The 56,986-nt window shown below is 58.9% G+C and carries 55 protein-coding genes (1 of these 55 cut by a window edge); 37 read left to right on the top strand and 18 right to left on the bottom strand.

Annotated features, from left to right (window positions below):
- Nucleotides 1-807: the 5' portion of an L-threonylcarbamoyladenylate synthase gene (locus K9B37_RS06485; protein ID WP_224312508.1), read on the bottom strand. 162 nt of this gene lie to the left of the window's left edge; only the first 807 of its 969 coding nucleotides appear in the window; it begins with the start codon at nt 805-807; its stop codon lies off the left edge, out of view.
- Between the two features lie 107 nt (nt 808-914).
- Here K9B37_RS06485 and K9B37_RS06480 point away from each other — a divergent pair, with 107 nt between their 5' ends.
- The 4 genes from K9B37_RS06480 to K9B37_RS06465 all read left to right on the top strand — a co-directional run bounded on the left by K9B37_RS06480 (nt 915) and on the right by K9B37_RS06465 (nt 5,353).
- A complete protein-coding gene (locus tag K9B37_RS06480) occupies nt 915-2,696 on the top strand; it encodes an acyl-CoA dehydrogenase family protein (protein WP_224312246.1) in 1,782 nt (593 codons plus the stop codon).
- A gap of 4 nt (nt 2,697-2,700) precedes the next feature.
- On the top strand, nt 2,701-3,531 hold the full coding sequence (locus K9B37_RS06475) for an SDR family oxidoreductase (RefSeq protein ID WP_224312245.1): 831 nt from the start codon (nt 2,701-2,703) through the stop codon (nt 3,529-3,531).
- 75 nt (nt 3,532-3,606) lie between these two features.
- Entirely contained in the window at nt 3,607-4,596 is a 990-nt protein-coding gene (locus K9B37_RS06470) for a magnesium transporter CorA family protein (protein ID WP_224312243.1), read from the top strand.
- Nucleotides 4,597-4,606: 10 nt separating this feature from the next.
- Nucleotides 4,607-5,353 (top strand): SOS response-associated peptidase, encoded by a 747-nt coding sequence (locus K9B37_RS06465; protein ID WP_224312241.1) that lies wholly within the window; start codon nt 4,607-4,609, stop codon nt 5,351-5,353.
- A gap of 40 nt (nt 5,354-5,393) precedes the next feature.
- On the opposite strand, the gene K9B37_RS06460 is transcribed toward K9B37_RS06465, so the two are convergent.
- On the bottom strand, nt 5,394-6,314 hold the full coding sequence (locus K9B37_RS06460) for a LysR family transcriptional regulator (protein WP_224312239.1): 921 nt from the start codon (nt 6,312-6,314) through the stop codon (nt 5,394-5,396).
- A gap of 192 nt (nt 6,315-6,506) precedes the next feature.
- Here K9B37_RS06460 and K9B37_RS06455 point away from each other — a divergent pair, with 192 nt between their 5' ends.
- From K9B37_RS06455 to K9B37_RS06430, 6 genes are read left to right on the top strand one after another with little or no spacing between them, the layout of a single operon-like run.
- Complete coding sequence (locus tag K9B37_RS06455) at nt 6,507-7,481, top strand: ABC transporter permease (RefSeq protein ID WP_224312237.1); 975 nt, start codon at nt 6,507-6,509, stop codon at nt 7,479-7,481.
- Nucleotides 7,478-8,380: an ABC transporter permease gene (locus tag K9B37_RS06450; protein ID WP_224312235.1), complete on the top strand. Its 903-nt coding sequence runs from the start codon at nt 7,478-7,480 to the stop codon at nt 8,378-8,380. The genes K9B37_RS06455 and K9B37_RS06450 overlap by 4 nt, the downstream gene beginning before the upstream one ends.
- 11 nt (nt 8,381-8,391) lie before the next feature.
- Nucleotides 8,392-9,366, top strand: coding sequence for an ABC transporter ATP-binding protein (locus K9B37_RS06445; RefSeq protein WP_224312234.1), 975 nt, complete (start codon nt 8,392-8,394; stop codon nt 9,364-9,366).
- Nucleotides 9,363-10,391: an ABC transporter ATP-binding protein gene (locus tag K9B37_RS06440; protein ID WP_224312233.1), complete on the top strand. Its 1,029-nt coding sequence runs from the start codon at nt 9,363-9,365 to the stop codon at nt 10,389-10,391. Before K9B37_RS06445 ends, K9B37_RS06440 begins: the two co-directional genes overlap by 4 nt.
- Nucleotides 10,392-10,409: 18 nt before the next feature.
- Nucleotides 10,410-11,996 (top strand): ABC transporter substrate-binding protein, encoded by a 1,587-nt coding sequence (locus tag K9B37_RS06435; protein WP_224312232.1) that lies wholly within the window; start codon nt 10,410-10,412, stop codon nt 11,994-11,996.
- Entirely contained in the window at nt 11,993-13,942 is a 1,950-nt protein-coding gene (locus K9B37_RS06430) for a CocE/NonD family hydrolase (protein WP_224312231.1), read from the top strand. The genes K9B37_RS06435 and K9B37_RS06430 overlap by 4 nt, the downstream gene beginning before the upstream one ends.
- Before the next feature lie 127 nt (nt 13,943-14,069).
- On the opposite strand, the gene ppk2 is transcribed toward K9B37_RS06430, so the two are convergent.
- Nucleotides 14,070-14,840 carry a polyphosphate kinase 2 gene (gene ppk2 / locus K9B37_RS06425; protein ID WP_224312230.1) on the bottom strand — a complete coding sequence of 257 codons (771 nt, stop codon included), beginning with the start codon at nt 14,838-14,840 and terminating at the stop codon, nt 14,070-14,072.
- Nucleotides 14,841-15,008: 168 nt separating this feature from the next.
- Nucleotides 15,009-15,830, bottom strand: a complete 822-nt coding sequence (locus tag K9B37_RS06420) for a bile acid:sodium symporter family protein (RefSeq protein ID WP_224312229.1) — start codon at nt 15,828-15,830, stop codon at nt 15,009-15,011.
- 244 nt (nt 15,831-16,074) lie between these two features.
- Here K9B37_RS06420 and K9B37_RS06415 point away from each other — a divergent pair, with 244 nt between their 5' ends.
- The 11 genes from K9B37_RS06415 to K9B37_RS06365 all read left to right on the top strand — a co-directional run bounded on the left by K9B37_RS06415 (nt 16,075) and on the right by K9B37_RS06365 (nt 26,589).
- Nucleotides 16,075-17,193, top strand: coding sequence for an AraC family transcriptional regulator (locus K9B37_RS06415; RefSeq protein ID WP_369414234.1), 1,119 nt, complete (start codon nt 16,075-16,077; stop codon nt 17,191-17,193).
- 180 nt (nt 17,194-17,373) lie between these two features.
- Entirely contained in the window at nt 17,374-17,793 is a 420-nt protein-coding gene (locus K9B37_RS06410) for a helix-turn-helix transcriptional regulator (protein ID WP_224312227.1), read from the top strand.
- A gap of 241 nt (nt 17,794-18,034) precedes the next feature.
- Nucleotides 18,035-19,006 (top strand): phosphate acetyltransferase, encoded by a 972-nt coding sequence (locus K9B37_RS06405; protein WP_224312225.1) that lies wholly within the window; start codon nt 18,035-18,037, stop codon nt 19,004-19,006.
- Between the two features lie 3 nt (nt 19,007-19,009).
- Entirely contained in the window at nt 19,010-20,218 is a 1,209-nt protein-coding gene (locus tag K9B37_RS06400; RefSeq protein ID WP_224312223.1) for an acetate/propionate family kinase, read from the top strand.
- A gap of 17 nt (nt 20,219-20,235) precedes the next feature.
- Nucleotides 20,236-20,745: a hypothetical protein gene (locus tag K9B37_RS06395; protein WP_224312221.1), complete on the top strand. Its 510-nt coding sequence runs from the start codon at nt 20,236-20,238 to the stop codon at nt 20,743-20,745.
- A 46-nt stretch (nt 20,746-20,791) separates the two neighbouring features.
- A complete protein-coding gene (locus tag K9B37_RS06390; RefSeq protein WP_224312219.1) occupies nt 20,792-23,149 on the top strand; it encodes a DUF3141 domain-containing protein in 2,358 nt (785 codons plus the stop codon).
- Complete coding sequence (fabI, locus tag K9B37_RS06385) at nt 23,146-23,952, top strand: enoyl-ACP reductase FabI (RefSeq protein ID WP_224312218.1); 807 nt, start codon at nt 23,146-23,148, stop codon at nt 23,950-23,952. The genes K9B37_RS06390 and fabI overlap by 4 nt, the downstream gene beginning before the upstream one ends.
- A 147-nt stretch (nt 23,953-24,099) precedes the next feature.
- Nucleotides 24,100-24,591 carry a hypothetical protein gene (locus K9B37_RS06380; protein WP_224312217.1) on the top strand — a complete coding sequence of 164 codons (492 nt, stop codon included), beginning with the start codon at nt 24,100-24,102 and terminating at the stop codon, nt 24,589-24,591.
- Nucleotides 24,584-25,816 (top strand): HlyD family secretion protein, encoded by a 1,233-nt coding sequence (locus K9B37_RS06375; protein ID WP_224312216.1) that lies wholly within the window; start codon nt 24,584-24,586, stop codon nt 25,814-25,816. Before K9B37_RS06380 ends, K9B37_RS06375 begins: the two co-directional genes overlap by 8 nt.
- Nucleotides 25,817-25,837: 21 nt before the next feature.
- Complete coding sequence (gene atpC / locus K9B37_RS06370) at nt 25,838-26,239, top strand: ATP synthase F1 subunit epsilon (RefSeq protein WP_224312215.1); 402 nt, start codon at nt 25,838-25,840, stop codon at nt 26,237-26,239.
- A gap of 23 nt (nt 26,240-26,262) precedes the next feature.
- Nucleotides 26,263-26,589 carry a phasin family protein gene (locus tag K9B37_RS06365; protein ID WP_224312214.1) on the top strand — a complete coding sequence of 109 codons (327 nt, stop codon included), beginning with the start codon at nt 26,263-26,265 and terminating at the stop codon, nt 26,587-26,589.
- A gap of 32 nt (nt 26,590-26,621) precedes the next feature.
- Here K9B37_RS06365 and K9B37_RS06360 read toward each other — a convergent pair whose 3' ends face one another.
- The 5 genes from K9B37_RS06360 to K9B37_RS06340 form a co-directional block, all read right to left on the bottom strand.
- Nucleotides 26,622-26,948 (bottom strand): DUF1476 domain-containing protein, encoded by a 327-nt coding sequence (locus K9B37_RS06360; protein ID WP_224312213.1) that lies wholly within the window; start codon nt 26,946-26,948, stop codon nt 26,622-26,624.
- A 136-nt stretch (nt 26,949-27,084) separates the two neighbouring features.
- The gene (locus K9B37_RS06355) at nt 27,085-27,912 is read right to left on the bottom strand and encodes a DUF4344 domain-containing metallopeptidase (RefSeq protein ID WP_224312212.1); all 828 of its coding nucleotides are present in this window, start codon (nt 27,910-27,912) and stop codon (nt 27,085-27,087) included.
- Between the two features lie 325 nt (nt 27,913-28,237).
- The gene (locus K9B37_RS06350) at nt 28,238-28,489 is read right to left on the bottom strand and encodes a hypothetical protein (protein ID WP_224312210.1); all 252 of its coding nucleotides are present in this window, start codon (nt 28,487-28,489) and stop codon (nt 28,238-28,240) included.
- Nucleotides 28,490-28,940: 451 nt separating this feature from the next.
- Entirely contained in the window at nt 28,941-29,369 is a 429-nt protein-coding gene (locus K9B37_RS06345) for a hypothetical protein (RefSeq protein WP_224312208.1), read from the bottom strand.
- 375 nt (nt 29,370-29,744) lie between these two features.
- The gene (locus tag K9B37_RS06340; RefSeq protein WP_224312206.1) at nt 29,745-30,797 is read right to left on the bottom strand and encodes an LLM class flavin-dependent oxidoreductase; all 1,053 of its coding nucleotides are present in this window, start codon (nt 30,795-30,797) and stop codon (nt 29,745-29,747) included.
- A 238-nt stretch (nt 30,798-31,035) separates the two neighbouring features.
- Here K9B37_RS06340 and K9B37_RS06335 point away from each other — a divergent pair, with 238 nt between their 5' ends.
- A complete protein-coding gene (locus K9B37_RS06335; RefSeq protein WP_224312204.1) occupies nt 31,036-31,431 on the top strand; it encodes a VOC family protein in 396 nt (131 codons plus the stop codon).
- A 96-nt stretch (nt 31,432-31,527) separates the two neighbouring features.
- Here K9B37_RS06335 and K9B37_RS06330 read toward each other — a convergent pair whose 3' ends face one another.
- Nucleotides 31,528-32,862 (bottom strand): aminotransferase-like domain-containing protein, encoded by a 1,335-nt coding sequence (locus tag K9B37_RS06330; RefSeq protein ID WP_224312203.1) that lies wholly within the window; start codon nt 32,860-32,862, stop codon nt 31,528-31,530.
- 126 nt (nt 32,863-32,988) lie between these two features.
- Here K9B37_RS06330 and K9B37_RS06325 point away from each other — a divergent pair, with 126 nt between their 5' ends.
- From K9B37_RS06325 to K9B37_RS06305, 5 genes are read left to right on the top strand one after another with little or no spacing between them, the layout of a single operon-like run.
- On the top strand, nt 32,989-33,963 hold the full coding sequence (locus tag K9B37_RS06325) for a substrate-binding domain-containing protein (protein WP_224312200.1): 975 nt from the start codon (nt 32,989-32,991) through the stop codon (nt 33,961-33,963).
- The gene (locus tag K9B37_RS06320; RefSeq protein ID WP_224312198.1) at nt 33,960-34,778 is read left to right on the top strand and encodes a deaminated glutathione amidase; all 819 of its coding nucleotides are present in this window, start codon (nt 33,960-33,962) and stop codon (nt 34,776-34,778) included. The genes K9B37_RS06325 and K9B37_RS06320 overlap by 4 nt, the downstream gene beginning before the upstream one ends.
- A 34-nt stretch (nt 34,779-34,812) precedes the next feature.
- On the top strand, nt 34,813-35,703 hold the full coding sequence (locus K9B37_RS06315; protein WP_439651695.1) for an ABC transporter substrate-binding protein: 891 nt from the start codon (nt 34,813-34,815) through the stop codon (nt 35,701-35,703).
- Nucleotides 35,704-35,709: 6 nt separating this feature from the next.
- Nucleotides 35,710-36,615 (top strand): amino acid ABC transporter permease, encoded by a 906-nt coding sequence (locus tag K9B37_RS06310; protein WP_224312196.1) that lies wholly within the window; start codon nt 35,710-35,712, stop codon nt 36,613-36,615.
- Nucleotides 36,612-37,418 carry an amino acid ABC transporter ATP-binding protein gene (locus tag K9B37_RS06305; protein ID WP_224312194.1) on the top strand — a complete coding sequence of 269 codons (807 nt, stop codon included), beginning with the start codon at nt 36,612-36,614 and terminating at the stop codon, nt 37,416-37,418. Before K9B37_RS06310 ends, K9B37_RS06305 begins: the two co-directional genes overlap by 4 nt.
- Before the next feature lie 220 nt (nt 37,419-37,638).
- Here the strand turns inward: K9B37_RS06305 and K9B37_RS06300 are convergent, their stop codons facing one another.
- Nucleotides 37,639-38,112 carry a DUF1801 domain-containing protein gene (locus K9B37_RS06300; protein ID WP_224312505.1) on the bottom strand — a complete coding sequence of 158 codons (474 nt, stop codon included), beginning with the start codon at nt 38,110-38,112 and terminating at the stop codon, nt 37,639-37,641.
- A gap of 451 nt (nt 38,113-38,563) precedes the next feature.
- Here K9B37_RS06300 and K9B37_RS06295 point away from each other — a divergent pair, with 451 nt between their 5' ends.
- Both K9B37_RS06295 and K9B37_RS06290 read left to right on the top strand, forming a co-directional pair.
- Nucleotides 38,564-40,276 carry a SulP family inorganic anion transporter gene (locus K9B37_RS06295; RefSeq protein ID WP_224312192.1) on the top strand — a complete coding sequence of 571 codons (1,713 nt, stop codon included), beginning with the start codon at nt 38,564-38,566 and terminating at the stop codon, nt 40,274-40,276.
- Between the two features lie 163 nt (nt 40,277-40,439).
- Nucleotides 40,440-40,985 (top strand): inorganic diphosphatase, encoded by a 546-nt coding sequence (locus K9B37_RS06290; RefSeq protein WP_224312190.1) that lies wholly within the window; start codon nt 40,440-40,442, stop codon nt 40,983-40,985.
- A 179-nt stretch (nt 40,986-41,164) separates the two neighbouring features.
- Here K9B37_RS06290 and K9B37_RS06285 read toward each other — a convergent pair whose 3' ends face one another.
- The 4 genes from K9B37_RS06285 to K9B37_RS06270 form a co-directional block, all read right to left on the bottom strand.
- Complete coding sequence (locus tag K9B37_RS06285; protein ID WP_224312189.1) at nt 41,165-42,475, bottom strand: NRAMP family divalent metal transporter; 1,311 nt, start codon at nt 42,473-42,475, stop codon at nt 41,165-41,167.
- 43 nt (nt 42,476-42,518) lie between these two features.
- Nucleotides 42,519-42,779, bottom strand: a complete 261-nt coding sequence (locus K9B37_RS06280; protein ID WP_224312188.1) for a hypothetical protein — start codon at nt 42,777-42,779, stop codon at nt 42,519-42,521.
- Nucleotides 42,780-43,040: 261 nt separating this feature from the next.
- Nucleotides 43,041-43,208, bottom strand: coding sequence for a con-10 family general stress protein (locus K9B37_RS06275; protein WP_255616466.1), 168 nt, complete (start codon nt 43,206-43,208; stop codon nt 43,041-43,043).
- 791 nt (nt 43,209-43,999) lie between these two features.
- Complete coding sequence (locus tag K9B37_RS06270; RefSeq protein WP_224312184.1) at nt 44,000-44,743, bottom strand: GntR family transcriptional regulator; 744 nt, start codon at nt 44,741-44,743, stop codon at nt 44,000-44,002.
- Nucleotides 44,744-45,122: 379 nt separating this feature from the next.
- On the opposite strand from K9B37_RS06270, the gene K9B37_RS06265 reads away from it, so the two are divergent.
- The 4 genes from K9B37_RS06265 (at nt 45,123) to K9B37_RS06250 (ending at nt 50,364) form a co-directional block, all read left to right on the top strand.
- The gene (locus tag K9B37_RS06265) at nt 45,123-46,214 is read left to right on the top strand and encodes an ABC transporter substrate-binding protein (RefSeq protein WP_224312182.1); all 1,092 of its coding nucleotides are present in this window, start codon (nt 45,123-45,125) and stop codon (nt 46,212-46,214) included.
- Between the two features lie 25 nt (nt 46,215-46,239).
- Nucleotides 46,240-47,925: an ABC transporter permease gene (locus K9B37_RS06260; RefSeq protein WP_224312179.1), complete on the top strand. Its 1,686-nt coding sequence runs from the start codon at nt 46,240-46,242 to the stop codon at nt 47,923-47,925.
- Nucleotides 47,918-48,991: an ABC transporter ATP-binding protein gene (locus K9B37_RS06255; protein WP_224312177.1), complete on the top strand. Its 1,074-nt coding sequence runs from the start codon at nt 47,918-47,920 to the stop codon at nt 48,989-48,991. The genes K9B37_RS06260 and K9B37_RS06255 overlap by 8 nt, the downstream gene beginning before the upstream one ends.
- 224 nt (nt 48,992-49,215) lie before the next feature.
- Nucleotides 49,216-50,364, top strand: a complete 1,149-nt coding sequence (locus K9B37_RS06250) for a mandelate racemase/muconate lactonizing enzyme family protein (protein ID WP_224312175.1) — start codon at nt 49,216-49,218, stop codon at nt 50,362-50,364.
- 161 nt (nt 50,365-50,525) lie between these two features.
- On the opposite strand, the gene K9B37_RS06245 is transcribed toward K9B37_RS06250, so the two are convergent.
- Nucleotides 50,526-51,410 (bottom strand): LysR family transcriptional regulator, encoded by an 885-nt coding sequence (locus K9B37_RS06245; RefSeq protein ID WP_224312173.1) that lies wholly within the window; start codon nt 51,408-51,410, stop codon nt 50,526-50,528.
- Nucleotides 51,411-51,505: 95 nt separating this feature from the next.
- Here K9B37_RS06245 and K9B37_RS06240 point away from each other — a divergent pair, with 95 nt between their 5' ends.
- The 3 genes from K9B37_RS06240 to K9B37_RS06230 are packed head-to-tail and all read left to right on the top strand — an operon-like array spanning nt 51,506 to nt 53,936.
- The gene (locus tag K9B37_RS06240; RefSeq protein ID WP_224312171.1) at nt 51,506-52,291 is read left to right on the top strand and encodes an SDR family oxidoreductase; all 786 of its coding nucleotides are present in this window, start codon (nt 51,506-51,508) and stop codon (nt 52,289-52,291) included.
- Between the two features lie 11 nt (nt 52,292-52,302).
- Nucleotides 52,303-53,013, top strand: a complete 711-nt coding sequence (locus K9B37_RS06235; protein ID WP_224312169.1) for a ribonuclease activity regulator RraA — start codon at nt 52,303-52,305, stop codon at nt 53,011-53,013.
- A complete protein-coding gene (locus K9B37_RS06230; RefSeq protein ID WP_224312167.1) occupies nt 53,010-53,936 on the top strand; it encodes a dihydrodipicolinate synthase family protein in 927 nt (308 codons plus the stop codon). Before K9B37_RS06235 ends, K9B37_RS06230 begins: the two co-directional genes overlap by 4 nt.
- Before the next feature lie 128 nt (nt 53,937-54,064).
- On the opposite strand, the gene K9B37_RS06225 is transcribed toward K9B37_RS06230, so the two are convergent.
- Together K9B37_RS06225 and K9B37_RS06220 are read right to left on the bottom strand one after the other, a co-directional pair.
- On the bottom strand, nt 54,065-55,318 hold the full coding sequence (locus K9B37_RS06225) for a class I SAM-dependent RNA methyltransferase (protein ID WP_224312165.1): 1,254 nt from the start codon (nt 55,316-55,318) through the stop codon (nt 54,065-54,067).
- Nucleotides 55,311-56,039, bottom strand: coding sequence for a TlyA family RNA methyltransferase (locus K9B37_RS06220; protein ID WP_224312163.1), 729 nt, complete (start codon nt 56,037-56,039; stop codon nt 55,311-55,313). The genes K9B37_RS06225 and K9B37_RS06220 overlap by 8 nt, the downstream gene beginning before the upstream one ends.
- 100 nt (nt 56,040-56,139) lie before the next feature.
- Between K9B37_RS06220 and K9B37_RS06215 the strand changes: the two genes are divergently transcribed.
- Nucleotides 56,140-56,853, top strand: coding sequence for a superoxide dismutase (locus K9B37_RS06215; RefSeq protein ID WP_224312161.1), 714 nt, complete (start codon nt 56,140-56,142; stop codon nt 56,851-56,853).
- Nucleotides 56,854-56,986: the final 133 nt, after the last annotated feature.

The following is a 56,986-nucleotide window of genomic DNA, read 5'->3' as shown; positions in this document are numbered from 1 at the left end:
CAAGTTAAGAATTGCCGCAGCATCCTTGCTGCCTGCCGGCAGGTTGGGGCCGAACAGGAGGGCCGCTTCGCCGGGATGGATCGTGGTGGCGCCGAGGCGCACGCGAGCACGCGGCGCGTAATGAGATGCAAGCATCCCCGGAGCCACAGGATTGTCGCCCGGTTCGGAGGCAGTCTCGAGCTTTCGCCCGATCACGGCCTCGATGGATTCCCGCGTCACGCCGCCGGGACGCAGCAGGCGCGGAACGCCGTCGAGGCAAGAGACGATCGTCGACTCGACGCCGACCGGTGTCTCGCCACCATCGAGAACCGCGCTGATCCGCCCATCGAGATCGCCGAGAACGTGGTCTGCGGCCGTCGGGCTGACACGCCCCGAGCGATTGGCAGACGGGGCGGCGACCGGGCGGCCGACGGCCGCGAGAAGCGCGTGGGCAAGAGGATGGGCCGGAACCCGGAGTCCCACACTGTCGAGGCCGGCGCGGGCAAGGTCTGACACTGTGCAGGTCGATGCACAAGGAACCACGAGGGTCAGTGGTCCCGGCCAGAAGGCTTCGGCCAGCAGGCGGGCCGCATCATCGAAAATGCCTTGATCAAGGGCCGTGGAATAGCTGTCCACGTGGGCGATCAATGGATTGAAGCTTGGGCGCTCTTTAGCGGCGTAGATTCTGGCGACCGCTTCTGCATTCGTCGCGTCGGCACCAAGGCCATAGACAGTTTCCGTCGGGAACGCGACGAGCTCGCCCTTCTTGAGGATTGCCGCTGCTCGGGAGAGGCCTAAAGCGTCCGGCTGGAGACGTTCCGTCACCATTGACCCTTGATCGTTCACGTCTAAACTATCCCTCTCTGTCGCTGGGCGGGTTTAGCTGCGCAGCAACTTGCGTCAATATCAAAAGCCCTCCGCCGAAAGGGAACACGATGGCCTATCACGCCCCGGTCTCCGATATTGCCTTTACCATGCGCCATGTGGCGGGTTTCGACCGTGCTGTCGAGGACGGGCTTTACGGCGACCTTTCCGTGGACTTGGCGGAAACGATCCTGGAAGAGGCCGGTCGCTTCGCTGCCGATGTCATTGCCCCTCTCAATCGCGAGGGTGACAAATACGGAGTGACTCTGGTGGACGGCATCATCACGACAGCTCCGGGGTGGAAGGAAGCCTATACCGCCTGGACGGAGGCGGGTTGGAACGCTCTTCCGGGACCAGTCGATTTCGGCGGTCAGGGCCTGCCGACCCTTCTGAACTCTGCTTGCGTCGAGATGTGGAATTCCGCTTCCATGGCCTTCGGCATCGGGCCGATCCTGACCATGGGGGCCATCGAGGCGCTGGTGGCGCACGGCACGGACGACCTTCGTGCACGTTATCTCGAAAAGCTCGTCTCCGGCACCTGGACCGCGACTATGAATCTCACGGAGCCGCAGGCTGGTTCCGATCTCGCGGCGATCCGCTCCCGTGCCGAACCTGTAGGCGACGGCACTTACCGGATCCGGGGCCAGAAGATCTTCATCACCTATGGCGAGCATGATCTGACGGACAATATCGTCCATCTGGTTCTGGCGCGCCTGCCCGACGCTCCGGCCGGAACGCGGGGAATCTCGCTTTTTCTGGTTCCGAAATTTCTGCCGGATGGCGCACGCAACGATCTGCGCTGCGCCGGGATCGAGCACAAGCTCGGCATCCACGGCTCGCCGACCTGCACCATGGTATTCGGAGACCATGAAGGAGCCATAGGTTGGCTCCTCGGCGAGGAAAACCGTGGCCTCAACTGCATGTTCACGATGATGAACAATGCCCGTCTGGCGGTCGGGCTGCAGGGCGTCGCGATTGCCGAACGCGCCTATCAGCAGGCGCTTGCCTATGCCAAGGAACGGCGGCAGGGCCGAGCGCCGGGCGCTGCTGGCGATGGAACGAGCCCCATCGTCGATTATCCTGATGTGCAACGCAACCTTCTGACCATGAAGGCGCTCACAGCCGCCTCGCGGGCAATCTGCTACATGACCGCAGCCGCCATCGACCGCGCCCATCGGGAGCCGGGGGAAGCCTCTCGCCGCAGAGCGCAGGAACGCGCGTCCCTTCTCACGCCGGTCGCCAAGGCCTTCTCGACGGATGTCGGGGTCGAGGTAGCATCCATCGGTGTCCAGGTTCATGGAGGAATGGGCTACGTGGAAGAGACGGGCGCGGCGCAACATCTGCGCGATGCACGCATCGCCCCGATTTATGAAGGCACCAACGGCATTCAGGCCATCGATCTCGTCATGCGCAAGTTGCCGCTCTCCGGCGGCGACACGGTCCGGGCGCAGATCGCCGCCATGCGCACCACGGTGACGCGCCTGATGAAGGAGGGAACACCGCTGTTCGGCAATACGGCGCCGCGCCTGCGAGACGCCGTCGAGAGCCTCGACCGGGCGACCGGCCATCTCCTGAAACTGGTCCTTGCAAATGTGCCAACGGAGGCGCTCGCGGGTGCAACGCCCTATCTGCGTCTCTTTGCCCTTGCGCAGGGCGGAGCCGCCCTGGCCGATGCGGCCCTCGCCGCCAATCGTATGATGGGAGAGGGCGATAGCGATCCGGCCCAGGGAAGCCGTATCGCCCTTTGTCGGTTCTTCGCCGAGAACATCGCAGTTGGCGCGAGGGGACTTGAGGACCAAATCCTGAGCGGCGCAGGCTTCGTTCAGGACGCTGCCGTTGCCCTCGCGAGGTGATGTCATGAGCCTGAAAGACAAGACCCTCTTCATCACCGGCGCGTCCCGCGGCATCGGTCTCGCGATCGGCTTGAGAGCCGCACAGGACGGCGCCAATATAGTGATCGCCGCGAAGACGGCGGAGCCGCATCCCAAGCTGCCGGGTACGATCTATACCGCCGCAGCGGAGATCGAGAAGGCGGGTGGTAGGGCATTGCCCCTCATGGTCGATGTCCGTGACGAAGATGCGGTCAAGGGTGCTATCGCTACGACGGTGGAGGCCTTCGGCGGGCTCGATATCGTGGTGAACAACGCGAGCGCCATCAATCTCAGCCGCACGCTGCAAATCGACATGAAGCGCTTCGATCTGATGCATCAGATCAACACGCGCGGCACCTTCATGGTGTCGAAATATGCGATCCCCCACCTGGAGAAGGCTGAGAATCCCCATATCTTGATGCTGTCGCCGCCCCTCGACATGAAAGAGAAGTGGTTCGCGCCGCATCTGGCCTATTCGCTCGCGAAATACGGCATGAGCCTGTGCGTCCTCGGACTTGCAGGGGAGTTGCGGGAAAAGGGGATCGCGGTCAATGCCCTGTGGCCGCGGACGACGATTGCGACGAGCGCGGTGAAGAATCTGCTCGGCGGTGACGAGATCGTGCAGGCGAGCCGGATCCCCGAGATCCTGGCAGACGCCGCTCATGCCATCTTCGAGAAGCCAGCGAGGAGCTTTACTGGCCGGTTCCTGATCGACGACACTTTCCTGAAAGAGGAGGGAGTGACGAATTTCGAGAAATACCGGGTCGACCCGACGAAGCCGCTGATGCCGGATTTCTTTGTGCCTGACGATGCCTGAGCGGATGAGACTCCGGCGCACTCGCACCTGTCACAAAAAAACGCTAATGCTCCTTTGTCACAAACGGAGACAGGCATGATCATCGTCCACAAGCCGACAGAGGATGGAAAGTTCGAATCGCTGGAGCGCCAGATCGTGCAGCCGGGCGAATCCATCCCGGACGACGCCTTGTGGATCGATCTGATCGAGCCGGCCCGCGAGGAGGATCGCCTTGTGGAACGTCACCTCGCCATCGAGATCCCGACCCGGGAAGAGATGGCCGATATCGAGCCGTCCGAAATTCTCTATCGAGAGAACAACGCCCGTTACATGACGGCACGCGTGCTGTGCAGTTCCGATACGGAGACGCCGAAGCTCATTGACGTCTCGTTCATCCTGACCGACCGTGCGCTCGTGACCGTACGCTACGGAGAGCCGCGCTCGTTCGCCATGTTCACGGCGCGAGCCATGAAGCCTGGCGGCTGTCGCCCCCAGCCCGAGGCCGTGCTCGACGGATTGATTGAAACCATTATCGACCGCGCTGCGGAAATCCTCGCTCAGATCGGGGCACGGATCGATCGGCTATCGCAGTCGATTTTCGACAACGATCGGCTCGGGACGCGTCGGGCTGCAAGTTTCCGCGCCGCTCTCAAGTCCATCGGCCGCAAGGGTGATGTCATCTCGAATGTCCGCGAGAGCATGGTATCCGTCGAGCGCCTGCTCCTGTTCCTGTCGGCCAGCATGCCGCGCCCACAGAAGGCGAAAGGGTTCCAGGCTGAATGGCGCACGACCATCCGCGACGTTCAGTCCATCGAGGAGCACGCGACCTTTCTCTCGAACAAGCTCCAGTTTCTTCTCGACGCGACACTTGGTCTCGTCACCATCGAGCAGAACGACATCATCAAGCTCTTCTCGGTGGTGTCGGTGATCTTCTTGCCGCCGACCCTCGTGGCATCCATCTACGGAATGAATTTCCAGATCATGCCCGAGTTGCATTGGAAACTCGGCTACCCCTTCGCCATCGTGGTGATCGTCGTCGCTGCGATCCTGCCTTACGTCTTCTTCCGTTGGAAACGTTGGCTCTAAGGACGTCCTCATGTGCGGCCGCTATGCAGTGACTTTGCCTCCGGAGGTCTATCGCGAGATTTTCGGCTATCCGGAACAGCCCAACTTTCCGCCGCGCTACAATGTCGCTCCGACGCAGCCCGTTCCGATCGTCCTGGAGGAGAGGGGGGAGCGCCATTTCAGGCTGGTACGCTGGGGATTCCTGCCTTCCTGGGCAAAGGACCCCAAGGACTTTCCGCTTGTCATCAATGCGCGGGGCGAAACCCTTGAAACCAAGCCGACCTTCAAGGCTGCCCTGAAGCGGCGGCGCTGCATCTTTCTTGCGGACGGATTCTATGAGTGGCAGCGACATGGGCGCGAGAAGGCGCCATTTCTGATCCGCCAGCGCAACCGCCGCCCAATGCCGCTGGCGGGGCTTTGGGAAACCTATACCGATCCGGCCGGCGGCGAGATCGATACGGCGGCCATCGTGACGACGGACGCCAACGGCGTGCTCTCCGCCGTGCATGACCGGATGCCGGTGATTCTTTCAGGCAAGGATATCGGTGCGTGGCTGGACGTGCGCGACGAGAATGCGAGCCATGCCCTGAAGCTCGTGCGCCCTTGCCCGGAGGAGTGGCTCGACATGGTTCCGGTCAGCCGCAGGGTGAACAAGGTCGAAAATGACGATCCGGATCTGCAAGAGCCACTGCCCGCACCGGAAGCCGCTCCTGTTGCGGAGAAGCGTCGGTCGAAGCCGCGCTCCAGCGACGAAGACGAGCAGGGCAGCCTGTTCTGAATGATCCGTCGGGACGCTTGAAAAGCAGCACGAGGCTGAGTTAGGTCGCCTCGATGCGACTTGTTCCGTCGGCTTCGGTCATGACTTTCTGGACGAAGATCTCCACGAAATCCTCTGCAGCCCGTGAGGGCGGCAGACCCGGAAGGCTGACGATCCCGTAGTCCAGAAATCGGGTTGGGCGAAAAGGCCGCATCTGCAGCTCCGTCGAGCGGAAGAAACTTGCGATCAAAGCCGGAACCACGGCCACGCCGAGACCTGCGGCTGCACAGGCGCAGGCGGCCTCCACCGAATGCACCTCCACGCGGCAGTGATGAGGCGCTCCAGCCTCGCGGAGCTCGTATTCGAGTTCGTGGCGTGCGGACCTCTGACGACCGAGCAGGATAAGATCATTTCGCGCGAGATCTTTCAGTTTGATCTGCGCTTTTGCAGCGAGCGGATGGTCTTTCGACATCACGCAGGTCGTCTCTCCGCGTAAAATGGGCCTCACGGAGAAACCTGCATCCTCTGTCGGCAGACGGATGAAGCCGATATCCGCGCTGCGCGCCTGGATCATCTGCTCGATTGCCCCATAGGGTCCGGAAAGGGTTTCGACGACGGCTCTCGGATAGGACTTGAAGTATTCCGCCAAGACTCTGGGCAGGACCGTTGTCGTGATGCTGTGGGGAAAGGCAACGCGCAGAAGTGTATCGCCTCCGGAGCCCGATTTGATATCCACGGCCTTCCGTTTGACGCGGGCCAGGACCTTGGTAAGTTCGTCCACTTCCGGCAGCAGCGCTTTCGCTTCGGGCCTCGGAATGAGCCGCCCTTTGTCACGAATGAACAGCTCGAAGCCGATTTCGGATTCAAGCCCCGTGAGATGCCTGCTGATGGCCGATTGGGAAATCCGCAAGATTGTAGACGCGCCCACCGTAGAACCGGTGGCAATAACAGCCCTCAGGACTTCGAGTTGCTTGAGATTCATAACCTAGGCGACCCTGTATGCTTTTTCAAAATTTCATTACCCTATCTCATTTCCTCATACTATTGCGCCCTTCGTCCGGCGATGCGTAAGTGCATCGTGTCATTTTTATGAAGGCGTGTTGATGCAACATCATCCGCGAGATTTTGCGGGCATTCGCCGGAGCCATGTAATCCATGGGCGGGAGCGTCGTTCATGATCGTCTTCATTATCCGGCGCTTGTCGCAGAGTATTCTTGTTCTCTTCCTTACCTCGATCATCGTCTTCGCCGGCATCTATGCCATCGGGAATCCAATCGACATTCTGATTGCCGGCGACGCGACGGCCGCAGAGCGTGAGCAGGCCATCCGCGCGCTCGGGCTCGACCGTAGCCTTCTGGAACAATACGGCACCTTCATCTGGCACGCGCTTCAGGGCGACCTCGGTCGCTCGTTTGTGTTCAATCAGCCCTCAATCAACCTGATCCTCAGCCGTATGCCGGCGACCCTCGAGCTCGCATTCGTCGCGCTCGCACTATCGCTCTGCTTGGGCATCCCCTTGGGTCTGTGGGCAGGCCTCAGGCCCAATACGGCCCTCGACGAAACCGTGATGACCGGGTCCATTCTCGGCTTCAGCCTGCCGAATTTCTGGCAGGGGATGATGCTGATCATGATCTTCTCGGTCTGGCTCGGATGGCTTCCTTCGACCGGACGTGGCGACGTCGGCAGCTTTCTGGGAATTCACACAAGCCTGGTGACTTGGTCAGGCGTGACTCACCTCATTCTGCCGGCGCTCAATCTGGCCCTGTTCAAGATATCGCTTGTGATCCGCCTGACGCGAAGCGGCGTGCGCGAAACAATGCTCCTCGATTTCGTGAAGTTCGCGCGAGCCAAGGGACTGACGGAACGCCGTATCGTTCTCGTGCACGTGCTCAAGAATATCCTCATTCCCATCGTCACCGTCGTCGGCGTCGAATTTGGCAGTCTCATTGCTTTCGCGATCGTGACCGAGACGATCTTCGCCTGGCCCGGCATGGGTAAGCTGCTGATCGACTCGATCATGCGCCTCGATCGCCCCGTCGTCGTAGCTTATCTGCTGGTCGTCGTGACGATGTTCATCCTCATCAATTTCATCGTCGACATTCTCTATTCCCTGCTCGATCCCCGCATCCGCCTCGGAGATGCTTCATGACCGCGGTAACCCTTCCGAGGCTAGGCGCGGAGACGCTGTTCGGCCGTGCTCTGCAGGGACTTCTCAAGAGTCCCAAAGCCACCGTTGCCGCCGTCGTGTTCCTGTTCCTGCTGGCTGCCGCGATCATCGGTCCCTGGATCGCGCCGCAGGACCCCTACGACCTGATGCAGATCAGCATCATGGATGCGAAGCTGCCGCCGGGATCGGAGAGTCTTTCGGGAGGCATCTACTGGCTTGGCACGGACGGGCAGGGACGCGACATGCTTTCCGCCATGATCTACGGGCTGCGCACGAGCTTGGCCGTGGGCGTCGTCAGCGGCGTTGTGGCCCTCGGGGTCGGCACCACGCTCGGCCTCATCGCCGCTTATTTCGGTGGGCGCGTAGATACCCTCATCATGCGCCTTGTCGACTTGATGCTCGGGTTCCCCACCATTCTCGTGGCGCTGATGCTGCTCGCCACGATCGGGCAGGGCGTCGGAAAGGTGATGTTCGCGCTGGTTCTCGTGCAATGGGCCCTCTTCGCCCGTGCCGTCCGTGGCGCCGCGCTCGTCGAGAAGGACAAGGAATACATGGAAGCCGCTGCCTGCCTCGATCTCGGCAAGGCGCGAATTCTCTTTGGGCACTTGCTGCCCAATTGCCTGCCACCGCTCATCGTGATCGGGACGCTGCAGGTCGCGAATGCCATTTCCGCCGAGGCGACTCTGAGCTTCCTCGGAATCGGCCTGCCGATCACCGAGCCATCCCTCGGTCTTCTCATCGCGAACGGCTACGAGGTTCTCATGTCGGGTCAGTACTGGATCAGCGTCTATCCCGGTCTGCTGCTCGTCCTTCTCGTGTTCAGCATCAACATCGTCGGTGATCGTCTGCGCGAAGTTCTCAACCCGCGCTCCGCGAAGTAAGGAAGAATGCGATGACCAGTCCGGTGCTGACCGTCGACAATCTCCAGACGCACTTCTTCTCCGAGAAAGGCATCGTCAAGGCCGTTGACGGCGTGAGCTTCGATGTCAATCGCGGTGAGGTGCTGGGCCTTGTCGGCGAGTCCGGCTCCGGCAAGTCGATCACGGGTTTCTCGATCCTTGGGCTCATTGATCCCCCTGGCCGAGTCATTGGCGGCAGGATCCTCTTTCAGGGGCAGGATCTCGTAGGGCTCTCCGCTGATGAGATGAGGAAGCTGCGCGGTCGGCGGATCGCCATGATCTTCCAGGATCCGATGATGACGCTGAACCCGGTCCTCAGCATCGGAACGCAGATGGTCGAGACAGTCCTCGCCCATGAAAATGTCAGCGCGGCGGAAGCACGTGCGCGGGCGCGCGACACTCTCGGCATGGTCGGCATTCCATCGCCGGAGGAACGGCTGGCGGCCTATCCGCACCAGTTCTCGGGAGGCATGCGTCAGCGCGTCGCCATCGCCATTGCCTTGCTGCACCGTCCCGATCTGATCATCGCCGATGAGCCGACGACGGCCCTCGACGTCACGATCCAGTCGCAAATCCTCAACCAGATCCAGAGCTTGTCAAAGGACCTCGGCATGGCTCTGGTGTGGATTACGCATGATCTCGGTGTCGTCGCTGGCCTCGCACAGCGCATCGCGGTCATGTATGCGGGCCGCATCGTTGAGATCGGCGAAACGAATGAGGTTCTCGACAGATCGGCTCACCCCTATACGCTCGGGCTTCTGCAATCGGTTGCGGCAAATGTTCCGCGTGGCGCACCTCTCAAGGCGATCCCTGGAATGGCACCGCCGCCGCTCAATCGACCTTCGGGATGCGCGTTCAGGACACGCTGCGCGTTTGCAACGAAGATCTGTGAAACGGAACCGGTCCTCGAAAGCGCCGGCACCCAGGCCTGGCGCTGTTTCCATCCTCAGGCGCGGAGAGCCGCATGAGTCCGCTCGTCGAAGCCGCCGGGCTTTCTAAACGCTTCGTTCGTGATCTCGATTACGCGGAGCGCCTCGCGCGCCTGCTCGGCGCCGATCTTAAGCCCCAGGTGGTCCACGCGGTCGATCGCGTCGATCTGAAAATCATGCCGGGCGAGGTGGTAGGCCTCGTTGGCGAGTCAGGTTGCGGAAAATCGACCTTGGGTCGCATGCTGGCAGGCATCATGCCGCAGACAGAGGGAGAGATTCTCTGGAAAGGCCGCGATCGACGAAAGCTCGACCGTCGGGATGCTCGCACGGCGCGTCTCACTGCGCAGATGATCTTCCAGGATCCGATGTCATCGCTCAATCCGCGCAAGCGTGTGATCGACATTATCGGCGAGGCTCCTGTGGCCCATGGCATCATTCCGCGGCGGGAGCGCGATGCTTATGTCGCTGGTCTTATGGAGCGCGTGGGACTCGATCCAGCCTATAAAGAGCGCTTTCCGCACCAGTTTTCCGGAGGGCAACGCCAACGGATCGGCATTGCTCGCGCTCTTGCGGTCAAACCACAATTCATCGTCTGTGACGAATCCGTCGCCGCGCTCGACGTGTCGATCCAAGCACAGATCCTCAACCTTTTCATGGAACTGCGGCGTGAGCTCGGGCTAACCTATCTTTTCATCAGCCACGACATCGGCGTCGTAAAGCATATCAGCGATCGGGTTGCGATCATGTATCTCGGTCGCATCGTGGAAAGTGCTTCGGCGGAGGCGTTCTTCTCGCAACCGAACCATCCTTATACGGTGGCCCTCCTTCAAGAGATTCCGACGATCGCCAACAGGCGACGCATTTTCTCACCGATCAAGGGCGAGATTCCGTCGCCGCTTCATCCTCCCAGTGGATGCCATTTCCATCCCCGCTGCCCGCACGCGTTCGACCGATGCCGGCGCGAGGCACCGACGCTGCGGGAAATCGCACCGGGTCATATCAGTGCATGCCATCTCAATGACGAGAAGGCGCACCCTCCACAAAAGACAACCGCCTTATCCTGATCCAGAAGGGAAGACATCATGAAACTGCTTTCGAATCTAAGGTCCCTCAGCGTCACTGTGTCGGTGATCGGCATGCTGAGCTTCTCGCCGGTGCTTGCGGCCGACCTCATTATTGGGAGTTCGACGGAGCCGTCCGCCCTCGACCCGCAGTTCTCGCGGACCGGCAATAACCAGAACATTGCGGCGCAGATCTTTGACCGTTTGATCAATCCGGATCCTAACCTGCAGGTCACCCCAAACCTTGCTGAATCCTGGCAGAATGTCGATCCAACGACTTGGCGGATCAAGCTCCGCAGCGGCGTGACATTCCAGGATGGCGCCCCCCTGACGCCTGAGGACGTGATCTACTCGCTTGAACGGGTGAAGAGCATTCCGAACAGCCCGGCGCCGTTTACCGGCAATGTCGGCGCTATCGCCAGCATGACGGTTGTCGATCCGCAGACCATCGAGTTCAAGACCAAAGGCCCAACTCCCGATTTCATCGAGCAGGTTGGTCTCGTCTACATCGTTCAGAAGAAGCTTGCCGACGGCAAGTCCATCGAAGCGTTCAACGATCGCTCCGCCGCTATCGGCACGGGCCCGTACAAGGTCAAGGAATGGGTGCCGGGCGACCACATCACGCTCGTGCGCAACGAATCCTACTGGGGCAAGAAGCCAGCATTCGACAACGTGACGGTGAAGTTCATCGCCAACGATGCGGCGCGCGTTGCCGCGTTGCGGTCGGGCTCCGTGGACCTCATCGATGCAGTGCCGCCCGGTGACGTGCGTTCGCTGTCGAATGTCAACGGCCTTAAACTGTGGTCCATCGCGTCCGCTCGTGTCGTCTATCTCGCTCTGGACGCAAGCCGTGACGAGAGCCCGTTCGTGGTAGGCGCTGATGGAAAGCCTCTTAACCCGAATCCGCTGAAGGACGTGCGAGTTCGCCAGGCGTTGTCGAAACTCATCAACCGTCGGCTCATCGTCGACCGGATTCTCGACGGCGCTGGCGACGCGGCGGGACAGGTCGTTCCGGACGGCATCGGTGGAGCAGATCCCTCACTGAGGGCACCCGCTTTCGATCTGGCTGGGGCCAAGAAGCTCCTGGCCGATGCGGGATTTGCTCAAGGCCTCGGCCTGACGATCCATACCTCCAATGATCGTTTCTCTGGTGACGCGGAAACGGCGCAGGCGCTCGGACAGATGTTCGCACAGGGCGGCATCAAGGTGAACGGCGTCGTTGCACAGCCATACAACGTCTATGCATCCGCAGCCGGAAAGCAGCAATTCAGCGCTTTCATCTTCTCTCTTGGGACGACCACGCCGACATCGGCAACCAGCCTCCGGAATCTCCTGATGACGCCGGATAAGGAAGCTGGCACGGGCTCGTTCAATCGAACGCGCTACTCGAATCCGAAATTTGACCAGAAAATGAAGGAAGCAACCTCCGAATTCGATCCGCAGAAGCGCATCGCTCAACTGCAGGAGGCGACCCGGATTGCAATGGATGATGTCGGTGTCATCCCGCTGTTCTGGCCAAAGGTCTACTGGGCGTCGAAGGCAAATGTCACCTACATCCCGAACCGCGGTGAAGATCTGATGGCGACGCTTGCGGGAACGGCGCAATGACCTCACAGGCCGTCCAGATGCAGGCTGACTCCACCGCTCACGCGGTGGAGGTTCTCGCTGACGACGTCGTCGTCCACCGCGACGTGATGGTTCGCATGCGGGATGGAATCCATCTCGCGACCGACGTCTATCGGCCGGCCATCAACGGAAAGCCCGTCGCGGGGCCGTTGTCCGTCGTCATGGAAAGGACGCCCTACGGAAAGACGCAGCGCTCGCGCTCTGAAATTGAGCCCGGCATGGATAAACCCATGACGCGGGCAGAGGTCGCCATGCACTTCGTCCGCGCGGGCTTCGTCGTGATCTATCAAGACTGTCGCGGACGCTATAATTCCGAGGGCGTATTCACGAAGTACCTGTCCGAGGGCCCGGACGGTTATGACACCTGTGCGTGGATCGTCGAGCAGCCCTGGTGTGACGGCAAGATCGGGACCATGGGTCTGTCCTATGCCGCGCATACGCAGGCAGCCCTCGCGTGCCTCAATCCCCCAGGACTGGCGTGTATGGTGCTCGACTCCGGTGGCTTTTCGAGCGCATACCGTACGGGGATCCGGCAAGGGGGCGCATTTGAACTTAAGCAGCTGACCTGGGCCTACAACAATGCCAAGGAAAGTCCGGAAGCACAGAGCAACCCGTTGATCCTGAAGGCGCTGGAAGCGGAGGACCTTAAGTCCTGGTTCACGGTTCTTCCCTGGTCGGAAGGGCGCTCGCCGGTCCGGTGGGTGCCTGAATACGAGAGCTATGTTCTCGATCAATGGCGGCAGGGTAGCTTCGGAGAGTTTTGGAAGAAGGTCGGCATCTATGCCGAAGGCTCGTACGACACCTTTCCGCAAGTCCCCGTTGCACTTCTTTCGAGCTGGTATGACGCTTATGTGCACACCACGTTCGACAACTACGAAGGTTTCTCGCGCGGTGGCAAACGGCCGATATCACTGATCATGGGGCCTGGGCTCCACGGGAACCGCAACACGACATTTGCAGGGGATGCGTATTTCGGAGAGAACGCCACACTTTCTCGCAATGTCACGCCGTCCTGGCTGGAATTCCGCCGCCGATGGTTCGAGCGCTGGCTTAAGGAGACGGAGAACGGCGTCGAGTCCGAACCACAGGTGCGGCTCTTCCTGATGGGCGGGGGAACTGGGAAAAGGACGGAAGCCGGAAAGCTCGATCACGGCGGGCGCTGGATCGAGGCTGAACGCTGGCCATTGCCGCAGACGGAGTTCCGTGCATTTCACATCCACAATGATGGTGGGCTTCGCGAGGCGCTGCCGCAGAAGGAAGATGCGCCGCTGAGCTACGATTTCGATCCCTCTGATCCGGTGCCGACCATCGGCGGTGCGCTCACCAGTGGCCAGCCGGTCTTCGAAGGTGGGGCGTTCGACCAGCGTGAGGATAAAGAGTTCTTCGGCTGCCGTCATTCGGGACTTCCATTATCCGCACGCCGCGACGTACTCTCTTTCGAAAGTGCGTCGCTCGAGGACGATCTTGCAGTCGTCGGACCGATTACGGTCGATCTCTGGGTTTCCTCGGATGCGTTGGATACGGATTTCACGGCGAAGCTCGTCGACGTCTATCCGCCGTCCGCAGACTATCCCACAGGCTATGCGATGATTCTGACGGATGGCATCTTCCGATGCCGCTATCGGAAATCCTGGGAGAATCCTGAGCTCATCACGCCCGGAGAAGTCTTCCGGATCACCATCGAGCCGTTTGCGACGGCGAACCTGTTCGCAAAGGGACACCGACTACGCCTTGATATTTCGTCGTCGAATTTCCCGAAGTTCGACGTCAATCCCAATACGGGGGATCCGGAAGGAAGGGGACGCACACGCAAGGTGGCACGCAACACCGTCTATTGCGATGCCGTCCGCGCATCGCGGGTCATTCTCCCCTGTGTTCCACGCGAGCATCTTCGCAGCCTCAAGACCGTCGACCGTTCCGATCGCTAGGCACGAGGGTCCCGTCGCTTCATGGCTCATGCCGGAGCGGCGGGATAACGTCCGGCATGGCGATGTTCTCGTACAGGCCTCGCCGTTCCCAAAGTATCCATCGCGCGGCCTTTCGAAGTACCGTCATTCAATATTGCGCTGGCACGATGTTCATCGCCGGAAGGCCATCTTTCGCTCCTTTGGGCTTGGGAGCTGCCTTGGGCACCTTCGGCAAATCGATCTTGACCTTTTTGTAAGGGATCTTGTCGAGCATGTGAGCGATCAGATTGAGACGCGCTCTGCGCTTGTCATCTGACGGGACAACGTACCAGGGGCAAAACGGCGTGTCGGTTTCACGCAGCATGTCCTGGTAGGCCAACGTGTAGTCCCACCAGAGACGGACTGACTCGGTGTCCATCGGGCTGAGCTTCCAGTGCTTCATGGGATCGTCGATCCGGTCGGCAAATCGGCGGCGCTGCTCGTCTTGACTGACATCGAGAAAGTATTTGAGGAGAATGATGCCGTTCTCCACGATTTCCTTTTCGAATGAAGGCACGAGACGCATGAAGCGCTCGTATTCGTCGGCGCTGCAGAAGCCCATGACTCGCTCGACGCCGGCTCTGTTGTACCAAGAGCGATCGAAGAGTGCGATTTCACCTGCGGCCGGAAACTGGGCAATATACCGCTGGATGTAGAGCTGGCTTTTTTCGCGTTCTGTCGGGGCCGGCAGCGCGATGTGCCGGAATACTCGCGGGCTCACCCTTTGGGTAATGCGACTGATGACACCGCCCTTGCCGGCCGTGTCGCGGCCTTCGAAGACAACGATGATCCGGGTGCCCGTTGCCTTGACCCAAGTTTGAAGCCGGACAAGTTCGACCTGGAGCTTCTGCAGCTCCTCCTCGAATTCCTTGCGTTTCATGCGAGGCCTAGAATCCTCTACATGAGGACGTACGGTCTCATTCGCTTTCAAGGCATCCCGTCGACCCATATTCGCGCTCCTTCCAATCCGATGTTTAACGACGAACAGATCAACCTGTCCGTTATCGCACCTGAGCCAGCGTCGGTGAGCGGCGCCACCAGAGTGCTACTAGAAATGCCCCAACGAGCTGAACGAGCCCGTAGACCAGGACAGGACGGCTGCGATAGCAGTGGTTTCAGGAAAGGTATTCGCGGCAATCGCGACGCCGACGCCAACGTTGCGAGTTGAGGTCGTGAGGGCCACGGCCCTGCGGTCTTCCTCGCCATCCCGGCCGGCAAGCCATCCTACTCCCAGGCTTACGATCAGAAGGACCAGCATGCCCAAGATCCCAATCGGCCTTACATCGATGAACAACCGGAACTGAGCACCCAGAATTATGGCAAATGTTATAGCATTTAAGATCTTGCTGATGGCGACTGATGGACCGAGCAAATGTGCTGCCAGCCGAGGCTTCGAGTGCGCGAGGGCCAAACCACACCCTAAGGGAATGAGTTGCGTGGCGAGGATGATCCAAAGCACCCCTAGCGGATTGACATGCAGGTTCGCGGCGCCGGTTGTCAGAGGTAAGAGCAGGTACAGGAGGAGCGGCGCAACGACCACCGAAGAGACGGCGAGAGATACCATCAGTCCCACCGATATCGCGTTCGTGCCTCGTGCAACGGCGGTTAGCGGCGGACCGTAGGGGGCGCCTGAACAGACGGCGAGGATTAGGAACCCGGCGGCCGCCATAGGCTCCGGGCTTGCCAGAAACACGAGTAAAACCGCAACTACAGGGACAGCCACGTCATTCGCAAGGCTGGCACGCAAGAGGAGCCGCCTATCGCTCGTCACAGGGACGATCTCGTCTAAGCGTACGTTGAGCCCTATGGCGAACATCATCTCGATCAGCGTGACCGTAATCAGCAGACTGATGATCTGTCCCGTGCTCATTCCGGCTCTGCTTCGACCAGCTTGACGCCTAACCAATCATCACGCGATCCGACCCATCAAACTTGACGATTTGGGACACGAACTTAACCCGATAAGACAACGGAACGTGCAAATGTGGGTAGTTCCATTGAAACGGTCGTGGTTGTGAGATAACTTAGGTTAGGTTGGTCGAGATCAAGGATATTGTTCTTGAATTGACCGATTGTGCAGTTTCGCGATCCTTCAAGAGTTCTGCGAGGCAGCCATGACGACAGTCAGTAGCGTCGTTACGCCCTTCGGAAAGTTCGGTCGCAGATCCAACGTATCGATATCGCCCGGCATCTTTGCCGGACCTGATCGTATGTTGCCTTCCGGATCCATACATCTTGGTGTGGCGAAGGAGGTCGCGCCAACTCTTGAAGAGTTTGGTATCGATCCAGGTGCACTCATCAAGGAGGCCGGAATTGACCCGGGCCTCTTCGATGATGGTGACAATCTGATCCCTCATGCAGCCCTAGGGCGCCTCCTCTCCTTGAGTGTCGCGCGATCGAATTGCCCGCATTTCGGACTGCTGGTCGGCCGTCGCGCAACAATCCTTTCACTGGGTATGATGGGGCGGCTGATGCAGCACTCCGAGACGGTGGGGGAGGCTTTGCACAGCCTCGTTTCCAGCTTGAGCATTCAGAATCGCGGTGCGGTTTCGTCCTTGACAGTTTGTGACGACATCGCACTGTTCAGCTATTCGGTTTATCAACGCGACGTCGAAAGTGTTGAGCAAATCTCTGATGGCGCCCTTGCCGTTGTCATCAATGCTCTCCGCACCCTGATCGGATCCGAATGGAATCCGTCTGAAGTCCTCCTTCCCCGAGCAGCTCCTGCGGATCTTCAGCCGTATCGACGCCATTTCCGGACCCCTGTCAGGTTCAATCAGGAGGTTGCCGCTATTGTTTTTCCTGCATGCGACCTGAAGCGACGCATCGCCGGTGCTGATCCTCTTCTGCGAACCATGCTGGAGGAGCGGATCAAGCGAATGAGAAGCGAACCGGGATCCGAATTTCCAGACGATATCCGGCGGCTATTGCGAATGCGCCTGACGAACAATCGTTGTTCGGCGAACGACATTGCCGACCTTTTGGCGATGCATCGTCGTACGTTGAGTCGACGCCTGAAAGGCAGCGGGCTCGGATACAGAACCATCGCAAATGAAGTCCGCTTCGAGATCGCCCGCCAGTTGCTGGAAGATACGGAAGTGTCGCTCAGTCAGATCGCGGCAGCCCTGGGATACTCGGAGGCTAGTGCATTCACCCGTGCATTTCGGCGTTGGTCAGGTCAAACTCCGACTGCTTGGCGAACCGAGAGGGGCGCATCAGATAGCATGTCGTAGCTCCCCCTTCCGCCTGTCGGATGGGATGAAAGATGATGCTGGCCCGCAAATGCAGGTCGGCTTTGGCTCTCAACTGTCAAGAGAAAGTCTCAAGTGGTCAAGCGGCATGGTGGGCGGGAGCTACTATAGCGTCGGTCCAGCAAGTGTCTGGGCTGCACAGAAGGGGAGGGAGCAGTGGAGATGCCGTCCACCCGCCAGGCTGACGAGCCACCGCCGAGTCATGAGCCGGGCCCGCTTACGGAAGATTTGCGTCGGGTACTTCGAACGGAGCTGCTCAGGGACACTTGTTCCGCTACCGGTATCGCCCGCCTTTTCTCGATGAATCGGCGGACGTTGCACCGACACCTGCATATTGAGGGAGGCGCCTTTCGCAAGATCGCGGACGAGATACGCTTCGAGATCGCACGCGATCTGCTTGCCAATACGGATATGGCATTGGGCCAAGTCGCCGCGGCCTTGAACTATTCTGAGCCGAGTGCATTCTGCCGCGCCTTCCGGCGCTGGTCCGGACAGACGCCGTCGGCATGGCGCGTCAGGCGCCGCGGTCCTCGGAAACAGCGACGCGTTCGAAGACCGAGCGATCTCCACCAGGGGTCATGACTTCTTGGCTATTTTCCCGCGCAAACTGGATGCTCGGCTGTCCGCCGCCGTCGGTCCCAAATTGTCAAGCGGATGGCTCAACCGGTCAAGCAGCGTGTCTGTGACGGGAGGTACCTTTTTGAAACAAGTTGGGAAATCGTGAGCGTGGGTCTCGGCCCGCATTTCGTTTCATGCGGTGAAGCTGGTGGCTCATCAGGAGTCCATCGCGGAAACTCGCCGACAGCGAAACCTGGAGACGATCATGACAGTTGCAATGGCGACGTCTCAGCCCGGCTCGCGACCACACGATAAATATGACCGGCTTGTTGCAGCGGCCCAGGCTCTTCAGAAACTGAAGGTTTCCGTTGCGCACCCCTGTGACACGGCATCTCTGGGGGCTGTGTTCGAAGCGGTTGATCTGGGCTTGATCGAACCGATTTTGGTTGGCCCGCAGGCCCGGATCAAGTCGGTCGCTGAGACACTTGGCAGAGATCTCTCAGACATACGGATCGTCGATGCTGCCCACAGCCATGCATCCGCAGCGGCCGCTGTCGACCTCGTGAGGTCAGGCCAGGCCGAGGCCTTGATGAAGGGAAGCCTGCATACCGACGAGCTCATGGGCGCGGTTGTTCGCCGCGACGCCGGTTTACGAACAGCACGACGGATCAGCCACTGCTTCATCATGGACGTCCCCGGCCATGACAGGCCGCTCGTCATCACCGATGCGGCGATCAACATCGCACCGACGTTGGAAGACAAAGTTCATATCGTGCAAAATGCGATCGACCTCGCCCGAGCGTTGCAGGTCGATCCTGTGCGCGTCGCGATTCTGTCTGCGATGGAGACGGTAAATCCGAAAGTTCCGTCAACGATCGAGGCCGCAGCACTGTGTAAAATGGCCGACCGGGGGCAGATCACGGGCGGGATCCTCGACGGGCCTCTTGCACTCGACAATGCAATCGATCTCGGAGCTGCCAAGATCAAGAATATCCAGTCTCCGGTCGCCGGGCAGGCAACGGTCCTCGTCGTCCCTGACCTCGAAGCGGGCAACATGCTTGCCAAGAGCCTGACCTTTCTCGCAGATGCGGATGCCGCAGGCATCGTGCTTGGCGCCCGCGTGCCGATCATCCTTACGAGCCGCGCGGACTCGACGATTACGCGATTGGCGTCATGTGCTGTCGCATCCCTTTTTGCCAACACGCAGCGCGGCAAGCTCGCTATGCCAGAGGTCTGAGACGTGATTCCCACCTTCATAGTTGTCAACGCCGGGTCATCGAGCCTCAAGTTTCAGGTGTTTGAACAACCTGACGGTGCGGAGGCCCGGTTGGTCTGGAAAGGGCTCTACGAGGGGTTGGGAGGCGCATCTCACTTTCTCGTGCGGGATCCTTCAGGAGCGAAACTGGACGAGACAACGTGGAGCGCCGAGGACGGTGTGGGACACGAGGAAGCATTGATGCATCTCGTGTCGTGGTTGAGCCAGTATCGCGAGGAACGGAAACTCATCGCGATTGGACACCGGGTCGTTCACGGCGGGGAGACCTTTTCAGGCCCGGTTCTTGTCGACGAAACAATCCTTCAGACACTCGAAACGCTGATCCCCCTGGCACCGCTGCATCAGCCCCATAACCTGGAGCCGATCAAGATCGTTCGTCGACGCCTTCCCGGAATGCCACAAGTCGCGTGCTTCGATACCGGCTTCCATCAGGACCAATCTTCGCTCGTGACGATGTTTGCACTTCCTCGCGAAATGCGTGAGCGCGGCGTGCGACGCTATGGCTTTCATGGCCTCTCATATGACTATATTGCGTCGGTACTGAAAGACTATGATCACGGCCTTGCCGAAGGGCGGGTGATCGCGGCTCATCTCGGCAATGGTGCGAGTCTATGCGCCCTCAAAGGCGGGGTGAGCGTCGCAACCACCATGGGATTTTCTGCTCTCGATGGACTTCCTATGGGAACACGCTGCGGCGCTCTCGATGCTGGGGTGGTCTTTTATATGCTGCGCGAGATGAAGCTCAGCCTGGAGAATGCCGAGCGCCTGCTCTACACAAAATCCGGTCTCCTCGGTGTCTCCGGTCTGTCGAACGACATGCGAACCTTAAGAGCGAACGCCGCAGCGAATGCCGATGCAAGGAATGCCATCGATCTATTTGTCTATCGCATCACACGAGAGATCGGCTCCCTCGTCGCCGCGTTGGGCGGAATTGACGGTCTCGTCTTTACGGCAGGTATTGGCGAGAATGACGCTGCGACGAGAGCGGAGGTGATCGCAGCGCTCGGGTGGGCAGGCCTCGCTCTCGACGAAGCTGCCAATGCCTCGGGCGGTCCACGCATTTCGAGTGGATCGGGACCAACTGCGTGGGTCATTCCGACGAATGAGGAACTGGTTATCGCGCGGCAGACGTGGAGCGTGCTTGGCGCTGCGCAGGACAAGCTAGCGTCTTGAATAGGGAGAAGGATGTCATGCAGACGTTGAACACGACGCCGGACGGGCAAACGGGGCAGGAACTCGGTGACGAAACATTCATGTCGGCAGCGGACCTTCGATCCTACATGACGGAAATGCAGATGGCGAAAGCCGTCAAGTCTGTTGAGGGCATGGATCGCGCCGAAAAGGCTCAGAAGGATCTGATCAAGCGGCTGGCTGAACCACTCGATCTGACTCCGGAGCGTTTACGGGACGTGTTGCAGCCGTTGCGGGCGAAACTACGGGCTGCCGCAGATCGCGGCGAAACGGAACTGATGGTTATGAGGTTCCCTAATGCCCTATGCACGGACAAGGGGCGCGCAATCAATAACTCTGATCCTGGCTGGCCGGAAACGCTCACCGGACGTCCACGTCAGGCCTACGAATTGTGGCGCGATCAACTTATGCCTGCGGGCTTCAAGTTGAGCGCGATGATCATCGAATGGCCTGGTGGCTTACCAGGTGATGTGGGCTTCTTTCTCAAATGGGGAGAAGCCAGGCACTAGTTCGGCGCTATCGGCACGAATGATTGGCGTGGAAGGGATAGAGCGTATGACTGACGACAGTCGAAGCGACCCAAAAAGCCGGTTAGCTGAGATCGCCGCCATACAGGCGAAGGTCGCACAGGTCTATCAGGAACGGTGTTCGAACGCCGTTCAACGCTACATTGCCAGCGTTAAATCCGCGAACGAGCCTTGGTGGCGAACATCTGGAGCCGCGACAGCTCCTGTCGATCTCTGGCGGGATGTTGCCGATTACTGGCTCGATTATGCGCAGCGGTCGATTCTTTTCTGGGATACATTGCGTCAGCGCGGAAACAATTGGATCGAACACGAGAAGGCCGGAAAGCCACCTCTGCTCGACTTCGACTGGGAGATGGTGGCGGACGCGCGAACCTTCGCACGGCCCGTAAACTATGCCCTGGTCAGTATCACGCCGCCGGACGGAACAAGGACGGATCCCGAGCAGCGTCCCTTCGTCATCATCGATCCGAGGGCCGGCCATGGCCCCGGGATCGGCGGGTTCAAGCAGGACTCGCAGGTGGGAGTGGCGCTGAAGGCCGGGCATCCGGTGTATTTCGTGATCTTTTTTCCGGAGCCGGTTGCAGGGCAGACCCTCGCCGATGTCTCGCGCACCGAAGCGGAGTTTCTTCGCATCGTTACGAAGCGACATCCAAAGACGAACAAGCCCGTCATTATCGGCAATTGTCAGGGTGGATGGGCCGCCATGCTTCTCGGTGCCTTCGATCCGGACCTGCCAGGCCCCATCGTGATCAATGGCGCTCCGATGTCCTATTGGGCCGGTAACGATGGCGAAAACCCGATGCGCTATGCGGGGGGGATTCTCGGCGGCGTATGGCCAGCGCTCCTGGCCAGCGACCTAGGGGCTGGCGAATTCGACGGAGCCTACTTGGTCGAGAATTTCGAGTATCTGAACCCGGCCAACACGTATTTCGATAAATACTACAATCTCTTTGCGAAGATCGACACTGAGCCGGAGCGCTTTCTCGATTTCGAGCGCTGGTGGGGCGGCTTCTTCCTGATGGACCGCCAGGAGATCGAATGGATCGTGAAAAATCTGTTCGTTGGCAACAAGCTGGCCGCTGGCGAGGCCGAATGGTCCGAAGGGCGAGCTTTTGATCTGCGTGCCATCAAGTCGCCGATCATCTTGTTCGCGTCTCTCGGAGATAACATTACGCCGCCTCAACAGGCATTCAACTGGGTTTCGGATCTCTATCAAACTACCGAGGCACTTAAGGCGAATGGCCAAGTCATCGTTGGTCTGATGCACAAGAGTGTCGGTCATCTCGGCATCTTCGTGTCCGGTCAGGTCGCGAAGCGTGAGCACACTCAGATCGTCGATCTCATCGAATATATCGAGCATTTGCCGCCGGGCCTTTATGGCATGCAAATCGAGGAACAACGGGCGAATGGCAGCGTCCGTTATGACGTTGTGCTGACCGAAAGGCGGGTCGAAGATCTGCAGATCCTGCAGAAGTATGGGCGTAAGGACGAAGTGCCGTTTGAGCAAGTCGAAACGACTTCGGATGCACTTGCAGCTGCCTACGAGGCCTTTGTCCATCCGATACTGGCGCCCATGGTCACGCCCGCCGCTGCGAAGATCGCCCGCACTCTCCATCCTCAGCGCATGCAACGTTGGATGCTATCGGATCTCAACCCGTTCATGTGGCCTCTCAAGACAGTCTCAGACATGACAAGGGCAGGTCGCGCACCACGCGACAATAATGGCCTGATGACGACATTGGAGCGATCGGCGGCCGCCATCATCTCTGCATCGTGGGATCTCTACCGAGATCTGAGGGATGCGTCGGTCGAGAACATATTCTTCAGAACCTACACCGTTCCCGGCGTTGGCGTTTCTGAGGAGCGGGCGGCAAGCTCTTCCATCGGCCCTATCGATACGAGAGACCTTGCTCCCATAAAAGAAGCGCTGTCGCGTATCGAGGAGGGAACTCGCACCGCCGCAATTGTTCGCGCAGCGCTTCTCTTAACGAAATCCGGTACGGGACGACGTCGACTCTCGGCCATGAAACGGGCGCGCGAGTTGGTTGGAAGGGACGTTGGCCTCCTCGATATGCCAGCGGATGCAGCCCGCAAGATCATTCGCGAGCAATCCTACATTGTCGATTTCGAGCCTGAAAGGGCGCTGGCTGCACTCCCGAAGTTGCTGCCATCACCCGAAGATCGGCACGCGGCGCTCGAACTCCTGAAGCGTCTAGAGGGCAGGATGGAGGCCAATGACAAGCAGCTGGCAATGTTGGGCGAAATCCGGCGCCTTCTCGCTGAAAGCAAGCCGGTCGCAGTAGGCCGCGCGGGCGACTACAGGCGAGCAGAGCATAGCGTCGCCCGACGAAGACGGGGTAATCAGCACACGAGAGCGAGTTCATGAACGATCAACTGATGACGCTAAGCGACGTCGCCGTCCAGTCGCAGATCTTGCATGGAAAGCGTGCTCTCGTCATTGGTATCGCCAATGAGCATTCAATCGCGTATGGATGTGCCCGTGTTTTCCGACAACTCGGCGCCGATCTCGCTGTCACCTATCTCAATGAGAAGGCGCGGCCCTATGTTGAGCCTCTAGCTAAGGAGCTAGGTGCCACCATCTTCGCCCCCTGCGATGTCGGATGTGGTGGAGAGCTCGAGGCTGTATTTGAACAGATCCGCGAGGCCTGGGGTAGTCTGGACATAGCACTGCATTCCATCGCCTTTGCTCCTAAGGAGGATCTGCAAGGGCGTCTCATCGACAGCTCCGACGAAGGTTTCAAGGTGGCAATGGATATCTCTTGCCATTCATTTATCCGAATGGCGCGCCTCGCAGAACCCCTGATGCGTGATGGCGGAACACTCCTGGCGATGAGCTATCACGGAGCCAATAAGGTGGTTCCGAACTACAATCTCATGGGGCCTGTCAAGGCTGCGCTCGAGAGCGCGGTCCGCTATCTCGCATATGAATTAGGAGACAAGCACGTCCGGGTCCATGCTGTCTCACCCGGCCCTCTCAAGACACGCGCAGCCTCCGGTCTGAAGGACTTCGATGTCCTTCTGTCGGAGGCCATTGAGCGCGCGCCGATTGGTGAGCTGGTCGATATCGATGATGTCGGTCTGACAGCCGCTTATCTGACGACGCCATTCGCCCGGCGGCTCACCGGAACAGTCACTTATGTGGATGGTGGGCTCAGCATCATGGCGTGATGGGTGCATGCCGCTACAGTGGTGGGAGATCACAGTGCAAATGAGTTTCGTCCAAAATGCGATCGCCCATACGATGGGCTCTTCTCAACTTTCAGATAGTTTATGTGTGCGTCAGGGGCTCTTTGCCCTTCCTGTAGGAGAGGTGGTATGACGACCCCAGCGGTTAACCCAGACGCTCCGCATCATTTACCCATCTTCATTACGGCTCCTGGCGAGACGGATGTGCTTCTGGTCATAATGGGCCTGTTTTTGGTCCTGGCTGTCCTGGCCGTCGGCATTCTCTTTCTGAGATTGCATACGTTGCCGGAGCGCATGGCGCACAAATCGCAAAAAATCCAATTCGAGATCGTCGCTGTCCTTGGATTGCTTGCTCTGTTTACGCATATGCACATCTTCTGGGTGGCAGGCCTCTTGCTTGCGCTGATTGACATCCCGGACTTCGGATGGCCGCTTCGCCGCATGGCGGGATCTCTTGAGAAGATAGCCGGTATTCCGCCTGGCCAGGGTGCCGATGACGCGCCGGACAGAGCGCCGGATAGAACATCAGATGGTGCCGGGGACACGCACTCAGGCGAGGCATCGGAAGAATCGAAGGCCGTCGCTCCCACCCGAATTCCGAAGGAGCGGATCCATGCTTGAGCTTCTTCTCTGTTCCCTGCTGACGATCCTTCCGGACTATCTGTACCGACGCTATGCTCAGGGGAAGCGGATCGGCAAGGAAATCACGCTTTTCTCGGTCTGGTTCGAGCTGCGATGGGGTATCGTGGCCTGCCTGATGCTGACCGTTGGGTTGATCACCGTAATTTTCTACAATCACCCCGCCACCAGCAATGTCACGCTGCTCTTCAGGACAGTTCCTATTGTTCCGGAAACCAACGGACGCGTTGCCGAGATCTTTGTAGGTCTCAGCGACTCGATCAAGGAGGGAGATCCGATCTTCAGACTGGACAGTTCCAAACAGGAGGCGGCGGTGGAGACCGCCCGGCGCAAAATCGCCGAAGTCGATGCAGAGTTCGTTGTCGCAAAAACCGATGTCGTAGAGGCCGAAGGAAGGATCCAGGAAGCCAAGGGCGCCCACCAACAGGCAGTTGACGAGCTTGCGGCGAAGCAGGAGCTGTACCGACGCAATCCAGGAAATGTCGCTTTCCGTGACATTGAGAAGCTGCAGGTCGCCGTGCAAGGGCGCCAGGGAGCGATCGATGCGGCCAATGCTGCGAAGGAGCAGGCCGCGGCACGTATCTCTACTCTGCTGCCGGCCGAGAAGGCCAGCGCTGAGGCATCGTTGGCCCAAGCTGAAGTAGACTTGGAAAAGACCGTCGTGAGGGCTGGAGTCACCGGACGCGTGGAACAGTTCGCACTTCGGCCCGGCGACATCGTAAATCCTCTATTGCGTCCCGCTGGGATTCTCATCCCAGAAGGCAGCTGGCAACAAACGTTGCAAGCGGGGTTCAATCAGCTTGAAGCCCAGGTTCTGAAACCCGGCATGGTGGCTGAGGTTGCGTGCGTATCAAAGCCATGGACGATCATTCCAATGGTTGTCACGGGCGTGCAGAACTTTATCGCAGCCGGCCAGTTTCGTGGCGGCGAGCAGCTAATCGATCCTCAGCAGGTGACGCGAACGGGAACTATTCTCGTCTTTCTGGAGCCTCTCTATGAAGGAGGGTTGGACGGTGTTACCCCCGGCAGCAGTTGTATCGCCAATGCCTATACGAGTAACCATGACCTGCTCGATTCTGGAAACCTTGGTGTTATGCGGCGCTTCGCACTCCACGCTGTCGATACGGTTGGACTCGTCCATGCCATGTTGCTTCGCATCCAGGCGCTCGTCATGCCGATTCAGAGTCTCGTATTCAGTGGCCATTGAGGGCATTCGAGGGAAATCGCCATGGCCAATGTCCTGTTTGAACTGATCTCACCGGAGCGCGTTCTATTTTCTGGCGAGGTGAAAGCAGTGATGCTGCCGGCGACCGAAGGCGATATGACTGTGATGGCAGGTCATGAGCCTACGATGGCAACGCTTAATCCAGGCATTGTCGTTGCAACTGACGTTCAGGGCCACGGCCACCGCGCTTTTGTTCGTGGCGGCTTCGCCGAAATAGGGCCGGATAGCGTTACGTTGCTCGTCGAGCGCGCGCTCCCGCCGGAGGAGCTGACGCGAGACAAAATTGACGAGGAAATCGTGCGGCTGGAAACCACACGTGATGCCACGCAGGACAGCAGGGTCCGTCGGGAGGCGGACTTTGCACTTAGCCGCCTTGCGCAGGTGCGAGCCGCCTTATCTTTCTGAAACGCATCGCGGGAGAGCAGGCCATGATCAATGCGTCCAAGAAATCAACCGTGTCGGAGACGCGGCGCAGCAATCCTATATTCTCATCTGCTGAGAACAGTCGCGCTCTGGCGAGCACTGCTGAGATGTGGTTCTCCGTAATGACGGAATGTCAACGGGAAATGATTGGTTTCGTATCAATGCGTTTGGCGAAAGATGGCGATACTTTCCGACAAATAGTAAGTTGCAAAAGTGCCGCCGAAGCAGCGACGCTGCAAGCTCACTGGATGGAAGATACGCGTCGGGATTATGACGCTGAGATGACAAAGCTGCTGACGATCTGCGCCAGATCGTCCAGAGAAAAGCTCTGAGGTGACAGCCTTCAGTGGCCGGTTTAATCGTGTCACCAAGCATTTGAACGAACCTGAAGGATCGCCTCGGCCATCAGTTGAGACATCTTCTCGCGAACCTTGTCATCCGGTATGTCGATGGCATTTGCCTCGAAATCTGACTGGATCTTCGCGACCAGCGTCTCGTCGACGACGCGCGCTACCACGCTTTGGCTGACCTCGTCGATGTAGGCGCCCGCCTTCTCGCCCTTGAGGCCGAGTTGCTCAGCAGCCCATTGCCCGAGCAACCTGTTTCGCTTTGCCAGAGCTCTGAAGCGCGCTTCCTCATCATGTACGAAAGATTGCTCGAAAGCTCTCTCGCGATCTTCGAAAAGTGTCATACGACGATCTCCGATGGCAAAGACACTGTTACGAACAGAATCATGCAGAATGTTGGCGCGTCCTTGACCAGAAACGAAATTGTGAAGGTACATGCCGTGCCAATTGCGCGGAGGCTGCTCCTCCATCTGCCGCAGTCTAGTTTCTCTTCGAGAGCATTTGCCTATGCGCATTCTTCGAGGTTGGTGCAATAAGGCGGGTGATCGCGAACGTAACCTGCTGATACTCGCCTTTACACTGTTCCGCGCGCTCCTTAGGAAGAAAACCTTGTGCAACGATGTCGGCAAACATTGCCGATTCTTTGCCGTAGCTGATGCAGAGAAGATTGAAGAAGCGCTGCGCCGGGAGTCCGTGCTCGTCCGAGAGGTCCTTGAGTTTCAGTGGAGCATCCTTTGCCTCGCTGGCGTACATTGCAGCGATGCTGGCAATAGTCCTTCGAATCTCCTGCTTGTCCATTTTCAGGAGCGCGTAAGCTGCGACTTGATCGGCCGCGTCCTCCTCGCGTCCGAGAATTGGGACCTTGTTCAGGTCGAAGATGGCATGGGCCAGCTCGTGAAGAACCACCTCCAGGAATGGCCCAACCACGTAGTTCGCAGGAGTGAGGCCCTCCGCCGCCGCAATCGGTGGGATATCTTGCGCGAGTTCCTGGATATAGGCGAGATATTCGTAGCAGATGCTCACTGTCTTGTTCGACGATTCATAGGAGGCATTAATGTCTCCGTCGCATCCTTCCGTTTTTATTGTCAGTTTGGCGGGAATTATAAAGTCAGCTAGGCTGGCTCGTACCCGTTCAAGCACTTGCTTGTCCTGCAACGTTCGGTAGATCGGCTCATGTGCTTGTTCCTTGGGCGGGACATAGATGATTTGAATAGATGAGCGCTCCGCTGCAGAGCCAGTGGCCAGCACCATAGTGAAAGCCGTCCAGGTGGCGAGAAGTGCGATTTTAGGCGCTGCGCTCAACCTCATTGAAACATCCGTCCTGCTCTGAGAGACGAGGCGAAGCCCCGAAAACGCAGCTGTCCTTTTTGTTGCCGACACATGACAACGCACGCCCGAAACGGGTCTCGTTCCTGCGCGACACAACGCAAGGGGAGGTCCGTCCTTGGACTGCTATATGTCTTCAATAATGTCGCCGATAAACGACTCGTGGGCCATAGTATCCATGAAACCTCCCATAATAGTGGTGCCCATAGTAGATGGGCCGTGCATAGAGGCGGTGGCGATAATACACGCGGTGCGGATAGTAATAGCGCGGAGCGTAGTAGACGGGTCGGGGATAATAGTAGCCTGGCTATGGTCCATAGTACCCGTAGACGGGATAGGGATAGCCGTACACAGGTGTCGATGCGGCGATCAGGCCGCCAAGAATCGCTCCGCCGATCAGTCCGGCGGCGACGGCACCTCCGCCCCAGCCATAATGATGATGATGATAGTAGCCGCCATAATAGCCCCATCCGGGCCGACCCCAATATTGGGCATGAGCAGTTCCGGCACTGCCTGTCGTAATGAATGCGGCAGTGAGGATGATTGCGAGTTTCTTCATGGTAACCTCCGAACTTGAGGCCCTCGCGATTCTAAGAAGCTGATAACTGCAGGCTCACGATATCTGGGCGTTCCGCATATTCAGACGGACCTCTGCCTCTTCCCGGTAATCTCCAGGGCTGCCATAGCGGGGGCTTCCGAAGGTCTACGAGTCTGCTCTTGACTTCGCCTGGGTCGTTCAGAGGGCGATGGTCCTGACTTTGAGACGACCGGCTGAAAAATAGATTCGTTAACCGGAGCCGATTTCACCGGGAGAGGTATTCCGGGGTGAACTGCCATGCTGAGTCCCCCGTACGACGAGGACGACTGCAATTTGGATGGCCTTTCGAGCCTCATCCTCAGGCAGATTACGGAAAGTCGGCGACGCTGCTTGATTTGTTGGGACAGCCTCTTGACAGTTTGGGTCCCGCGAAGTTGCGGGATTTACGCCGAGCCTTCAGCGCTTAGGAGTTTTATCTCGGGCAGCGGAGATAGGTGGTTCCAATCGTATCATGGTTGTTAAAGTAGCGCCTGAGAGAGCCGTCCGCCGTCGGTGACATGAGAACTGTTACGTCGTTGGATGCCACCGCGTTCGTGCAATGGAGGCCCAGGAGCTGGCGGTCTTCGGATTGCTTGACAGAGGTAATGCGACAGGTCGCCATCGGCGTTCTCAGGCGGTTTCCAGAAATGATGAATGCCGGAGCGAATATGTCCACGGGCTTCTTGAAGGAGGCCGATTTTGCGCCAAGCGAATAGACATCCGCGCAGTCGGGGCCTCCTGCGAGCCACGCGCCTTGATAGCCCGAGAGGTCGGGTTCTGCGGCCATGGCGCTCGCTGCTGCCACGGATGCTACAATGCCTAGCACCAGTTTGGCGGGGCTTCGATATCGGGCGACGTTCATTGCGACTTCCTCAAAAGTTCGCTGTTCTCGACAGCCTCGGATCAATGTGTGCCGCTACGGGCATTACATTCCTTGAGCTGTCGTCTCCGAGCGCGCGGGCTGTTGCTAGCGACCCGGCGAACCGAGAGCCGAATGGTTTCCTGCCAGGGGACTTGGCGCGGCACACGCCTATCCAGCACGATAGCATCCTACCCGAGCCGGAACGTGTCGCTTGACTGAAAGGGACACCACATTGACATTTTGAGGCGTCCGCTCGTCGCCTTCGAGTGGCTTGCAGATTTGCCAAGCTGTTCAGAATGGCAGCGGACCAGCAGATTTTTCGTCAAAGAAAGAGAATGCGGCCAGCCTGTCTCTTTCAGATCTACGAAACGCTGCTCATACGGTTCTTTGCTCGATCTGAACCGCTTTACGTATCTCCGGTGCGACCTTCGTCCCCAGGATCTCGATGGCATGCATCAGCTTGCAATGATCGAGGATACCGATCGCCATTTGAATGAGAAAACGATCAAAACGGAAGATCTGATGGGCGGCGAGGATCTTGTCCGTGACCTCGGCGGGACTTCCGACAAAGAGTGCTCCTTGTGGTCCACGGGCAGCCTCGAATTGTGAACGACTTGTCGGAGGCCAGCCGCGCTCTCGCCCGATCCGGTTCATGACTTCGGCTTGTGCCGGGTAAAACGTATCTGCCGCGTCCTGCGTGGTGTCGGCCACGAACCCATGAACGTTGATCGATGTCTTCAGGGCCGCAGCGCTATGACCGACCCGTTGTGCGGTCTGCCGATAGAGATCGAACAACGGGGCAAAACGTGCAGGTTCACCGCCGATGATCGCAAGCGCCAGAGGCAATCCAAGCGTCCCCGCGCGAACAACGGATTGCGGTGTTCCACCCACAGCGATCCAGATCGGCAGTCGGTCCTGAAATGGCCGCGGATAGACGCCGCGGTCCGAGATCGGCCGACTATGCTGCCCTCCCGGCCAGCTGATGCGCTCGTTCTCATTGAGCTGCATGAGGAGCTGCAGCTTCTCGCCGAACAACGTGTCGTAGTCGTCAAGATCGTAGCCAAAGAGTGGGAAGGACTCGATGAACGAGCCTTGACCCGCCATGATCTCCGCCCGGCCTTGGCTGAGATTGTCGAGGGTCGAGAATTGTTGGAAGACCCTGATCGGATTATCGGAGCTCAGCACGGTTACCGCACTCGACAGGCGAATGCGCTTTGTCTGCGTTGCGGCGGCAGCCAGGACGACGGCGGGAGCGGATACCGCGTAGTCGGGACGGTGGTGTTCGCCAAGCCCGAAAACGTCGAGGCCGACTTGGTCTGCAAGTACAATTTCTTCCACGAGGTTGCGGAGCCGCTCGGCAGGCCCGAGACGCCGCCCTGTCTTAGGATCAACGCCAACGTCACCAAAGGTATAAAGGCCGATCTCCACGCGATTTCTCCCTGCTTGCTCGCGCATTAAAGCCGATATGTCGTTGCTGCCAAGTGGCGAGAGGGAAGCGGTATCCACGCCCTACCGATCGAATGCAGTGGCCCGGGAGGAACTTTTGATGTGGTTGGATCCTGTGCTAGTCGAGCTGGCTGCATGTCTTGCGGTTGGGCAGCACTCGCCGGTCCAAATCGCATCCTTATATTAGAAGCATATATCGTTGAAGGAGTGCTCGAACCCCATGGCAAAGGTAGTTCACGCAATGATCCGTGTTCTGGGCGAGGAGCGCTCAGTCGATTTCTACGCCAAGGCCCTCGATTTACAGATTGCCGACCGCTTTGTCTTTGATGGTTTTACCCTGATCTACCTTCGGAGCCGCGGTAGCGACTTTGAAGTCGAACTCACGATCAATCATGGCCGGGCAGAACCATATGACCTCGGTCAGGGATATGGCCATCTCGCGGTCGCCGTCAAAGATCTGGAAGCCGAACATCGGCGCTTTGAGAGCCTCGGCTTGAAGCCGACGCCGATCAAAGACCTATCGCATGACGGAACGCTTCTCGCGAAGTTCTTCTTCGTTCAGGATCCGGACGGTTACAAGATCGAAGTCTTGCAGCGACGGGGGCGTTATCGCTAGCGGCTTCACGGTTGCGGTGAAGTTCCGCCAACGAGACAAAGGTCTGAGGCGCTCATATTCTCGTGTAGGGAGCGCAATCCGCTCCGTCTACCTATACTATTTCGGACCGTTAAGGGCGGCGAGCTTGATCGAATCCGCGACAAAGTCGAAGTCTTCGGTGAGGATTGCGGTTGCTACTCTGATATGGTTGGTCGGTTTGACCGAGCATTTCGTGCCGGGAAGGACCGCGATCCTCCTCGCCGCCAAGGTGACGAGCGCATATTGTTCCGACTCCACCGGTACCCAGACGCATAGGCCGTCTCCCGATGGGATATCAATGCCGCGCTGTCTCAGCCGTTCAGTGAGCGACTCACGGCGCTCGGCGTAGATGGTGCGGGCACGCGAAACCATGCGCGTCGTTTCATCATCATTCAGCAGCCACGCGGTCGTCGCCTGCAGAAGCCGGCTCGTCCAGCCGGAGCTGAAGCTGCGATAGGATTGAATTTGCTTGGCCACGTTGATGGAACTCGACAGCACGGCGAGACGCAAATCAGGACCGAGCGACTTCGAGAACGACAGAATGTGGATGACACGGGTCGGAAACAGCGCGCCGAGACTGACCGGAGGCAATGGAGAGACGTCACCAACGCCATCATCCTCAATGATGAAACAATCACTTGCCGCAAGGACAGCGGCAAGCTCCGCCAGGCGACTTTCGCCGACGGCTCCGCCCGTGACAGAATGCGTGCGGGGCTGGTAAATGAAAGCGGTCGGACCCTTCTGGAGAACTTTCTTGAGAGAATCCGGAAGAGGCCCCTCAGCGTCGCATTCAACGGGAAGGATTTCGGCTCCGAGATCCTCGATGATGTCGAGAATGCGCATGGCTGTCGGGTCCTCGATCGCCACCGAAGCGCCAGGCATCACCAAGGCGTGAAGCGCCGAGTAGATCGCGTTGTAGCCACCATTTGTGGCCAGGAAGGTTTCCGGCCGATACGGCCAACGCCGCTCTAGGGCGCCACGAAGCTCTGAGAGGATCGGCGTGCGCTCGTAACTGTTCAGGTTTTCGGCCCGTGCCGCGTGAGACAGAGCCCCTTCCAGGGACGGCAGCAGATCCTGATCTGGCACGGCAAGGGAAAGATCCAGGACCTCCGCGCCGAAATGGCCCACGCTGCCCATACGGGCCGGGCGAGGCGTAACGGTGTTTCCAAAAACCCAGATTCCGGTGCGACCGCGTCCGCTAATCATCTTCTGACGGCGAAGCTCGCTCCATGCCTCTGAGACCGTTGCGGGACTCACGCCAAGCTTGAACGCGAGATCGCGGACCGTCGGCAGGCGCGCGCCGATCGGCAGCGCACCCGAGCGGATGAGCGTGCTCGTCTCCACCGCGATGCCGCGCGCTGTGCGTTCGCGCAGCCGCATGGCGAGCCAATCCGCATCGAAAGTGATGTCCATGTCGTCCGATCTTTTAATGTTCAGTAACATAATAGTTATTGATCAGCAGAAATGAACATTTAATTTCGGATCGCGGCAAAAGGTTGGGCTGTGACCGAACCTGCCCGGGAAAATTTGGAGAGTGCCGTGAAGGTGACTGTGCGCTTGGCCCTGCGCGACTGGGATTACATGACGCCGTTGGTACTCGGCGATGTGCAGTCGACACGCCTCGATGTCCAGGTCGATCGGGTCGGCACGCTGCCGGATAATTTCGCCAACGATCCACGCTACGACGCCAGCGAGATTTCGTTCAGTCGCTATACGACTGGACGCGCCGGGGGCGACGCGACGGTTGTCGGGGTGCCGAATTTCCTCATGCGCGGCTTTCGCCATCGCTGCATCATTACGGCACGAAGCAACTCATTGACGCGCCTGGAAGAGTTGAAAGGTGGCCGGATCGGAGTGACCGGCTGGCAGGATTCCGGCAATACCTGGACCCGCGCGGCCCTGTCGCAGGCCGGTGTGCAGATCGATGACGTGCGCTGGTATGCAGGTCGTCTGACCGAGGCTCATCCGATCGTCGACCGTCTCGGACCTTATACGCGTCCTGGACGGATCGAGGCGGTGCCGGGCGAGCGACCGATGCTCGAACTCCTCGAAAGCGGCGAGCTGGATGCAGTCTTCACGCCGTTCATGCCGGCGGGTTTCTTCGATCGCGATTCCAAGTTCCGCCATCTCCTGCCGGATCTGCATGCAGCCGAGGTCGAATACTTTGACGCAGTCGGCTATGTGCCCGGCATCCATATTCTGGGTCTCAAGGCATCCTTTGTCGCAGAGCATCCCTGGCTGCCGCAGGAGCTGAGCGATCTCCTCGACGAGTCTCAGCGGGTTTGGCTGGAGAAGCGTCGCAAATATGCGGACACGACGCCCTGGATCATCGAGGAGCTTGGCCGCTGCGGCCGCGACCTTCCTGGAAGCTGGAACGCCAGCGGCCTCGAGCCAAATCGCAAGATGATCGCGGATTTCCTGGCTGAGATCCGCAAGCAGAATCTTGCCGACACTGATCTCACGCCGGATGAGTTGTTTCCGGCAATCCCGCACTTCGTAGGAGAGCCCGCATGAAAGTAGCGCTTGGTCAATTCGCCGTCAGCAAGGATTGGAAGGACAATGCCGAAACGTGTGTCCGTCTGATGAAGCAGGCGGAAGCCGGCGGTGCCGATCTCCTCGTCTTGCCGGAAGGAATTCTCGCAAGAGACATAACTGATCCCGATATTGTGCTGAAGTCGGCACAGTCTCTGGACGGCCCTTTCATGACCCAGGTTCTGGAAGCCAGCCGCGGTTCGGCTCTGACGATGATGACCTGCATCCATGTGCCTTCGGGATCCGGGCGCGTCTTCAATGTGCTCGTCACCGTGCGCAATGGCGCCATCGTCTCTCAATACCGCAAGCTTCACCTCTACGATGCCTTTTCGGCCAAAGAGTCGACCAACGTTCAGCCAGGCTCTGAAATCCCGCAGATCCTTGAGATCGCCGGCCTCAAGGTCGGTGTCATGACCTGCTACGACGTCCGCTTTCCGGAGCTTGCACGGCGGCTTGTCGTCGACGGTGCCGAAGTGATCATTCTCCCCGCCGCTTGGGTGCGCGGACTCGGCAAAGAGGCGCATTGGGAAGTTCTGGTGACGGCTCGTGCGCTGGAAAACACTTGCTACATGGTCGCAGTCGGTGAGTGCGGCGAGCGCAACATCGGCGCCAGCATGGTGGTCGATCCGCTCGGTGTCGCCGTCGTCCGGGCGGGAGAGACACCAGCGCTCGTCTTCGCCGATATCGATCCGGCACGTATCGCTCATGCGCGATCGGTGTTGCCGGTCCTTGCAAATCGACGCTTCGCGCGCCCGGAGCTTGCACTGGACGACGCGGCTCAAATCGAAGCTGCATAATTCTCAGAACTAGAAAGGGAACAGACAAATGAAGATGAGAAGTGTTCTTTGCGCGACTGTAGTCGCCATGGCGCTGAGCCACGGCTCTGCCTTCGCTCAAGCCACCCCCGCCGGCGAGATCCCGCAGCAAAAGGTGAACGACGCGCTTCGCGCGAAGCTGCCGGAAGAGTTCAAGACCTCGAACAAGTTGACATCGGTCAACAGCGGCTCTTTCCCGCCCTATGAGATTGTGACCGATACCCGAACGATGACGGGTGCAAGCGCCGATCTGACGGATGCGATCGGGCAGCTACTGGGTGTCAAGATCGAGCATGCCACGGTCAATGGCTTGTCGGCGCTGCTGAGCGGAATCAAGTCGGGCCGTTATCAGTTCTCGATGGGCCCCGTCGGCGATTTCAAGTCGCGCCAGGAGGCCAACGATTTCGTGGACTGGGTGCAGGAATATGTCGTCTTTGCCGTTCAGAAGGGCAACCCCAAGCATATCAATGCTCTTGACGATGCCTGCGGAACACGCATTGCCGTCCAGTCGGGTGGCTCAGCCGAGAAAGTGATCAAGGCGCAGGCTGAGAAGTGCGCAGCCGATGGCAAGCCGGCGCTCGAGGTGCAGTCCTATGCGGATCAGCCAACGTCGATCCTCGCAGTCCGCTCCAAGCGCGCCGACGCGTTCTTCTCTTCGCAGGCTCCTCTGACGTATTTCGTTCAGCAAGCGAACGGCGAGCTGGAACTGGCCGGTGTCGGTAAGCCGAATGGCTTCGACGACCTCTTCCAGGGCGCCGTGACGCCGAAGGACTCGCCTCTCAGCGAAGTTCTCCTCGCGGCCGTCAAGGAGCTCATGAAGAATGGCACTTATGCCACGATCATGAAGAAGTGGGGCCTGGAGAACAACATGATCTCCGAGCCCGGAATCAATCTAGCGAAGAAGTAAGAGACCATGACCGAGCGCACCATCAGTCCTTCCCTGGACATGCGCGACGTTGCCACCGCTCACACTCCAATCGCATGGGAGCGCTGGCTTCTCTGGGCTTTCGTGCTGTTCGTCGCAGCGGATTTCGCCTGGCTTGTCGCGTGGAACAAGAACTTCGGCTGGCCCATTGTGGCGCAGTGGTTCACGGCGGATTCCATTCTTAAGGGACTGTCGGTGACGCTCGGTCTCACTGTCGTGGCGATGATCATCGGTATCGCCGTCGGCCTCGTTCTCGCAATCGCCCGTATGTCGGACGACAGATTGTTCAGCTCTTTGGCGTCGCTGTTCATCTGGTTCTTTCGCGGCACGCCTTTGCTGGTTCAGCTGATTTTCTGGTACAATCTGTCGACGCTTTTTCCGGAAATCTCCATCGCAATTCCCTTCGGGCCTACGCTGGTCAGCTGGAACACCAACGATCTCATCACGCCGATGACGGCCGCCATCGCTGGCCTGTCGCTCAACGAGGCCGCATACATGGCGGAGATCATCCGAGGTGGCCTGCTCTCCGTCGACAAGGGACAGGTCGAAGCAACGGATGCCTTCGGTATGACCCGTGCGCGGGCGCTGCGGCGTATCATTATCCCGCAGGCCATGCGGTCCATCATTCCGCCAACCGGTAATCAGCTCATCAGCATGATCAAGGCGACGTCTCTCGTCAGCGTCATTGCCATGGCCGATCTGCTCTATTCCGTTCAGGCAGTTTACAATCGGACTTTCGAAGTCATTCCCATGCTGATGGTCGCGGTGATCTGGTATCTGATCATCACATCGATCCTCAATGTGGGGCAGGGCTTCATCGAGCGCTACTACGCTCGCGGTGAGCGTGGGACATCGAATGCCCGTGCCGCAATCCGTTTGGAGGAGCCAGCATGAATTTCGCCGCAAAAGTGGTTGCCCCGGTGACGGCTCAACCTCTCGTTCGCGCCCGCAACGTCCACAAGTCTTTCGGCGATAACGAGGTGCTCAAGGGCATCGATCTCGACGTCATGCCAGGAGAGGTCGTGGTGGTTCTTGGTCCCTCTGGATCGGGAAAGTCTACGTTCTTGCGCTGCATCAATCATCTCGAAGCCATCGACCGCGGCTATATCGAGGTCGATAACGAGCAGGTCGGCTACCAGCTTCGACGTGGGCGTCTTCACAAGCTTTCCGATCGGGCCATCGCCGTACAGCGGCGGAAGATCGGCATGGTGTTCCAGCAGTTCAATCTCTACCCGCACATGACGGCGCTGGAGAACATCATCGAAGCCCCGGTCGGAGTGCATGGACAGAATCGAAAGCAAGCCGTGGCCTATGCCATGGAGCTCCTGACGAGAATCGGCCTGGCGGACAAGGCGAACGCTTATCCGCGCCAGCTATCCGGCGGTCAGCAGCAAAGAGTCGCGATTGCGCGGGCTCTGGCGATACGCCCGAAGCTCATGCTTTTCGATGAGCCGACATCCGCGCTTGACCCCGAACTCGTCGGCGAAGTGCTGGCAACGATGCGTGACCTTGCCCAACAGGGCCTCACCATGATCGTGGTGACCCATGAAATTGGTTTCGCACGAGAGGCGGCCGATCGGGTCGTCTTCATGGATGGTGGCGTGGTGGTCGAGGAGGGTAAGCCGGAGGCCGTGCTGGCGAATCCGACCCATCCTCGCACGCGCCTTTTTCTCAGCCGCTTCATCGAGAAACACTGAGGTCCAGGGACGGGCAAAGACGAAGCGCCCCTCCGAGACGTCTCGCGCCGCCCATTCCAAAGTCGATAGAGCAGGGCCCGGCGAGCCGGGCCGCGTTCCTGCAGCTTGGTAGGGAAATTCAGCTCTGCTCACCGGCGCCAGAATGCGCATCGTTCATTATGCGGTATCCGCGCGCGCTGCACCGGCGCACTGGCAGTTGGCGCCGGTCTCGTCGCACTCGTCACGAGTTCTTGGAAGCCGTCCGGGAGCGGGTGGTGCGGGGGGCAGCTTGCGCGGCTGTATTCAAGGCCACGGCGGCGCGGATAAGCGCCATCAGGGCTTTTTCATCAATCTTGTCGCCTTCATGGAAATCGATGGCGCGTCTGGTATTGCCTTCAAGGCTGGAGTTGAAGAGGCGTGACGGGTCCTCCAGCGAAGCACCCTTCGCGAAGGTCATTTTCACGACGCTCTTGTACGTCTCGCCGGTGCAGATGATACCAGCATGTGACCATACCGGCACACCTCGCCATTTCCACTCTTCGACCACTTCGGGATCTGCCTGCTTGATGAGGGTTCTGAGCCGAGCGAGCATTTCGCCTCGCCAATCGCGTAGCTCCTTGATTCTCGCATCGATCAGTTGAGAGGGAGTAGGCTCTCCTTCTTCCGCCTTCGAGCTGCTCTTGGTCTGCGTCATGATGCTTGTCACCTTCTTCATGGTCATATCGTGTCACATGATGGCGTTGGACGCAGCCCGCGAGTAGCGTTTTATGTGTTTATTGATCCATTCTTTAGAAAAGCTCCTCGAGGACATCGAGCCGGGCTTGCGAGATACTGGCCATTCGACTCATCCAGTCGATCAGGGCGGGCATGCCGAGCTGCGCGCTGTCGCGAGTCTGACGACTTTCGTCATATGTGGCTGCGAAGTGCCCGAAGGCCGAACACATGCTTTGAGATATTGAGCCTTCCCATCCTGCTGCAATGGAAGCATCGCCTCTCGACATTGCTGTCAATTTTGAAGCTTATCCTGTAACATTAGCCTGCGCAGGAGACAGGAGCGCCATCGGTCGGTGGCTCCTTTGCCGATCCGCAGGGGTCATGCGTCTTCGCGTGGACGTTGCAGGTTGCTGGTCTCCCACGATGGCCAAGGTCTTGGAACGGGAAGAGATATGACGCTACAGGTTCGGCCTGCTATGGCCCAGCGTATTGTCCCGATCCTGGAATGGCTTCCTGCTTATCGGCGCGAGTCGTTAGTGCCGGATATCCTAGGAGGGCTCGCACTCTGGGCGGTCATGGTGCCGGAGGCCATGGCGTATGCCGGTATCGTCGGCGTGCCGCCCATTATGGGCCTCTACACCATCGTCCCGCCGTTGATTGCATACGCATTTTTTGGCTCGTCCCGGCTCCTGGTGGTCGGCCCGGATACAGCGACCGGCCTGATCTCGGCGCTGACAGTCGGAGCCGTCGTGGCGCAGGGAACGATGGAGTTCGATACCCTCACGTCCACCCTTGCAATCTTGATTGGCGTCTTGTTCCTGCTCTTCGGAGCACTTCGCATGGGGTGGGTGGCGACCTTTATTCCAACACCCGTGATGCGCGGATTTATCGAAGGCCTGGTCTGTGTCACGATCGTCGGGCAAGTGCCGCATTTGTTGGGCATCGATGGTACGTCGGGTAATTTTCTCACTAAATTGTGGTTCGTGCTGCAGCACCTAAGAGATGCTTCACTTGCTCCGGTTTTGACCGGACTGCTCAGCCTTGCCGCGATGCTGCTGCTTCGTCGCATCGCACCTCGGGTTCCTGCGGCGCTGGTCGTCGCAGTTGCTGCGACGATCCTGATCGATGTGCTTGCTAGCAAAGCCGCGGGCATTGATGTTGTCGGCGACCTCCCATCGGGTCTGCCCCACTTCGTAAAGCCTGTCCTCGATCCCGAACTCCTGCAAGCGCTGCTGCCTGGAGCACTCGCCATCGTGCTTGTGGGCTATGCCGAAGCACTGGGAGGGGCAAAGGCGGTGGCGATGCAAACGGGCGATGATGTCGATCCGAACCAGGAATTGGTCGCGCATGGACCCGCCAACATCCTGAGCGGTCTCTTCGGCGGCTTCCTTGTCGTCGGAAGCTTGTCGAAGACCTCACTTGCTATGGCGTCCGGCGCTCATACCCAGATCGCAAACCTCGTGGCGGCGATCTTCTGCTTTCTTACCCTCGTGTTCCTGACGCCATTGTTTCGAGAAATGCCCCATCCAGCGCTCGCCGCCATTGTGATAGCGGCGATGCTGCACCTCTCTCGTCCGGACTATCTGCGCTCGCTATTCCTTCGAAATCGTTGGGAGTTCCTCATCGCCGCGATCGTCATCATCGGAGAGCTGACGCTCGGAGTTCTCCAAGGCATTGCCCTTGGGGTGGTCCTGTCTTTGCTGTTCCTCATTTATCGGACCAGCCATCCGGACTCTGCAGCGCTGGGCCAACTGCCGGGCACTGAGGCCTATCGGGACGTTCAGCGTCATCCGGAGGCGATCACATTCCCCGGGTTGCTGATCTGGCGCGCCGGTGGCGATCTGTATTACGCGAGTATCGGTCATTTTATCGAGGGGTTGAACGCTGCCCTGGCGACGAGCCGCGTATCAGTCAATTGTGTTCTCGTGGATGCAGGCTCTGTGAATCTTCTCGATACCAGCGCTTGCGACACGCTCCTGGCCTTCATCACGAAACTGCAACACCAGGGTATCACGTTTGCCTTTGCGCGTGTCCGGGATCAGGTCCGAGACAGCATGCGGCTCGGCGGCGTGGAAGCCGTTGTCGGGCCTGCCAACTATTATGAACGCGTGACTGATGGCGTCCGTGCATGGCAACACCGGGGCAAGCCGGACGCTGCGGTCTGAGAAGGCCTAAGGGTTGCCTATCCGTTCGGAAGTTCACCGCAATGGTTCCTAAGCTGGAAATCCGGATCCGACACATGGCGGAGACTACTCCTGCCCTCCGAGGTTCGCTCGCTACGGACGGTACAAGGGCAGGAACATTCCCTGGCATACGACGTTACTTTCCATGCCCAAGCTTAAGCCCCTGACACGACTTCCAACCTTCGATCCGGATACGGGGGACCTCGTCGTATTTGTCGAAACCCCAAGGCACAGCCGGAGCAAATATGCCTACAATGCGAACGTGGGGGCCTTCGACCTCAAGTTCGTTCTTCCGGAAGGTATGACGTTTCCGCTCGACTTCGGGTTCATTCCATCCACCTTGGGACAGGACGGCGATCCGCTTGATATCCTTCTTCTGCTCGACGAACCCGTGGCGGTGGGTACACGAACGAAAACGCGTTTGGTTGGCGCCATCCGGGCTTATGAGCGGGAAGGAAGCGGCCGATGGGAGCGCAATGACCGATTGATTGCTGTTGCAGTCCATGCTCATGCCCATGAGCATATTCGAGCGATCGCAGATATGAACCCGCAAGTGCTTGCCGACGTCGAGGTCTTCTTCGAGAGCTATAACCGGCTTCACGGCAAAGAATTTCGGGTCAAAGATCATGTCAATGCCAAAAAGGCTGGAAAGTTGCTCAAGAAGGGGCTGGCTGCGTACCAGCGCCGGTGAGTTGCACAGCGACGCTCATGCTTCAGACTCAGTCATTCGCCCTAGCCTGACAACATTCGCTCGGGTTAGGGAAGCGGACCAGATGGAAGCCAATCAAGACGCCGGTCATTGACCATGAAGGATATTCCCAATGCGGAACAGCGCAGGCGCATGTGAGCGAGCAACTTGCCTGCATGGGGTCAAAGTGACGTGAAAAGCATCGCGACGGCGGCAAGTGCCATCGCGGCCGTCGCTACCCACCCCAGCCCCTTCAGCCAGCCACCTACAGCGAATGCGCCCATGACATCGGCTCGGGCCGACAGCAGCATCATGATCGCCATCACCGGAACGGCCACGATGCCGTTGATCACCGCGCTCCAGTAAAGTGCCTTGATCGGATTGATCGGTGTGAAGTCCAGTGTCATTCCCAGCAGCGTTGCGACGACGACTGTTGCATAGAAAGCCTTGGCTTCCATCGGCTGGCGCGCAAGCCCCACCGGCCATTTGCGCGCTTCGCCGATGGCATAGGCAGCCGAGCCGGCAAGGACGGGAACGGCCATGATGCCCGTCCCGATGATGCCGAGCGCAAAAATTGTCTCCGCCAGCGAGCCGGCGATCGGCCGGAGCGCTTCAGCCGCCTGGGCCGAAGTCGCGATGTCCGTAACTCCGTGGGTATGAAGCGTAGCGGCTGTGGTGTTCATGATCGCCAGCCCGATTACGTTCGAGAGCGCCATCCCAATAACGGTATCAAGCTCTATCCGTGCCAGCGCGGCAGGACCTTGGTCGGGAGCCTTGACGAGCGCCTCGCGGCGCGGAAACTCGCGCACATCCTCAGCCTCCTGGCTCGACTGCCAGAAGAAGAGGTATGGGCTAATTGTGGTGCCGAACACCGCGACGATGACCATCAGAGAATCCCTGTCCAAAGCGAACGAGGGGATGACGAGTCGAGTGAGGGCCTCGCTCCAGGATACCTCTACGAGAAAAAGCGTAACGACATAGGCGAGAAGGACCAGGGCCAGCCATTTCAGAACCGCGACATAGCGCGTGTATTGGAGAAATATCTGTAAGGCGATCGAGATTCCTGCAAATGCCAAGATGTACGGCGTAATCGGACCACCCAGTACCAACCGGGAAGCGTCCGCCATGGCGCCAAGATCGGCCCCGATGTTGATGATGTTTGCCAGGAGGAGGAGCAACACGATGCTCTGCAGCAGCCAGTTCGGGTAATACCGGCGAAGGTTACCGGCGAGTCCTTGGCCGGTTGTCCGCCCGACGCGCCCGCTGATGATCTGAACAGCGCACATCAGTGGGTATGTGAACATCAGCGTCCAGTTCATGCCATAGCCGAACTGGGCTCCAGCCTGGCTGTATGTCGCGATACCGCTTGGATCGTCGTCGGAGGCGCCGGTGATCAGACCCGGTCCGAGGACCATGAGAAGGCGAGGCTTGCTGGGGCCGACGACAGGGCTTGGTGCGATTTGCTCCGGATCTTGCGTAGTTTCCTGTGACATGGAACGCTCAACGCTCACGCTTTCAATGGTAACGTCGGATCATCTAACTGGTTGCATCTGACGCACTATTGATGGTTTGCGGTTTGCGAGATGTCGCGTTGCCTCCGCCGGATTCCTGCTTGTGCTCGAGCTGATACGAGAGCCAGCGCATGCCCATACCGATGACGGACGTGAGCATGCCGAAGATCAAGCACAGCATGAGCACCAGCTGCTCGGAAGCGCTCTTCCAGGAGACTATGCCCAGCAGAGCGACGCTTAGGCAGGAAATCAAGTAGCCGATTGATTTGATGTGCGAACTTTCCATGGTGGGCCTTTGGCGATTGGCAAGCTTGGTGCCTTCCTAGCCGTATAACGGTCAGGCTGGCGATTCTGTTCAAAGGTGCATATGGTCGTTCGCTGGACATCAATTCTGATCGGGAACGGTCAGGCAGGATCAGACAGCCGCGCTCGACCAGAACGGAAACGCTCCGGAAAGATGAGAAAGCTTCTTCGCGAGAGGCGAGAAAATGAGAAGAGCCGCATCATGCGGCTCTTCCCCTATAAGGCTTAGAACAGTGGCCTATCGTTACTTTTGACCGCCCTTGCGACCGGCCTCGCTGGCCAGATCCCGATCTTTCGAGAAAGACCGTTCCTCGGCAGGCACGCTCTCGCCGCCCTTCTTGGCGATCTCGCGCTGTTTGTTTTCATCCATGGAAGCGAATCCACGGTTTGAAGTGCCTTTCTTCTCCGTCATGATGTGAACTCCGTTTTTAGTTGCGCCGATAGTTGAAGAACCAGCTCCGTTACATTTTGTTCAAGCCTGTCTTTAAATTACTTGAATGGCCAAGAATATGATTCGCCAAGCGGTGCTTTTACGATTGGAATATTATGAATTGCTGAGCATAGGATCCCACATTTCTCCTATATATCTGACAAAGATCTTTTGGATTTTTCCAAATATGCCTGTGAAATGCGACAAGATGAGCCACATAGGAGAGCATTAAACCATCTGTCGCCACGCCTGAGTGTCTTGTCCGAACTCGATGCATGTTGATGCGCCGTTTCATCGCGGTGTGGATGACGAACCTGCCCGACATGAAAGCGTTCAACGGACGGCTGTGGGGCCAAACGAAGAGGTCTAGAATGGCTAATCAACAACGCGGTGGATCATCGGAACAGCACGGGGAGGCCGGCCGTCAAAGCCATAAGAATCAGGAGAAGCAGGGTTCGTCGAGCCGTGGCGGGACGTCGGAACAGCATTCCGAAGCTGGGCGTCAAAGCCACAAGAATGATAAGTAGTTAAGTTTGAAGGGCCTGCCCACATTGGCGGGCCCTTTCAACATCGGGCAACTCTCATCGAGAAATTCAATGCTGTTCTAATTGAGACCGGAACAAGATCTCTATCCCGAGATGCCTTGACTTGAATAAATGGAGAGTGCTTGCTTAGCGGAGCGGGGGCTACATCGATTTTATGCGGCTCTCGCAAGAGAAGGCCTTATTCGCCCGAAGCGTGGCGATCCGAATGCTTTTATGGGGCGATGCCTTTTAAATGACGATGCGCAGCTTCGACGTAGCAGACAGCGCGTCGTCCGATGAATTGCCGATTGCATCAAGCATTCGGAGGATGCGTGATCTCCCCGCGATGCAGTGATCGCGAAAGATTTCCGATGCGTGGCCCGGATTTCCGGATTGCAAAGCCTTGAGCATCTGCAAGTGCTCGTTGGCGACCGCCGAAATGTTGAAGGCACGCGAGACGAGCTTGCGCCGCCACACCTGGATCTCACGCTCCATGCTCTCATGAATGATCAGGAGGCGGCGATTGCCGGTAAACTCCATCGCGAGCGAGTGAAAGCGGCCGTTACGGGCTAGAAACTCGCCAACCTCGTCACGATCCGCTGCAGCTTGTGCTTCTTCCAGCAAGCTCTCGAGCTGTGCGAGCTGTTGGTTGGTAATGGTCTGTGCAAGCATTCTTCCGGCATGAGCCTGCAGCACAGCCTTCATATCGTAGATGTCGAGAATGTCCTGAATGTCATGGATGCGAACGAACGCACCCCTGTTCGGGATCAGCTCGATGATGCCAGCTTCTTCGAGACGACGGCAGGCTTCTCGCACGGGGCCTCGGCTAATTCCGAGGCGCTCGGCGATTGCGTTCTCGTTCACATGACTGCCGGCCTCTAAGTCGCCGCTCACGATCATCTTCTCGATCTCTCGAAAAGCTGTTTCTGCAAGTGACGTTCCGGTCTTGCCGTCTGAGCGCATGCTATCCATCGACATCGTTGCTGAGGCCACTTCACCGTCCTCCTACAATGGCGCCAATGTGCGGCCAAGGGGCAAGATTGTCAACAATCTTTGTGTCGAGTATGTTCATGGTTATATTGAGCTTAGTATATAATAGTTGGTGTATATTATCAGATAAATATTGCGAATTGCACTATTATTGCATAGAAATACCTTGGGAGTCATAAAGTATTTTCATGATGACAAATTGGCTCAGAAATTCGCCAAGCGCTATAAGCAAAATGTGTTGACAATCTTGAAACGCTACCGTTGTCTGTCGGCACGGTTCGGGATGCTCCAGTGAACCGTCATCAAACAACGACCGCGCAGATAGGCAGCGAGCCGATCGTTTCGCCTGCGGCCGGGGCAACAGATAATCGGAGGAACGTCAATGATAAGATCCCTTGAGCGCCTTGCAGGCTGCGCAGCCATTATTCTGGCGGCGACCGCGACGATCTCTTCCCCGAAGGCATCCGAGTACCCGGCTGACTACGCACAACTCGTCGCCGCTGCCGAAAAAGAAGGCAAGGTTTCAATTTATGCACCCACCGACCCCGCACAATCGAAGGCGTTGATGGACGCGTTCAACGCGAAACATCCCAAGATCAAGGTCGAGTGGAACGATATCACAGCGCAGGCGCTTTTCAGTCGGATCATCAGCGAGGCAGCGGCCGGACAGGTCGGCGGCGATATCGCCTGGAATGTGCCGGACATGCAGCTGAAGCTCGTGTCGATGGGGCACGCCGTGCCGTACGAATCTCCAGAAGCAGCAACGGTGCCGGAGTGGGGCAAGTACAAGGGCATTGCATATGCGACCACCATCGAGCCTGCCGTCATCATGTACAACAAGACGCTGACGTCAGAAGACAAGATCCCGAAGACGCACGATCAACTCCTCGACACGCTGAAGAACAACGCGGAGGCATGGCGCGGCAAGGTCGCAACATTCGATCCTGAAAAGTCTGGAACCGGCTTTCTTTGGTCCCGCAATAATGAGCGGCTTTGGCCTGACTTCTGGACATTTGTTAAGGAGTTCGGAAAGGTCGGCGGCCAGGTCTATTCAAGTTCCAGCCAGTTCAAGGAAAAGGTGCTGTCTGGTGAACTCTTGATGGCTTTCGATATGAATGGCGCCTATGCCCGCGAATGGGCCAAGGCTGCTCCGAACCTTGGCGTGATCGCGTTCAATGACTACACGCAAGCTTATTCCCGCGTCGCGTTCATCATCAAGGATGGCAAAAACCCGAACGCCGCGCGCGTATTCCTGGACTTCATGTTGTCGCAGGAGGGACAGAGGGCCGTTAGTAATGCAGGATTGCCCTCCGTGAGACGCGATGTCGACAATGGCAATGACATTGACGACATCAATGCACTGTCGAACGGCAAGCTCAAGCCGATCGCTCTCGGACAAGATCTCATCGACGACTTCGATCCGAAAACCCGGACGACATTCCTGGCGCGCTGGAAGCGTGAACTCGGCAAGTGATACCGAGCCGTCGGAGCGAAAGTAAATGGCGCGCGCTACTGAAGCGATTATATTTCGTGGAACGGTCGTAGCGGCTCTTGCTGCGGCTGTCCTCGCCCCGGTCGGACTGATCATCTATCAGTCCTTCCTGTCCGGGCCGTTTTTCGATCCCACGGCTACCGTGGGATGGGATGCCTTCGGATTCATCTTCACCGATCCCGACTTCTACAGCGCCTTCGGCGTCACGGTAATCTTCGCAATCGGTGTCGTGGCGATAGCGGTGCCGCTTGGCGCTGCCCTTGCGTTTCTTCTGACGCGCACGGACCTCATCGGTCGGAAGATTCTGGAGCCTTTGGCACTTGTACCGATGTTTCTGTCCGCCATCGTTCTGGGCTTCGGTTACACGGTTTCGCTAGGACCATCGGGACTCGTTTCTCTCGGTGCCGAGCGCATTTTCGGCTTTGTGCCCTGGAATATCTATGGTCTCGGCGGCCTGATCCTCTTTGGCGGACTGACCCATGTGCCGCATGTCTATCTCTATGCGTCGGCGGCGATGCGTAACATCGCCAGCGACATGGAGGAGGCCGCACGCACAACGGGTGCCGGTATCTGGCAGGTTGCTTGGCACGTCACTTGGCCACTCACTTTTCCGGCTCTGATCTTCGCGTCGATGCTCAATGTCCTTCTGGCCTTCGAGAGCTTCGGTTTGCCTCTCATCTTGGGCGATCCGGCCGGAACCGTCGTTCTCACGACCTATATCTACAAGCTGACGGCTTTGTTGGGCGTTCCGTCATATCAGCTTATGGCCGCAGTCGCCGTCGTCTTGTTGGCGTTGACCTTTCCGCTCGTCTTCATCCAGCGTCGTTTGCTCGCCCAGTCACGGCGCTATGTAACTGTCGGCGGCAAGGGAGCGCGTGCAACGCGTATTCACCTCGGCCCGACCATGCAGTGCGTAGCATTGGCGGGTGTCGCGCTCTGGCTTCTGCTCGCGGTCGTCTTCCCGATCGGGGGTATCGTCGTGCGGGCGTTCGTCAGCGCCTGGGGGCGAGGGATCAATATCTTCGAGCATCTGACACTCGATAATTTCCGGCAGCTCCTCATCGTGCCCGCACTGGCTCGCAGCTTGACCAACACCGTCATTCTTGCGGTGGTCGGTGGAGCGATTGCCGTCGGTGCCTACCTCCTGGTTGCGCTCGCGGGACATCGCTGGCGGGGAAGATTTTCGAGTGCGATCGACTATCTCGTTCTTCTCCCGAAAGCCTTGCCCGGCCTCGTCGTCGGCTTGAGCTTCTTCTGGGTTTTCCTCTTTGTGCCGGCTCTACAGCCGCTGCGTCCCACACTGATCAGTCTCCTCATCGCATATACGATCGTGGGACTGTCTTACGGGTTCCGTATGATTCAGGCGAACTTGCTTCAAGTTTCGCCTGATCTCGAAGAGGCGGCGCGAACGGCCGGCGCAACGACGGGGCAAACCTGGCGATCGGTCGTAGTGCCGATCATCCGGCCGGGTCTCATCGGAGCCTGGACGATGATGATCATCGTCTTTCTCCGCGAGTACGCGACCGGTGTCTATCTGATGACGAACGGGACCGAGGTTCTCGGATCCATGATCGTTTCAATGATCGCAGGCGGCTCCGTAGATATGATCGCCGCCCTTTCCTTCATAAGCATTGTGTTCACGCTCGGCGGCTTCGTCCTTGCCCTGCGTCTGGGAGTCCGGGTCAATGAGTGATCTGATCGTTCGCAACGTGCATAAGCGGCTCGGCGCGCTCGCCGTCCTCAAAGGTGCATCGTTCTCCGGTAGTAAAGGGCAGATAGTCGCCTTGCTCGGCGCATCCGGAAGCGGCAAGACCACGCTCTTGCGCTGTATTGCCGGGTTGGAAACGCCCGAAAAGGGCAAGATCGAAATCGGAGGCACGAAGGTTCTCGACGCCGATAGCTCCCTCATCCTGCCTCCGGAGCGGCGCGACATCGGTCTCGTCTTCCAGTCCTATGCGTTGTGGCCACACCGGACCGTGAAGGAAAATGTCGCTTTCGGTCTGCAGCTGCGCGGCGTGCCTTCCTCCGAGGCGAATGCGCGTGTTGTCGCAATGCTCGAGAAGCTCGGACTTGCTCACCTTGCCGATCGCTATCCGTTCCAGCTGTCTGGCGGGCAACAGCAGCGCGTCGCGATTTGCCGTGCACTCGTCTACAATCCGAAAGTCCTGCTTCTCGACGAGCCTCTGTCCAATCTCGATGCGAAGCTGCGCGAGGAGGCGCGCTTCTGGATTCGCAAACTGATCCTGGATCTCGAGATTTGCGCGGTCATGGTCACCCACGACCAGGGCGAGGCTCTCGCTATGGCCGACAAGATCCTTCTTCTCAAGGACGGGCACATCATTCAGGAAGGTTCTCCCAAGGCCATGTATTCTGCGCCAGAGACTTTCTATGCGGCGGAATTCTTGGGCACGAATAACATCATTACGGGGCATGCGGCTTGGGTCGATGGCGATGCCGTGCGGATCTGCGGCAACGGCTGGGAGCTCGATGGCGTATCGCGCGGAGACACTCTGAAGGGAGACGCTGATGCCGTGAAGGCCGTCATCCGAGTTGAGGCGCTTGCGGTTTCGGAGAGGCCCACGATCGGACTCAAGATGAGCCTCGAGGCTTCCATGTATCTGGGCGATCGGTGGGAACACCGTTTGCGCATGGGAGATCTTGTCGTCCGCGCTTACGGGCCTGACGAGCTTAGCAGCCCAGAGGTCTGGTGCACGTTTCCGCAAGAACGCTTGTGGGTGTTTCCCGCCGAGAGTCCATGAGGCGCCCGCGGCGCGCGGACTGCTTCGAGAGGCGAGGCGATCCGTGCGACGAGGTGATTACCGGAAGCTTCGACGACAACGCCGATGGCGTCGGTTGATGGAAGGCTTCGGTGGTTCGCTCTCGTCTATGGCTGCGGCCTTTCACCTGTCGAGGCTCGGCTCCTTTTGACCTGCTTCGCAAACGATTCAGAACTTCACGCGAACTGACATACGAGAGTACCTCCATGCTAAATCAGACATACATGTTCGAGAACGCGGTCGCGCCCAGCAATCAGAAGATCGCGAAGATGAGCATTACACGTCTCGCCAATATCCCGATCACGCCGCCGCCCTATCGCGATCGACCCAACAAGGAAGGGGCGATGTTGCTGCGAGTCGAGACAAATGACGGCGTGGTGGGCTGGGCGACCAGTGGATACACTCATCCGGTCATCGTCGACCTGATCGACAAGTACATTACGCCCCGCATCCTCGGAGAGGATCCCTTTCGCACGGAGAGAATTCCGCTCCTCTTTGACCGCCATACCTATGAACGTCCGCTGGGCCGCGCTTTCGTTTCCGCAATGGCTCTCGTGGATATCGCACTGTGGGATATCAAGGGCAAAACCCTCGGCAAGCCCGTCCATGTTCTCCTTGGCGGAGCACGTGACCGCGTCCCTGTCTATGTGACGCATGGTGCAGCCTATGATGGCGCGCAAACTTACAGTGCCGAGGAACTCGCGGCTGAAGCGGCCTATCTCGTGAAGCTCGGTAATACTCACGTCAAGAACACGGTGGGACGGCAAGCCATTCCCGATCCGAAAGACGACTACCGCCGCATGAAAGCGATGCGTGAGGCCATCGGGCCGGATGTGAAGCTGTCGATGGACGGCAACCTGCGGATGTCGATCTCCGAAGCTGTCCGGCTGTGCAAGTTGTGTGAGGAACTCGATATCGCATTCATCGAAGAGCCGATTTATTACAATGACCCTGCCACTCTGGCGCATCTGCGTTCGCAGACGACAATCTCCGTCGCGGCGGCGGAGAACGAGAAGTTCACGGCGCTTCAACTCCTGCAGGCAGGTGCCGTCGATTTTATCCAACCCAACATCAACAACGATGGAGGTCTCTCGGCCTCGTTACGGATTGCTGCAATTGCGCGTGCGTTCAACATCCCACTCGGCCATGGCAACGGCAACGGTCCCCACAACATCGCTCTGCATGCCGGCATCGGTAACGGCGGCCTCGTAGAATATCACTATCACAAGTGGATGGCCTACAACGCGCTGTTCGAGGAGGTGCCGCAGCCCGAGGACGGGTGGCTGAGGGTCAGTCTGAAGCCGGGATTTGGCCTTGAGCCCAAAGATGGCGTCATTAAGGAATACAGCGTCTGATGCGCGGGCCGAAAATCAGAAGAGTCTCCACCAATTCTGCGAGCTCCTGAAAGCTGTTCTCCGACGGGTGCTTGGTGCCCGTCGTCTCTACTTGCCTAATCGATGGCTGTATCGAACGGAGGAGATATGAGCCTCCTGTCGCAAAATACGCTTGGCAAGAGTCAGCCAGCGATGGGGTCCATTGACACTTGTGACGCCACGGTCTGCAGTGCCTGGATGAGTCGTATTCGTGAGGAAGCACGCGACCAGACCAGGCCAATATGTCGCTCCGGCGCGTTCGCTGGGAGAGCAATCTTTGCAACTGACAGCCCCGCCGGCCAGGGGGGAGCCCAGTCGGGAAGCAGAGATACGCCGAGCCCCTTGCTGACCATCACGGCAATGGCCTCCAGAGCGTCGAGCTCCAGCCGTTCGTGCGGCCGGATGCCGACGCGCCTGAGATAGGAATCCGCGAGGCGTCCACCCCAATGATTTCGATCGTAGCGGATAAAGGGTTCGCTGCGCAGAAGGCTGTGCGGATCGCGATCGGCGATGCGCTCCGGGGCCAGCACGATCAGTGGTTCGGATCTGAGCACATGCCAGTCGAGCGTCTTGGGAAAGGCGAATTGCGGTTTGACTACGATAGCAGCGTCGATATCGCCCTCCGTCACCTGGCGATACAATTCGACCGATGTACCGGGCACCACATAGAGGTCCAGCATGGGGGCCGCAGCGAGAAGGCGGGCCAGGATCGTAGGCAGCAGTCCGGTCAGTGCCGTCGAAATGGCGCCAAGGCGGATCTCTCCAGCGATCGATCCTCGACCGGCCAAGGCTTGCAGATCACGAACGTCACGCAGGATGTTTCGCCCGCGCGCAAGAATGGCGCTTCCTGCTTCAGTGGGGCGGACTGTCCGGCCCGCCCGTGACAGAAGCAGCGTCCCAACTTCATCCTCGAGCGCGCGTATGCGCTGCGCGACGGCTGCCGGCGTAATGCCCAGCCGACGCGCCGCCTCGGCCATCGATCCGGACTCTGCAACAGTGAGAAAGCTTTCCAGAAAGCGTGTATCCATCGATAGAAAAAGTATATTCTGAAGATAGCAGAGTCCAGATTTTCTTCGTGGTTTGTGTGCTGCACCTTTCCTGCAAATGATGTGGGAGAAGCATCTTGGATCTCGGGCTGAGAAACAGGGTCGCGCTGGTGTTTGGCGCAGGCGGCGGATTGGGAGGGGCAATCGCTCGCACATTGGCAGGCGAGGGTGCCAAGGTCGTCGTTGCCGATCTGGATCGCGATGCCGCGACAGCGACGGCCGACGCGATCAGAAGTGCTGGAGGACAGGCGAAGGAACTGGTCTGGAGCCTCGCAGATCTCTCGGTGATTGATGACAACGTCGAAAATATTGAGCGCGAGCTCGGCTCCATCGATGTGCTGGTGAACAATACAGGTGGTCCGCCGCCGACTCCCGTTGCCGGTCAGGACCCAAGCCAGTGGCTGGCACAGTTTCAGTCCATGGTCCTCTCCGTGATTGCGATCACGGATCGGGTTCTTCCCGGCATGCGTCAGCGGAAGTGGGGCCGGATCATCACCTCCACATCATCCGGTGTGGTTGCTCCCATTCCCAATCTTGGCATCTCCAACACGCTGCGGCTTTCATTGGTCGGCTGGTCGAAGACGCTGGCCCGCGAGGTGGGACGCGACGGCGTCACATCCAACATCGTCCTTCCGGGACGGATTGCGACGCAGCGCATCACGTTTCTTGATGAGCAAAAGGCCAAACGCGAGAACCGCCCCATTGCCGATGTCGCGATGGAGAGCACCGCATCGATCCCGGTCGGACGCTACGGAGATCCGCAAGAGTATGGCGATGTCGTGGCCTTTCTGGCGAGCGAGCGCGCATCCTATGTCACCGGTTCCGTCATTCGCGTCGACGGCGGACTTATCCAAAGCATCTAGGAGATTTCACTTTGGCTCTCGATCAGAATGCAATTGAAACGCTGCGGCAGGTCTCGACCGCGACGTTGACGACGATCCTTCTCAAGAAAGGACTGCGGAATGTCTGGATGCGTGGCACGAAGCCGTTGAGGCCCGGCCAACCGCGGATCGTCGGCCCTGCCTTCACGTTGCGCTTCGTCCCGGCCCGTGAGGACCTCGCAACTCCGGCGAGCTGGGCTTCGCCGATTTCCACGCGAGCGGCCATAGAGGCGATGCCGGAGGGGGCCGTTGCCGTCGTTGATGCGATGGGCGTGACCGATGCGGGCATTTTCGGCGACATTCTCTGTGCCCGCATGGCCAAGCGCGGCGTTGCCGCCCTGATCACGGATGGAGCGGTTCGCGACGTTGCTGGCGTGCTCTCGACCGGGCTGCCGGTCTGGTGCGACGGCGTCGCGGCTCCCCCCTCGGTGGCGGGCCTCACTTTCGTCGGATGGCAGGAGCCAATTGCCTGCGGCGGCGTCGCCGTCTTTCCGGAAGACGTGGTCGTCGTCGATGACGATGGCGCAGTGCTCATTCCGGCGGCGCTCCTGGCCGAGGTCCTTGCGGAGGCTCCGGAGCAGGAACGCATGGAGGCCTGGATCATGGAGGAGGTCGGGCGTGACATGCCGCTGCCCGGGCTGTATCCGATGAACGCGGAAACCAAGGCCCGCTATGAAGCCGCCAAGAAGGGGCAAGTCCAATGAAGCTCGATCATACCGCCGCAGGCGTCTATGCCATCGCTGCCACGCCATTCCACCCCGATGGCCGGCTCGATACCGCATCCGTGGATCGGCTCACCGACTTCTACGTCGAGTGTGGTGTTACGGGCCTGACCATCCTTGGCATCATGGGAGAGGCACCGAAGCTGGAGCCGGAAGAGTCGCTCGCCATCACACGACAGGTCGTCAAGCGCGCCGGCGTTCCCATTATCGTCGGCGTATCGGCTCCGGGCTTTGCCGCCATGAGATCTCTCGCACGCAGCGCCATGGATCTTGGCGCGGCAGGCGTGATGATTGCGCCTCCACCATCCTTGCGGACGGATGATCAGATCGTCGGATACTATGCCCAGGCCGTGGAGGCTATCGGCGACGACATTCCGTTCGTGATCCAGGATTATCCGCTGACGCTCACGGTCGTGATGACTCCGGGCGTCATTCGACGCATCGTGATGGACCATCCCTCCTGCGTGATGCTGAAGCATGAGGATTGGCCCGGCCTGGAGAAGATCTCGCGCCTGCGCGCCTTCCAGGCGGCGGGCGAGATGAAGCCGATCTCCATTCTTTGCGGCAACGGTGGTCTCTTCCTCGACTTCGAAATGGAGCGCGGCGCCGATGGTGCGATGACCGGGTATGCCTTCCCGGATATGCTGGTCGATGTCGTCAAATTACAAAAGGCAGGACGGCGCGATGACGCGCACGATCTTTTCGATGCGCATCTCCCCTTGGTCCGTTATGAACAGCAGCAGGGAATAGGCCTCGCGGTTCGCAAGTATGTCCTTCAGAAGCGTGGCGCGATCGCACATGACGCTCAGCGCAGGCCTGCCAGCGGGTTGACGCCGGCTGCCAAGGCCGAGATCGATTATCTTCTCGGCCGCGTCGCGCGGTATGACGCTCGCGCAAAGATCTGAAGCAAGAGATTCTGAAACGACTGGGACGCACAGTCCCAGTCCTTACCACCTGCCCAAAACGCATCGCCTTCAACTCGGCAATCTTAAGCTCATAACCCTGAGTCGATGGTGTGCTTCCATCCTCCACTTCATCGTGCAGAAGGTTTCTTTCCGCTCTTACGCAGGACGCCGACGACCTCGAGGTGAGAGGAGTACTTGAACTGGTCGACGGGCACGATCCGCTCCAGTTGGTACCCGCTACTGATAAGGATCGCTGCGTCGCGCGCGAAGGTCGCTGCGTCGCAGGAGATGCTGACCACCAGCGGGACCTTCGACGCTGCGATCTGCCGGGCCTGTGCTTCGGCGCCGGCGCGTGGAGGGTCGATCACAACAGCATCGAATGCGTTGAGTTCAGGCGTCAGGAGAGGGCGGCGGAAGAGGTCGCGCGCTTCCACCGTGACACGGCGAAGACCCTGCGTCATCCGCGCCGCCTTATCGAGAGATGCGACTGAGCCTTTATCGGTTTCGACCGCATGGACCTCCGAACGTTCTGCCAGCCTTAGGGCAAAGGGGCCGCAGCCCGAGAACAGATCTGCAACCCGTTTCGCACGTGCACAGGCTTCCACGACAAGGGCCGCCATGGCCTGCTCGCCCCGTTCTGTCGCCTGAAGGAATGATCCGGGAGGTGGAATCACGCTGGCGCGGCCCATCATGATGGCTGGGGGACGGCGTTCGACGACGATATCGCCATGAAGCGAAAGCCTCGCAAGATCCAGGTCGGCAGCAAGATCGACGAGGCGCAGGCGATCCTTGTCCTTCATCGGCCCATGCCCGCGTATGTCCACATCGAGCCCGGAGAGCGTCGCGGTAACCTGGATGTCGAGAGGCTTGCGCCCGGCCTTCAGATGCTCGCCGATCGCACGCGCCACGATGGGGGCATGATGCTTCAGAGCGGGAACGGCAATCGGGCAATGATCGATCGTCACCACATGGTGGCTTCGGGCAGCCATATAGCCGACTTGCATGACGCCCTCTGGAAAGCGGACATGCAGCGTCACGCGGCGACGTCCCTCGCCGTGAGCGTCGATCATGGCCTCGATAGGAGTATCGATTCGTGCATGCTGCAGCGTCTTGACGAGAGTGTCTCTCTTCCAGGCTCGATAGAAATCCTCGCGCATATGCTGCGTGGCACAGCCACCGCATTCGCCGAAATACGGACAGAACGGCATTTCGCGCTCGGGCGATTCTTGCGCAACGCGCAGGAGACGTCCGCGCGAATCTTCGCGCTCGATTTCCACCGTCTCGCCAGGCAGCGTGTAGGGCACGAACACATGCCCCCCATCCGTCTCGGCGATGCCGTCGGCCTTTGCGCCGAGGCGCTCGATGATGACCTGTTCAGCCACGGCGTGCTCCCAGCAAGAACTCCCGGTTGCCGTCGCCACCCTCGATCGGAGACGGTACGATGCCGAGCACGGCAAAACCGAGACTTGTCACAAACGCTCTCATATCCTCACAGACGGCACGGTGGATAGCTCCATCGCGAACGATGCCTTTTTTCACATGATCGCGGCCGGCCTCGAACTGCGGCTTCACCAGAACGGCAAGCGCAGCCTGCGGCTTGAGCAAGGCGATGGCGGCAGGAAGAACGAGCTTCAAGGAAATGAAGCTGACGTCCGATACAAGCAGATCGGCTTTTTCGGGAACAAGGTTGGAGGTCAGCGCGCGGGCGTCGGTGCCTTCCAGATTGGTGACCCGTTGATCCTGTACGATGGTGTGGTGCAACTGCCCGTGGCCGACATCGACCGCATAGACATGCGCCGCGCCACGGCGGAGCAGCACGTCCGTGAAGCCACCGGTGGAGGCCCCGACATCGAGACATATGCAGCCCTTCGGGTCGATCGCGAAGATATCGAGGGCCGCTGCGAGCTTCACGCCGCCGCGAGAGACGTAGGGGTGCGGTTGCTCGGCCGTAATGACGGCCTCGAGCGCCACCATCTCGGAGGCTTTTCGCAACGATTGACCGTCGATCGTGACGAGGCCGGCCGCAATCGCTTCCTGCGCTCGTGCGCGGCTTGGAAAGAAACCTCTTTCGACGAGTACCACATCGGCGCGCTTGCGGGTCATCCGATCCTCATATTCCATCACTATTCAATCATGCGGCGGAACATGTTCCGCCCTGATGCGTCCCTCATCCATAGCGCCCATCGGAGGAAGGGAGAACCTCATGATCAGCCGCCGACATCTTTTGGCCGGAGCAACCCTGCTGGGCACCAGCGCTGCCATTCCCCGGGCCTGGGCACAATCTCCCTCCGGGCCGTTCAAGCTCGATCCGCTGCCCTATGCGCCCTCGAAGAACGAGCCGCATATCGATACGCAGACCATGGAGCTTCATCATGACAAGCACCATGCCGCCTACGTCAACAACCTCAACGCGGCCCTGAGCCAGAACGCCGAGGCGGCAAAGATGCCGCTCCATGAGATGCTGTCGCGGCTGAACGAGATACCGGAAACGATCCGCACGGCCATCCGCAACAATGGCGGCGGACATGCCAATCACACCATGTTCTGGCAGATCATGGGCGGTTCGGGCGGCGAGCCCGCCGGTGATCTGAAGAGTGCCATCGACAGGGATCTCGGTGGCTTCCCAAAATTCCAGTCGGACTTCAACAGCGCCGGAGAGAAGCAGTTCGGCTCCGGCTGGGTCTTCGTGACGGTTGCCCGGGACGGCAAGCTCGCTCTCGTGACGAAGCCCAACCAGGATACGCCCCTGATGGAAGGCCAGCGGGTCCTGATGGGCAACGACGTCTGGGAGCACGCCTATTACCTGAAATACCAGAACCGACGGGCCGATTACCTGAAGGCGTGGTGGAACGTGCTCGACTGGAATAACATCGGCGAGCGCTACGCGGCTGCGAAGGCGGGCACTTTGACGATCTGACGGCGTCAGGCCCGCGCTTTGCGGGCCTCCTCCTGTCCCAAAGCCTCGAACACCTTGGTGACGATGCCGGACGCATCAAGCCCGGCCTGGGCATACATGCGTTCGGGCTTGTCGTGGTCGATATAGGTGTCAG

Origin of the sequence: Microvirga puerhi, from assembly GCF_020089865.1 — a bacterium.
Lineage (GTDB): Bacteria > Pseudomonadota > Alphaproteobacteria > Rhizobiales > Beijerinckiaceae > Microvirga > Microvirga puerhi.
The sequence above is the reverse complement of the archived record's forward strand: the minus strand, read 5'-3'. Positions and strand labels throughout refer to the sequence as shown.

Coding starts and splice junctions, on each gene's coding strand:
- K9B37_RS06480 (WP_224312246.1), top strand. CDS start 915: ATGGCCTATCACGCCCCGGTCTCCGATATTGCCTTTACCATGCGCCAT.
- K9B37_RS06475 (WP_224312245.1), top strand. CDS start 2,701: ATGAGCCTGAAAGACAAGACCCTCTTCATCACCGGCGCGTCCCGCGGC.
- K9B37_RS06470 (WP_224312243.1), top strand. CDS start 3,607: ATGATCATCGTCCACAAGCCGACAGAGGATGGAAAGTTCGAATCGCTG.
- K9B37_RS06465 (WP_224312241.1), top strand. CDS start 4,607: ATGTGCGGCCGCTATGCAGTGACTTTGCCTCCGGAGGTCTATCGCGAG.
- K9B37_RS06460 (WP_224312239.1), bottom strand. CDS start 6,314: ATGAATCTCAAGCAACTCGAAGTCCTGAGGGCTGTTATTGCCACCGGT.
- K9B37_RS06455 (WP_224312237.1), top strand. CDS start 6,507: ATGATCGTCTTCATTATCCGGCGCTTGTCGCAGAGTATTCTTGTTCTC.
- K9B37_RS06450 (WP_224312235.1), top strand. CDS start 7,478: ATGACCGCGGTAACCCTTCCGAGGCTAGGCGCGGAGACGCTGTTCGGC.
- K9B37_RS06445 (WP_224312234.1), top strand. CDS start 8,392: ATGACCAGTCCGGTGCTGACCGTCGACAATCTCCAGACGCACTTCTTC.
- K9B37_RS06440 (WP_224312233.1), top strand. CDS start 9,363: ATGAGTCCGCTCGTCGAAGCCGCCGGGCTTTCTAAACGCTTCGTTCGT.
- K9B37_RS06435 (WP_224312232.1), top strand. CDS start 10,410: ATGAAACTGCTTTCGAATCTAAGGTCCCTCAGCGTCACTGTGTCGGTG.
- K9B37_RS06430 (WP_224312231.1), top strand. CDS start 11,993: ATGACCTCACAGGCCGTCCAGATGCAGGCTGACTCCACCGCTCACGCG.
- ppk2 (WP_224312230.1), bottom strand. CDS start 14,840: ATGAAACGCAAGGAATTCGAGGAGGAGCTGCAGAAGCTCCAGGTCGAA.
- K9B37_RS06420 (WP_224312229.1), bottom strand. CDS start 15,830: ATGAGCACGGGACAGATCATCAGTCTGCTGATTACGGTCACGCTGATC.
- K9B37_RS06415 (WP_369414234.1), top strand. CDS start 16,075: ATGACGACAGTCAGTAGCGTCGTTACGCCCTTCGGAAAGTTCGGTCGC.
- K9B37_RS06410 (WP_224312227.1), top strand. CDS start 17,374: ATGCCGTCCACCCGCCAGGCTGACGAGCCACCGCCGAGTCATGAGCCG.
- K9B37_RS06405 (WP_224312225.1), top strand. CDS start 18,035: ATGACAGTTGCAATGGCGACGTCTCAGCCCGGCTCGCGACCACACGAT.
- K9B37_RS06395 (WP_224312221.1), top strand. CDS start 20,236: ATGCAGACGTTGAACACGACGCCGGACGGGCAAACGGGGCAGGAACTC.
- K9B37_RS06390 (WP_224312219.1), top strand. CDS start 20,792: ATGACTGACGACAGTCGAAGCGACCCAAAAAGCCGGTTAGCTGAGATC.
- fabI (WP_224312218.1), top strand. CDS start 23,146: ATGAACGATCAACTGATGACGCTAAGCGACGTCGCCGTCCAGTCGCAG.
- K9B37_RS06380 (WP_224312217.1), top strand. CDS start 24,100: ATGACGACCCCAGCGGTTAACCCAGACGCTCCGCATCATTTACCCATC.
- K9B37_RS06375 (WP_224312216.1), top strand. CDS start 24,584: ATGCTTGAGCTTCTTCTCTGTTCCCTGCTGACGATCCTTCCGGACTAT.
- atpC (WP_224312215.1), top strand. CDS start 25,838: ATGGCCAATGTCCTGTTTGAACTGATCTCACCGGAGCGCGTTCTATTT.
- K9B37_RS06365 (WP_224312214.1), top strand. CDS start 26,263: ATGATCAATGCGTCCAAGAAATCAACCGTGTCGGAGACGCGGCGCAGC.
- K9B37_RS06360 (WP_224312213.1), bottom strand. CDS start 26,948: ATGACACTTTTCGAAGATCGCGAGAGAGCTTTCGAGCAATCTTTCGTA.
- K9B37_RS06355 (WP_224312212.1), bottom strand. CDS start 27,912: ATGAGGTTGAGCGCAGCGCCTAAAATCGCACTTCTCGCCACCTGGACG.
- K9B37_RS06350 (WP_224312210.1), bottom strand. CDS start 28,489: ATGAAGAAACTCGCAATCATCCTCACTGCCGCATTCATTACGACAGGC.
- K9B37_RS06345 (WP_224312208.1), bottom strand. CDS start 29,369: ATGAACGTCGCCCGATATCGAAGCCCCGCCAAACTGGTGCTAGGCATT.
- K9B37_RS06335 (WP_224312204.1), top strand. CDS start 31,036: ATGGCAAAGGTAGTTCACGCAATGATCCGTGTTCTGGGCGAGGAGCGC.
- K9B37_RS06330 (WP_224312203.1), bottom strand. CDS start 32,862: ATGGACATCACTTTCGATGCGGATTGGCTCGCCATGCGGCTGCGCGAA.
- K9B37_RS06320 (WP_224312198.1), top strand. CDS start 33,960: ATGAAAGTAGCGCTTGGTCAATTCGCCGTCAGCAAGGATTGGAAGGAC.
- K9B37_RS06315 (WP_439651695.1), top strand. CDS start 34,813: ATGAGAAGTGTTCTTTGCGCGACTGTAGTCGCCATGGCGCTGAGCCAC.
- K9B37_RS06310 (WP_224312196.1), top strand. CDS start 35,710: ATGACCGAGCGCACCATCAGTCCTTCCCTGGACATGCGCGACGTTGCC.
- K9B37_RS06305 (WP_224312194.1), top strand. CDS start 36,612: ATGAATTTCGCCGCAAAAGTGGTTGCCCCGGTGACGGCTCAACCTCTC.
- K9B37_RS06300 (WP_224312505.1), bottom strand. CDS start 38,112: ATGAAGAAGGTGACAAGCATCATGACGCAGACCAAGAGCAGCTCGAAG.
- K9B37_RS06295 (WP_224312192.1), top strand. CDS start 38,564: ATGACGCTACAGGTTCGGCCTGCTATGGCCCAGCGTATTGTCCCGATC.
- K9B37_RS06290 (WP_224312190.1), top strand. CDS start 40,440: ATGCCCAAGCTTAAGCCCCTGACACGACTTCCAACCTTCGATCCGGAT.
- K9B37_RS06285 (WP_224312189.1), bottom strand. CDS start 42,475: ATGTCACAGGAAACTACGCAAGATCCGGAGCAAATCGCACCAAGCCCT.
- K9B37_RS06280 (WP_224312188.1), bottom strand. CDS start 42,779: ATGGAAAGTTCGCACATCAAATCAATCGGCTACTTGATTTCCTGCCTA.
- K9B37_RS06275 (WP_255616466.1), bottom strand. CDS start 43,208: ATGACGGAGAAGAAAGGCACTTCAAACCGTGGATTCGCTTCCATGGAT.
- K9B37_RS06265 (WP_224312182.1), top strand. CDS start 45,123: ATGATAAGATCCCTTGAGCGCCTTGCAGGCTGCGCAGCCATTATTCTG.
- K9B37_RS06260 (WP_224312179.1), top strand. CDS start 46,240: ATGGCGCGCGCTACTGAAGCGATTATATTTCGTGGAACGGTCGTAGCG.
- K9B37_RS06255 (WP_224312177.1), top strand. CDS start 47,918: ATGAGTGATCTGATCGTTCGCAACGTGCATAAGCGGCTCGGCGCGCTC.
- K9B37_RS06250 (WP_224312175.1), top strand. CDS start 49,216: ATGCTAAATCAGACATACATGTTCGAGAACGCGGTCGCGCCCAGCAAT.
- K9B37_RS06245 (WP_224312173.1), bottom strand. CDS start 51,410: ATGGATACACGCTTTCTGGAAAGCTTTCTCACTGTTGCAGAGTCCGGA.
- K9B37_RS06230 (WP_224312167.1), top strand. CDS start 53,010: ATGAAGCTCGATCATACCGCCGCAGGCGTCTATGCCATCGCTGCCACG.
- K9B37_RS06220 (WP_224312163.1), bottom strand. CDS start 56,039: ATGACCCGCAAGCGCGCCGATGTGGTACTCGTCGAAAGAGGTTTCTTT.
- K9B37_RS06215 (WP_224312161.1), top strand. CDS start 56,140: ATGATCAGCCGCCGACATCTTTTGGCCGGAGCAACCCTGCTGGGCACC.